This window comes from Terriglobales bacterium (assembly GCA_035651655.1).
In the GTDB taxonomy this organism is placed as follows: Bacteria; Acidobacteriota; Terriglobia; order Terriglobales; family Acidobacteriaceae; genus DASRFG01.
Genome location: DASRFG010000035.1, coordinates 1 through 57671, shown reverse-complemented (window position 1 = coordinate 57671; position 57671 = coordinate 1). Strand labels below are relative to the sequence as shown.

50 protein-coding genes and 2 tRNA genes (1 of these 52 running past the window's edge) are annotated in these 57671 nt (G+C 54.5%); 34 read left to right on the top strand and 18 right to left on the bottom strand.

Translation table 11 applies throughout. The features are described 5' to 3' along the window. The 12 genes from VFA76_16725 to VFA76_16670 form a co-directional block, all read left to right on the top strand. A protein-coding gene (locus VFA76_16725; GenBank protein ID HZR33491.1) for a response regulator crosses the window boundary here: on the top strand, positions 1 to 353 show its 3' portion. Its footprint begins 73 nt before the window's first position; the window shows 353 of its 426 coding nt (coding positions 74-426); its start codon lies beyond the left edge, outside the window; the stop codon is at positions 351 to 353. Between the two features lie 306 nt (positions 354 to 659). After that, on the top strand, positions 660 to 1157 hold the full coding sequence (locus tag VFA76_16720; GenBank protein HZR33490.1) for a hypothetical protein: 498 nt from the start codon (positions 660 to 662) through the stop codon (positions 1155 to 1157). A gap of 62 nt (positions 1158 to 1219) precedes the next feature. Continuing rightward, positions 1220 to 6088 (top strand): RHS repeat-associated core domain-containing protein, encoded by a 4869-nt coding sequence (locus VFA76_16715; GenBank protein ID HZR33489.1) that lies wholly within the window; start codon positions 1220 to 1222, stop codon positions 6086 to 6088. Further along, complete coding sequence (locus VFA76_16710; GenBank protein ID HZR33488.1) at positions 6085 to 6396, top strand: hypothetical protein; 312 nt, start codon at positions 6085 to 6087, stop codon at positions 6394 to 6396. Before VFA76_16715 ends, VFA76_16710 begins: the two co-directional genes overlap by 4 nt. A gap of 1088 nt (positions 6397 to 7484) precedes the next feature. Then, positions 7485 to 8987, top strand: a complete 1503-nt coding sequence (locus VFA76_16705; protein ID HZR33487.1) for a hypothetical protein — start codon at positions 7485 to 7487, stop codon at positions 8985 to 8987. Then, positions 8950 to 10599: an IPT/TIG domain-containing protein gene (locus VFA76_16700; GenBank protein ID HZR33486.1), complete on the top strand. Its 1650-nt coding sequence runs from the start codon at positions 8950 to 8952 to the stop codon at positions 10597 to 10599. Before VFA76_16705 ends, VFA76_16700 begins: the two co-directional genes overlap by 38 nt. A gap of 573 nt (positions 10600 to 11172) precedes the next feature. Beyond that, entirely contained in the window at positions 11173 to 11400 is a 228-nt protein-coding gene (locus tag VFA76_16695) for a helix-turn-helix domain-containing protein (GenBank protein ID HZR33485.1), read from the top strand. A 259-nt stretch (positions 11401 to 11659) separates the two neighbouring features. Continuing rightward, entirely contained in the window at positions 11660 to 11920 is a 261-nt protein-coding gene (locus VFA76_16690; GenBank protein HZR33484.1) for a DUF4411 family protein, read from the top strand. Positions 11921 to 12337: 417 nt separating this feature from the next. Further along, positions 12338 to 13705, top strand: a complete 1368-nt coding sequence (locus VFA76_16685) for a metallophosphoesterase (GenBank protein ID HZR33483.1) — start codon at positions 12338 to 12340, stop codon at positions 13703 to 13705. A 621-nt stretch (positions 13706 to 14326) separates the two neighbouring features. Then, on the top strand, positions 14327 to 15241 hold the full coding sequence (locus VFA76_16680) for a hypothetical protein (protein ID HZR33482.1): 915 nt from the start codon (positions 14327 to 14329) through the stop codon (positions 15239 to 15241). Then, positions 15238 to 15498 (top strand): hypothetical protein, encoded by a 261-nt coding sequence (locus VFA76_16675; GenBank protein ID HZR33481.1) that lies wholly within the window; start codon positions 15238 to 15240, stop codon positions 15496 to 15498. The genes VFA76_16680 and VFA76_16675 overlap by 4 nt, the downstream gene beginning before the upstream one ends. 96 nt (positions 15499 to 15594) lie before the next feature. Then, positions 15595 to 15807, top strand: a complete 213-nt coding sequence (locus VFA76_16670; GenBank protein HZR33480.1) for a hypothetical protein — start codon at positions 15595 to 15597, stop codon at positions 15805 to 15807. Positions 15808 to 15949: 142 nt separating this feature from the next. Here the strand turns inward: VFA76_16670 and VFA76_16665 are convergent, their stop codons facing one another. Further along, a complete protein-coding gene (locus tag VFA76_16665) occupies positions 15950 to 16138 on the bottom strand; it encodes a helix-turn-helix transcriptional regulator (GenBank protein HZR33479.1) in 189 nt (62 codons plus the stop codon). 219 nt (positions 16139 to 16357) lie between these two features. On the opposite strand from VFA76_16665, the gene VFA76_16660 reads away from it, so the two are divergent. Next, a complete protein-coding gene (locus VFA76_16660) occupies positions 16358 to 16831 on the top strand; it encodes a hypothetical protein (GenBank protein HZR33478.1) in 474 nt (157 codons plus the stop codon). Positions 16832 to 17184: 353 nt separating this feature from the next. Here the strand turns inward: VFA76_16660 and tcmP (VFA76_16655) are convergent, their stop codons facing one another. Continuing rightward, complete coding sequence (gene tcmP / locus VFA76_16655; GenBank protein ID HZR33477.1) at positions 17185 to 18051, bottom strand: three-Cys-motif partner protein TcmP; 867 nt, start codon at positions 18049 to 18051, stop codon at positions 17185 to 17187. 470 nt (positions 18052 to 18521) lie between these two features. Between tcmP (VFA76_16655) and VFA76_16650 the strand changes: the two genes are divergently transcribed. Next, positions 18522 to 19190 carry a phage Gp37/Gp68 family protein gene (locus VFA76_16650; GenBank protein ID HZR33476.1) on the top strand — a complete coding sequence of 223 codons (669 nt, stop codon included), beginning with the start codon at positions 18522 to 18524 and terminating at the stop codon, positions 19188 to 19190. Between the two features lie 201 nt (positions 19191 to 19391). Here VFA76_16650 and tcmP (VFA76_16645) read toward each other — a convergent pair whose 3' ends face one another. Together tcmP (VFA76_16645) and VFA76_16640 are read right to left on the bottom strand one after the other, a co-directional pair. Then, positions 19392 to 20498 (bottom strand): three-Cys-motif partner protein TcmP, encoded by a 1107-nt coding sequence (tcmP, locus tag VFA76_16645; GenBank protein HZR33475.1) that lies wholly within the window; start codon positions 20496 to 20498, stop codon positions 19392 to 19394. 408 nt (positions 20499 to 20906) lie between these two features. Further along, positions 20907 to 21800 (bottom strand): YihY/virulence factor BrkB family protein, encoded by an 894-nt coding sequence (locus VFA76_16640; GenBank protein HZR33474.1) that lies wholly within the window; start codon positions 21798 to 21800, stop codon positions 20907 to 20909. A 617-nt stretch (positions 21801 to 22417) separates the two neighbouring features. Here VFA76_16640 and VFA76_16635 point away from each other — a divergent pair. The 6 genes from VFA76_16635 to VFA76_16610 all read left to right on the top strand — a co-directional run bounded on the left by VFA76_16635 (position 22418) and on the right by VFA76_16610 (position 29624). After that, complete coding sequence (locus tag VFA76_16635; protein HZR33473.1) at positions 22418 to 23182, top strand: hypothetical protein; 765 nt, start codon at positions 22418 to 22420, stop codon at positions 23180 to 23182. Between the two features lie 174 nt (positions 23183 to 23356). Beyond that, positions 23357 to 24355 (top strand): L-lactate dehydrogenase, encoded by a 999-nt coding sequence (locus VFA76_16630; protein HZR33472.1) that lies wholly within the window; start codon positions 23357 to 23359, stop codon positions 24353 to 24355. A 71-nt stretch (positions 24356 to 24426) separates the two neighbouring features. Continuing rightward, positions 24427 to 24503: transfer RNA gene (locus VFA76_16625), tRNA-Arg, on the top strand. Positions 24504 to 24809: 306 nt separating this feature from the next. Continuing rightward, positions 24810 to 27599 carry a protein kinase gene (locus VFA76_16620; GenBank protein ID HZR33471.1) on the top strand — a complete coding sequence of 930 codons (2790 nt, stop codon included), beginning with the start codon at positions 24810 to 24812 and terminating at the stop codon, positions 27597 to 27599. A gap of 476 nt (positions 27600 to 28075) precedes the next feature. Next, entirely contained in the window at positions 28076 to 28462 is a 387-nt protein-coding gene (locus VFA76_16615) for an IPT/TIG domain-containing protein (GenBank protein ID HZR33470.1), read from the top strand. Between the two features lie 493 nt (positions 28463 to 28955). Then, positions 28956 to 29624, top strand: a complete 669-nt coding sequence (locus tag VFA76_16610) for a hypothetical protein (GenBank protein HZR33469.1) — start codon at positions 28956 to 28958, stop codon at positions 29622 to 29624. Positions 29625 to 29646: 22 nt separating this feature from the next. Here the strand turns inward: VFA76_16610 and VFA76_16605 are convergent, their stop codons facing one another. The 3 genes from VFA76_16605 to VFA76_16595 form a co-directional block, all read right to left on the bottom strand. After that, a complete protein-coding gene (locus tag VFA76_16605; GenBank protein ID HZR33468.1) occupies positions 29647 to 29988 on the bottom strand; it encodes a histidine triad nucleotide-binding protein in 342 nt (113 codons plus the stop codon). Positions 29989 to 30060: 72 nt separating this feature from the next. Next, the gene (locus VFA76_16600; GenBank protein ID HZR33467.1) at positions 30061 to 30876 is read right to left on the bottom strand and encodes a septal ring lytic transglycosylase RlpA family protein; all 816 of its coding nucleotides are present in this window, start codon (positions 30874 to 30876) and stop codon (positions 30061 to 30063) included. Continuing rightward, positions 30873 to 31139, bottom strand: coding sequence for a hypothetical protein (locus VFA76_16595; GenBank protein HZR33466.1), 267 nt, complete (start codon positions 31137 to 31139; stop codon positions 30873 to 30875). The genes VFA76_16600 and VFA76_16595 overlap by 4 nt, the downstream gene beginning before the upstream one ends. 491 nt (positions 31140 to 31630) lie before the next feature. On the opposite strand from VFA76_16595, the gene VFA76_16590 reads away from it, so the two are divergent. The 6 genes from VFA76_16590 to VFA76_16565 all read left to right on the top strand — a co-directional run bounded on the left by VFA76_16590 (position 31631) and on the right by VFA76_16565 (position 39073). Then, positions 31631 to 32335 (top strand): hypothetical protein, encoded by a 705-nt coding sequence (locus VFA76_16590; GenBank protein ID HZR33465.1) that lies wholly within the window; start codon positions 31631 to 31633, stop codon positions 32333 to 32335. 184 nt (positions 32336 to 32519) lie between these two features. Beyond that, on the top strand, positions 32520 to 33491 hold the full coding sequence (locus tag VFA76_16585) for a PilZ domain-containing protein (protein HZR33464.1): 972 nt from the start codon (positions 32520 to 32522) through the stop codon (positions 33489 to 33491). An 82-nt stretch (positions 33492 to 33573) separates the two neighbouring features. After that, positions 33574 to 34572 carry an A/G-specific adenine glycosylase gene (locus VFA76_16580; protein HZR33463.1) on the top strand — a complete coding sequence of 333 codons (999 nt, stop codon included), beginning with the start codon at positions 33574 to 33576 and terminating at the stop codon, positions 34570 to 34572. A gap of 27 nt (positions 34573 to 34599) precedes the next feature. After that, positions 34600 to 35097: a TlpA disulfide reductase family protein gene (locus VFA76_16575; GenBank protein ID HZR33462.1), complete on the top strand. Its 498-nt coding sequence runs from the start codon at positions 34600 to 34602 to the stop codon at positions 35095 to 35097. 256 nt (positions 35098 to 35353) lie between these two features. Next, positions 35354 to 36811 (top strand): tetratricopeptide repeat protein, encoded by a 1458-nt coding sequence (locus VFA76_16570; GenBank protein ID HZR33461.1) that lies wholly within the window; start codon positions 35354 to 35356, stop codon positions 36809 to 36811. An 18-nt stretch (positions 36812 to 36829) separates the two neighbouring features. Next, positions 36830 to 39073 (top strand): hypothetical protein, encoded by a 2244-nt coding sequence (locus VFA76_16565; protein HZR33460.1) that lies wholly within the window; start codon positions 36830 to 36832, stop codon positions 39071 to 39073. A 5-nt stretch (positions 39074 to 39078) separates the two neighbouring features. Here the strand turns inward: VFA76_16565 and VFA76_16560 are convergent, their stop codons facing one another. Next, positions 39079 to 40620, bottom strand: coding sequence for a TonB family protein (locus VFA76_16560; protein HZR33459.1), 1542 nt, complete (start codon positions 40618 to 40620; stop codon positions 39079 to 39081). A gap of 406 nt (positions 40621 to 41026) precedes the next feature. Between VFA76_16560 and VFA76_16555 the strand changes: the two genes are divergently transcribed. Then, positions 41027 to 41407, top strand: a complete 381-nt coding sequence (locus VFA76_16555) for a hypothetical protein (protein ID HZR33458.1) — start codon at positions 41027 to 41029, stop codon at positions 41405 to 41407. A 1-nt stretch (position 41408) separates the two neighbouring features. On the opposite strand, the gene VFA76_16550 is transcribed toward VFA76_16555, so the two are convergent. Both VFA76_16550 and VFA76_16545 read right to left on the bottom strand, forming a co-directional pair. After that, complete coding sequence (locus VFA76_16550) at positions 41409 to 43295, bottom strand: CocE/NonD family hydrolase (GenBank protein ID HZR33457.1); 1887 nt, start codon at positions 43293 to 43295, stop codon at positions 41409 to 41411. A gap of 127 nt (positions 43296 to 43422) precedes the next feature. Continuing rightward, positions 43423 to 44133, bottom strand: a complete 711-nt coding sequence (locus VFA76_16545) for a sigma-70 family RNA polymerase sigma factor (GenBank protein HZR33456.1) — start codon at positions 44131 to 44133, stop codon at positions 43423 to 43425. A 152-nt stretch (positions 44134 to 44285) separates the two neighbouring features. Between VFA76_16545 and VFA76_16540 the strand changes: the two genes are divergently transcribed. Next, the gene (locus tag VFA76_16540) at positions 44286 to 45038 is read left to right on the top strand and encodes an SDR family NAD(P)-dependent oxidoreductase (GenBank protein ID HZR33455.1); all 753 of its coding nucleotides are present in this window, start codon (positions 44286 to 44288) and stop codon (positions 45036 to 45038) included. A gap of 11 nt (positions 45039 to 45049) precedes the next feature. Further along, on the top strand, positions 45050 to 45859 hold the full coding sequence (locus VFA76_16535) for a glucose 1-dehydrogenase (protein HZR33454.1): 810 nt from the start codon (positions 45050 to 45052) through the stop codon (positions 45857 to 45859). 6 nt (positions 45860 to 45865) lie between these two features. Here the strand turns inward: VFA76_16535 and VFA76_16530 are convergent, their stop codons facing one another. The 4 genes from VFA76_16530 to VFA76_16515 form a co-directional block, all read right to left on the bottom strand. Further along, complete coding sequence (locus VFA76_16530) at positions 45866 to 46696, bottom strand: pyrroline-5-carboxylate reductase dimerization domain-containing protein (GenBank protein ID HZR33453.1); 831 nt, start codon at positions 46694 to 46696, stop codon at positions 45866 to 45868. Next, complete coding sequence (locus VFA76_16525; GenBank protein HZR33452.1) at positions 46683 to 47954, bottom strand: aspartate aminotransferase family protein; 1272 nt, start codon at positions 47952 to 47954, stop codon at positions 46683 to 46685. The genes VFA76_16530 and VFA76_16525 overlap by 14 nt, the downstream gene beginning before the upstream one ends. 194 nt (positions 47955 to 48148) lie before the next feature. Beyond that, positions 48149 to 48484: a hypothetical protein gene (locus VFA76_16520; protein ID HZR33451.1), complete on the bottom strand. Its 336-nt coding sequence runs from the start codon at positions 48482 to 48484 to the stop codon at positions 48149 to 48151. 140 nt (positions 48485 to 48624) lie between these two features. After that, positions 48625 to 49227 carry a DNA-3-methyladenine glycosylase I gene (locus VFA76_16515; GenBank protein ID HZR33450.1) on the bottom strand — a complete coding sequence of 201 codons (603 nt, stop codon included), beginning with the start codon at positions 49225 to 49227 and terminating at the stop codon, positions 48625 to 48627. Between the two features lie 86 nt (positions 49228 to 49313). Here VFA76_16515 and VFA76_16510 point away from each other — a divergent pair. The 3 genes from VFA76_16510 to VFA76_16500 all read left to right on the top strand — a co-directional run bounded on the left by VFA76_16510 (position 49314) and on the right by VFA76_16500 (position 50934). Next, positions 49314 to 49389 (top strand) — tRNA-His (locus tag VFA76_16510). A 462-nt stretch (positions 49390 to 49851) separates the two neighbouring features. Beyond that, complete coding sequence (locus VFA76_16505) at positions 49852 to 50526, top strand: Crp/Fnr family transcriptional regulator (protein ID HZR33449.1); 675 nt, start codon at positions 49852 to 49854, stop codon at positions 50524 to 50526. A 273-nt stretch (positions 50527 to 50799) separates the two neighbouring features. After that, positions 50800 to 50934, top strand: a complete 135-nt coding sequence (locus tag VFA76_16500) for a hypothetical protein (GenBank protein ID HZR33448.1) — start codon at positions 50800 to 50802, stop codon at positions 50932 to 50934. A gap of 35 nt (positions 50935 to 50969) precedes the next feature. Here VFA76_16500 and VFA76_16495 read toward each other — a convergent pair whose 3' ends face one another. From VFA76_16495 to VFA76_16485, 3 genes are all read right to left on the bottom strand, one after another. After that, positions 50970 to 51308, bottom strand: coding sequence for a hypothetical protein (locus tag VFA76_16495; protein HZR33447.1), 339 nt, complete (start codon positions 51306 to 51308; stop codon positions 50970 to 50972). Positions 51309 to 51813: 505 nt separating this feature from the next. After that, complete coding sequence (locus tag VFA76_16490) at positions 51814 to 53622, bottom strand: OmpA family protein (GenBank protein HZR33446.1); 1809 nt, start codon at positions 53620 to 53622, stop codon at positions 51814 to 51816. 94 nt (positions 53623 to 53716) lie between these two features. After that, positions 53717 to 55099, bottom strand: coding sequence for an ice-binding family protein (locus VFA76_16485; GenBank protein HZR33445.1), 1383 nt, complete (start codon positions 55097 to 55099; stop codon positions 53717 to 53719). Between the two features lie 636 nt (positions 55100 to 55735). On the opposite strand from VFA76_16485, the gene VFA76_16480 reads away from it, so the two are divergent. Beyond that, positions 55736 to 56389: a sigma-70 family RNA polymerase sigma factor gene (locus VFA76_16480; protein HZR33444.1), complete on the top strand. Its 654-nt coding sequence runs from the start codon at positions 55736 to 55738 to the stop codon at positions 56387 to 56389. Positions 56390 to 56567: 178 nt separating this feature from the next. Here VFA76_16480 and VFA76_16475 read toward each other — a convergent pair whose 3' ends face one another. Then, complete coding sequence (locus VFA76_16475) at positions 56568 to 56762, bottom strand: hypothetical protein (protein HZR33443.1); 195 nt, start codon at positions 56760 to 56762, stop codon at positions 56568 to 56570. 718 nt (positions 56763 to 57480) lie between these two features. Between VFA76_16475 and VFA76_16470 the strand changes: the two genes are divergently transcribed. Beyond that, positions 57481 to 57671, top strand: a 191-nt coding sequence (locus VFA76_16470) for a response regulator (protein HZR33442.1), incomplete at its 3' end; no start/stop codon positions are given.

Sequence of the window (57671 nt, the reverse complement as noted above, 5' to 3'; positions counted from 1 at the left end):
ATCACCAGGTGACTTCCTGCTACTCCATACGTGAAGCCATCAAGCAGCTGGGTCACACCCAATTCGACATTGTCGTTACTGACTACCACAACAAACGCAAATATGGATTGCGAGTACTCCGAGCCGCGAAGGAGGGCCGCAATGTGCCGGTGGTGGTCATTTCGCGGAAATTGGCAGAGGCATTCCAGGCTGGCGATCCTTACGCCGACTTGTACTTGGACGAGCCGGTAAGCCCCGAAGAGCTAGCCACTCTGGTGGAAGCACTTGCTACGGCGGATAAGTCATTGCCGATTAGCGCAAATCTTGAAATCACATCACTCCACAGCGCTGTTGCAGCTGCCAGCGCAGGTTGAGTGCGAGAGAACACAAACGGACGAGGAGGTCACATGTGTGCTGTCTGTAAGTCTACATTTTGGATGGTGCTTCTCTCTTGCATTGCACAAAGCCAAAATTTCCAAATAATGCCAACGCGCGATTTGAGAGCGCTGAAAATCCTGAGTCTGGCAGTAAAGGCCGCTGGAGGGGAAGCTCCTATTGCTGCAATTCACGATTATAGCGCGACGGGGACAATAACCTACTCTCGCAATCGAGACAGTAGCGGAAGTGTAAGGGTCCTTGGTAGCACCTCGGGACAGTTAAGGCTTGATACAACACTTCCCATGGGCGAACAGTCCGTCGCAATGAATCAGGGCGAAATCATGCTACGTGGCGAGGATGGCGGAGCAATACATGGTCAAGGGCAAGCTCCCATGAATCCGGCCCGGCTCGTCCTCCCCTACCTCCAATTGAGACCTGCGCTAAGCAGCCCGATCTATCAGCTTGCATATCTGGGTGCAGTAAAAGCAGGTAATCGTTTCGCCCACCATGTTCAGCTTCAGCGTTCTCTGCCCGGGTCACATTATTCGACGGGCCGAGTTGCAGAATACCAAACCATTAGTTTCTTCATCGACGCGATTACCTTTCAAGTGCTCACTATGGAGGATTTCCTTCCCAAACATCTGGTCCGCCGAGTTCACTATGCAGACTACAGGTGGAGCAACGGCCTTCTGGTCCCGTTCACGATCGCCGAGGAGGTGGGGGGACAACCAACATGGTCGATCCAATTAAATGGAATCGCCTTCAATTCTAACTTGCAAGAGGGTGATTTTACGTTCTAACAATTTCAGTCCGAGTACCGCAATCGAACTAAGGTAACAACTGACCAACTGAGGAGAAAACCGTGAGAAACGAAGGTTGGATCACCACCGCTCACATGACCTGCAATGGCAGTTCCAGCATCCGTGAGTATTGCCGCAGCGTTGCTGTGTTCTTATGCGTTGCTTGTTGTTTTCTGATCGGAACTGGAACAGTGGTTATTTCGGCCCAGGATGACTATCTCCGGGATATCGGGATACCCAGGTTTAGCCTACAACTTCCGGTTGAACAGGGATACATCAACGCGGGAAATGGAGATCTCCATTTGGAAATCCCTCTTGGTACTTTTCCGCAACGAGGCGGCCATCCCGTAACAGTCGCTATTATGTATGACAGTGCGATTTGGGCTCCTATCAACAATACTACTTGGACTCCGAACAGCATCCGAGGCTCGGACATTCTTCGTGGAGGATGGCGGGTCGTCACCTCCGGGGATCCCGGAACTGTCGACTACGATACCGTTGACCGTTATGTTTGTAACATAGATCTTGCGCCAGGCGTGCAGGATTTCAAAAATTGGACCTGGACAAGCACCCAGGGTACAACGCATCGCTTTGCGATCGTCACGAGTCGTGGCTATAAGAATGCGTGCGGTGACTACACTGCTCAGAGCCATTTAGTCGGCAACGCTATGGCAAGAGATGCTTCTGGATACTTTATGTCTGTTAGCAACGCTCAGGCAGCGATTGTGTACTCCCCAGACGGCACCAAAATCGACACCGACAGCTTGGCGACACAAAGCCCGAAAGATACGAACGGAAATTACTTCACAACGAATCTGTACGCTTCCGACAGGATAGCCACAGACTCTTTGGGAAGAACGCTAGTCACGGTCGCTCAAAGCGGCAACACCCTCACATATAGTGTCTTGAACGAACAAAATGGGACGACTCCCTATGTGGTTACCACGAAAACCATCAACTACTCGTCGAATTTCCGCTCAGCTGGATCAACTCTGGCCGACCTCGCGTCAAGCATGGTAGTGGTTCAGTCCATTCAGCTGCCGGATGGCACCAGATATTCATTTTCGTACGACGAGGGAACCACGGCTGGACATTACGGTCAGTTGACTTCGATGACGCTGCCCACCGGCAGCCAGATCACTTATACATATGCTAATTTCTCGGACGCATCGTATTCTCCGTTTCATCACGTAACCCGCGGAATCAGCACTCGCACTACTCCTGGTGGGACGTGGCGCTACACACCCCAGGTCATTACTTTCTGCACGTCAACAAGTGGCCTTTGCCGACAAAAGCTCACGATTGTTAAACCGAGCGGTGATAACACCGTTTACACCTTCGATATAGCGGGTGGGGTGTGGCCCGTTCAAGCGGATTATTACAGTGGGGCTATCTCTCCAGGCAACTTACTTGCAACGATTATCCAGACATTTGACTATTCTCAACCGGGAGGAGCGAATGTTACCAAACAGCGAGCGACAATTACTTTGCCTACACTAGGTGGAGGAACCGTCAGCCAGACGACGAATTATAGTTGGGATACCACGAGTTTTTCAAATTTGACACTGATGAAAGAGTGGAACTTCTATAGCGGAAGCCTGCCAGCAACCGCAGATCGAACTACAACTATCGCGTATCTTAGCGATTCCAATCCGAATTACCTTAACTCACATATCCTTGATCGTCCCACTACGGTGACGGTCACCGACAAGAATGGAGCTATCGTGTCGCAGACTCTCAGCTGCTACGATTACGCTGGATCCTGCGGCGGCTCGTCATTCGTTGCAGTCACGGGAAGATCGCATCACGACGACAATTATGGACCTAGCCTTACTGTGCGAGGAGATCTCACTCAGGTCAAACGCTTAGTCAGCGGCGCTTCAAGTTATCTGACTACAACAATGACATATGACACAATCGGGCAAGTCATAACTTCTACCGACTCACATCTTAATCAGACAGCATACAGCTACGCTGACAGTTTCTTCAACGATATTGGAGATGGAGCACCTCCAAGTCCGTACGCTCCGCCGGCGCCGACCAACGCATATCTGACGAGCGTTACTCATGGAGGGTTGACGTCGAATTTCGGATATTACTGGGGAACTGGTCAGCGCGCCTTGTCTAAAGACGCCAATGCCCAGCCGACGTATTATCATTTTTATGATTCCATGAATCGTCCGACCAGTACTAAGTTTCCAGACGGCGGTTGGACTTATATAACTTATCCCAACGGGTCACAGACTCAGACTGACACCTACTTGGGAATTACAAGCACGAGCTTTTCAGGATGTACGAGTTGCCGCCATGACCAGCAACTACTCGATGGCCTGGGGCGTTTGAGCAGCAAGCTGCTTGTCAGCGACCCTGAGGGTGGGACGACAGTCGCAACGTCATATGATTCCAATGGTCGAGTTTCCACAGTCAGCAATCCATACCGAAGCACTTCTGAGGGTACGTACGGCTGGAATGCATTTTTGTACGACGGCCTGGACAGAAAGACGCGAATTACCCACACCGACGGCGATACCGTCAGATTTTCTTATGGAGCCGCGGTCGGTCCTGGTGGCGGGGCGAGTTCGCAACTATGTTCCAGTACCTATGGCTTGGGATACCCTATTCTAAGGGTGGACGAGGTTGGAAATAAGAGCCAGACCTGGACAGACGGCTTTGGGAGAATCATAGAGGTCGATGAGCCCGATGCGACTGGTGTCCTCTCGCTTGCGACCTGCTACGCGTATGACCTCAATAACAATCTAACTGGGGTCGCTCAGGGAAGCCAAAGTCGTAGTTTCGCATTTGACAAGCTTTCGCGTCTAACATCATCTAGCTTGCCGGAAACTGGCACGACCAATCTTTTTTACACGGCTGCGGACGGGACCACCCTTTGCAGTGGCGATCCGGAAGATGTTTGTCGGCGTACAGACGCTAGAGGCATCACCACTACGTATTCGTATGATGCCTTGAACAGGCTGATATCCAAGACATACTCGGATGCGACTCCGCCCGTAACGTATTACTATGATCAAACTAGCTATAACGGTCTGACAATCACAAATCCTCTGGGTCGACGCACAGGAATGACTGACAGTAGTGGAGCCACTGCATGGAGCTATGATTCCTTGGGAAGAGTGCTGTCCCTTAGACGGAAAATCAACGGTATTTCCAATACTGCAAACTATCAATATAATTTGGATGGTTCAATAGCTGATCTAACCTACTTCAGCGGCACGCATCTTGCCTACACTTATAGTAACGCCCAGAGACAATTGTCCGCGATCGATCCGTATCCAATTAACTTTGCCAAAGCGGCTCATTATTCTCCCTGGGGAGCTCTGACAGACGTGGCTTTCGGAGCCTACAATACCGGTTTTCAGGGTACGATACTCTCGAACAGTTACAATAATCGACTGCAGCCGACACTGATATCCGCAGCAAGCCCGACACTGACCGTATTTAGCCTCAGCTATAGCTTTAACCAGGGAACGGTGCAATCACCCCTGAATAACGGCAATGTGGTTACTATTCAGAACAACCGGGATGGCAACCGAACGCAGGCGTTCGCGTATGATCCAATGGGCCGCATTATTTCGGCCCAGACGCCAAATTCTACTCTTTGGGGGAATACGTACGTAATTGACCGTTGGGGAAACCTTACCAACAAGAATGCAATTTCAGGTAAAGTAGCGGGAGAGAACCTTCAAGAGGTTGTAAATGCGAAGAATCAATTTACTGACAGAACGTATGATGCTGCAGGAAACATGACAAATGATGGAAATGGGAACACATTTAGCTACGATGCTGAGAATCGGCTAACAAGCAGTTCGGGTGGAAGCAGTGTGGCGTATCTGTATAACGGAGACGGCAACCGCGTACAAAAATACATCAGCCCGAGCAATGGTACCCTCTATTGGCAAGGAATTGAAGGCGAGACGATAAACGAGAGCAACCTAACAGCATCCGTATGGAAGCGTTTTGTCTTTTTTAGTGGCAAGCGCATAGCGCGCCGCGATTCAGATACAGCGAAGGTTTACTACTTCTTCTCAGACCATCTGGGTTCGATTGGCGTCGTGACGGACGACCTTGGTCAGACGATTCTGAACGAATCCGACTACTATCCCTATGGAGGAGAACGCCTGATCAGCAACACTGTTCCCGACCAACATTACAAATTTACCGGCAAAGAACGGGATTCAGAAACTGGCAACGATTATTTCGGAGCAAGATATTACAACTCGAATATGGGGCGGTTTCTTTCTGCCGATCCGGTGATGATCATGCGGCAGAAGATGCTCGATCCGCAGCAGTGGAATATGTACTCGTATGCGAGAAACAATCCGCTGGGTTTTAAAGATGAAAACGGAAAATGGCCGACGTCCATCCATAACCAGATCATCGACCATGCCTTTCCGGGTCTATCCGTAGCGCAGAGGAATGAGCTAAAGCGGACAAGCGCATGGGTGGATCGTGTGGCGGGTCAAACGAAGGCGCACAATCACGAGCACGCGATGAAGTCGCCCGGCGAGAATCCAGCCGCATCGAATCGTGCGATTGACCAAAACATTCAGAATCACGAGCAAGCGGCGCAGCGTGCCCAAGGCGGCACACCGGAGCATGCGGCCCAGATCAACAATGCTGCTCTTGGCGAGTTCGGGCAGGCTTTGCATACGGTGGAAGACAGAACTTCGTCAGCTCACACTGATGCAAACGGCAATCCCCGCGACTGGAATGGCATTCCGGGAACGCTAAGCGGATATGAAGCGGTGAAGCAGCACGAAGCCGAAGAATCAACTATCAGTCCTGAGCAGATGAACAACTCCGTGCAGGCTGCACGCGATGCCTTCGGTCAGACGTTTGGCCAAAAAGCCGAGCAAGAAGCGCAGACGCCGCCACCACCACCGCCGCCACGGAAGAAGGAGCCGCCGGAATGAAGAGACGCCTACTACTTGCGCTCGTCCTAGGAATCGCTATGTCAGGCCTGATAGGACTAGCCAGCCACTTACCCTACAGCGAGACGCGAGATGCAATTACCGATGTGTTAACGCTGCCGGGTGGCTTCATAGCTAGTCTGGTGTACCCGGAGGGCGTTCACACAGGCCATGGTGCGCCGAACTGGGGAATACTGACGATGGTCTCAAATGTGATCGTGTACGTCCTCTTCTGGTATGCGTGTCTAAGGATCATCGGGCGCATTCGAGGGCGTCGGCCCGACCAGACGCCCGTGCCGAAGGCGACTTAGGACACTACCCAAGGTTTTGTTCTATAATCCGAAATTGGGGCGAAGACCTCTTGGCAGGAGCCGACTTCTTGGTCCAGTTCGAACCTGTCGAGATTCTGGCCAGGACCGACAAAGCGGTTGCAAAACATAGGGGCACAGGCTAAAGCAGCATTACCGCAGAACTTTGCATATTGACCTGCAATAGTTCCTAGAGGAGAATGCGTTCTCTGACCGGCGTCTGCCCTCCGGTGTGAGGGCAAAGCCGCATGCAAGGAGCTTGTTTGATGCGACTGTTGCTTGCGACCTTTGTTTGTGGCGTAGCAGCGAGTGTTGTCGGACAGTGCCCAGTTGAACCTCTGCAGGCATCATTGAATCCTAGCGGGAAGCTCGTCATTCGCTATCTCAATTCTGACATCCGTTTGGTGCGAGCAGTCCAATTCATTGTAGCGAGACAGCAAGTTGGCCAGGCCCGGCAATTAATTGTTTCGGAATATAGCCTCAAAGCTAACCTTCGCCCTAAACACGACGGGATGGCCATGTTCGAGCTAGGAGAGAGGAATCTAGACCGCAGTGAGTGGGCCGCATTAGCAGAGCCTTTGGAGGTAGAAGTGACGCGAGTGTCATTTGCTGGCCTGTACACTTGGATGGCACCTCGCAACAATCCGTGTCGGATTTCCCTTTCTCGGCGCTGATGCAGGGCAGATGTTAGTCCGACGTTCTCGTTCCGGAGAACTGGTGTGAGACAGGAAGTCAAAGGTCGGCTTCAACGATCGGTTGCTAATCTGCTTGCGCCCGCCACACTGGTCGCGCTTTCTTTTGTTGTGTACGCGTGCGGTGGAGGTGGCGGATCGTCCAATCCAACGCCGCCAGCAGTGCCATCGTTCTCTATTACGATATTGCCGTCTAGTCCTGCGGTCGCCCCGGGTACAACTGCCCTAGTCCAGGTATCCGTTACTCCTCAGAACGGCTTTCATGGAGCGGTTTCAATAACACTTTCCGGGCTGCCGTCAGGCCTGAGCGCAGATCCGTTATCTTTCTCAGTCCAAAACTCTCCCCAAACAGTGACTCTGACGGCGTCTAATTCGCTCGCGAGTGGCAATTATTCTTTCATGCTGAAGGGTGCGAGTGGGACCTTAAGTGAATCAGCAACAGTAAGTGTCGGAGTCGGCGCATTGCCGAATTTCGCGCTCATCCAGCCTGCCGTGCTCGAAGTTGTTACGAGAATTGGGTCCAGCGTGCCGGTCCAGTTTCAGACACAAGGCCCGTCAAATTATCTGCTGAATTTCTCCGTGGAAGGTTTGCCATCTGGCGTTACTGCGAATTTTTCTCCCAATCCAATCGTTCCTGGCGGCTCGACAACACTGCACCTGATGGCCTCCCCCTACAATCAATGGATTCAAAACCTACCAATTAACGTCGTAGCCACTCCTGCAGCGTCCGCTCCGTCGGGAAATGTGGTCATGGCTCTAGAAGTTGCGCCACCCCCAGGGACTCTGCCAAATAATCGCAGCGATTACCTAAGAACGGATGATACGCCACAGTCAATTGTCTACGATGCCGCCCATCAATTGATTTTTTCGAGTGATTTTTTCTTGAATCGTGTCGATGTCGTCTCCAGATCAACTCGGCAGATCATGAAGAGCATCCCTGTCATGAGCCCGCGTGGGTTAGCACTGACTAATGATGGAAGCAAACTGCTGGTCGGCAGTGATGCACAACAAATCACTGCCATAAATCCAACCACCTTGCAGGTTGTACAGCGTTGGAAATTGCCCCGCCTGTCGGGAGCCGGTTACGGTTCTAGGGAACTGTACCCTATGTCAGATGGCACGATCGTTATCCATTTGATCGGATTGAATGGCGGTCAGTGGAGGCTTGCGATTTGGGATCCCGGGAAGAACACGATAGCGGCAATAGCCCCGCCACCTGGCATTGACCCCTGCTTTGCTGGGGCAAGTGCTAACGGCACGAAGATAGTCATTGCAGACTGTGGCGGACCTGCTAAGGCAGCCGTTTATGATTTTGCTAAGCGAACATTTGGGCCTGCGGTTAGCTTTCCTGGTTTCATCTATGGAGTAGCAGCTAATCCAGATGGTTCCCGCTTCTTGATCTTGGACGACGGATTGGGCCTGGCCATGTACAACGATCAACTTCAACCGTTAACTCTAGTCCCGGCTGCCGGATTTATCAGCGGATTCATCTTCAGCCCGGACGGTACCCGTATATATGCAGTTGGCGTGTTTGGAGTGCCCATCATCGTCGTCTCCGATGGGAACACCGGGGGCTTTATCAACGCGGCACCGGCCCTCGGTACGATTCCCCCTAGAACACAAATCTCTCCCTCGCCATTTGTGGAAACCCCCTTTGCAGTAGACTCTTCCGGCCTGATTTTCGGTTCTGCGGATCATGGGATTGCTTTTGATGATTCGACTTACTCAATCAAGTATCTCCTCGGTTTCAACGCGACCCCCTCATTCGACCAGACTGTGACTCCCGACTACGGCCGAGTAAACGCGTCAACACGAGTAAGTTTTCCTGTGGGGCAAGGTTTTGGCTTCATTCCGGATGTGTGGTTTGGAGCGGTTGCGTGGCACTCAAGCTGCGCTGAATAAAATTGGTGTTTTGACCGTAACGGCTCCGCCTGCGGCGAGCCCTGGGCCGGTGAACGTCAAGGTCATTCAGCCCGATGGGACGCCAATTTTCAATCCGCTGGCGTTCAGCTACGGCCCCACTCTGATGTTCCTAAATGGCGATACTGCAGCTCCGGGTGGCGGCGGAGTATCTGACATTGTCGGAATCGGATTACCAACTGATCCCAGCCAAATCCAGGTCACAGTTGGGGGAAAAGTCGCCAGCATTGTGAGTGCCAACGTTGCTAACTTTTACGGCGTGACGTTTCCATTTTCTTACCCGTTTCCAGCCGTTGATGTGAAAGTCACTCTTCCCCCGGGAACTGGAGATGATGATATTCAGGTCAGGACGGCAGCTGGCTCGGCTACAATGTCGAAAGCCATTCACCACTTTCAAAATGTGACTGACTACCCTTCATCCGATTCGTTCCAGGCGATTCTTTTGGATCACAAGCGCAACCAGCTTTATCTTTCGGCAGGTGACCACATTGACGTGTTCTCCCTTACCGCGAGACAGTTTCTCTCTCCCATAACCCCACCTGCCGTCAATGGTCTGAAATCCTTCCAGGGTATGGCGCTGACACCCGACGGCGCGGAGTTGCTGGTGACGAATTTCCCTGATGGCTCGCTAGCATTGATTAATCCGGATCAGCCCAGTTCAGCGAGGGCGGTACAGCTGATCGCACCTGGATCGTTCGGAAACCCAGGGCCGGAGCGGGTGGCGACCACGAATACGGGTAAGGCTTTTGTCGAGTCAAAGTCGTTCAGCGAGTCAGGATGCGGCGGCACCGTTTACGAAGTGGATGTGTCAACCTTGCAGGTGACAGCGCTGAATTATCTTGCAAACGGATTTTGTATTCAGCCCGAGGGCTTCCCCATAGCTGCGTCGGCCGATGGCTCAAAGGTTCTGGTAAGTACAAAGGCGAGTGCTCCCCAGGAGATCGCGATCTACGATGCGGCAACAAAGGCTTGGGTGACGAATAGTGCTGTTCTATCAAATTTCGGCAGTAACGCGGCAGTGTCTATAGATGGCGCAGCCTTCGCCACAGGAAGCAGTATCGTCGATTCTACAACTGACCTCTTAGGCTCTTTGGCCTGGCAAGATGTCTTTGAATCAAATGTCGGCTCTTCACTGCCTTTGGAAAAAGTTCCTGACGGAGGCAGCCTAGTTTATGTTCCGTATCCTCGGTGGGTGGATATTTTTGACGTAAGACATGGAGCGTTGATCCATCGCCTCACCCTTACGGAGCAGCTGCGGCAGGTCACAGATTCCATGGCGGTCGATTCGTATGGCACAAACATTTATCTGATTACTAATCGTGGGCTGACGATTGTGCAGCTTAGCAGTGCTCCTCTCGCGATTGGAAACGTTACGCCCGCTGCAGGTCCTGTCGGCACAAACGTCAGAATCCACGGCAGCGGTTTTCAGCCGATGACCACGGTCACCCTCAACGGAGTACCTGTCACAGCCACGTTCGTAGACAGTAACACCTTGCAGATGATCATTCCCAGTACTCGCGGGTCGGTCAGAATCACCGTAACCAACCCGGCAGGCGAGTCTTATGCGCTAGATGACGCCTTTACGGCTCAATAATAAGCCGCGAGGTGGACGTGGGTTTTGCCCACTGTCTGGCCCGTTGACCAAAATTGAGGTGAATTAGCCGGAGGGTAGACTTGGGGCAACCTGCCGGTAAGTACGCTTCACCTGCTATTACTAAAAAGGGCACTCCCTGTCGGAGCTCACGGGAAATAAATTCTGTATTCACCCGCTCCGCACAAATAAAAAAGTGTTGTCGCGACTTCCTTGCTCCCTCGGAGACTGCAGAAGTCTCGAGATCTGCGGATCGGATGCGTCGGGCGGCACAAGTCGTGGAGTGTTCAATCTCTCTAGCCGTGCCACTGCTTGCTCCATTGCTTCTGTCGTCGGATGCACATAGCGCTGGCTGACTGTAACGCTGCTGTGGCCGGCAAGTTTCATGATCGTGAAGACATCAACGCCCGCCAGTCCAAGCCGAGTCAGATATGCTGATTGGGCTTGTCAATGTTGCAAACTCGTTCAGAGACGCAGGAAAGTGGGCCCGGTTTAAGAAATTTGTTGCCAACTTCAACATCAGTGTTGTGCATTCCGTACGCAAGGAGCGTGGTCTGCGAGTGAAAGGGGGCAGAGATGAAATCATCGACTAAGATAAATGGAGGGGAGACTCGTAAAACTGAGTTTAACGCCGTAGTGAATGGCGATCCGCTTCTGAGTATCTGTGACGCAGCCGTGACACTCGGAGTCTCACCGTGGACGATCCGGCAGTGGCTCACGCAACGGAAGCTGAAGCGCACGAAGGTCGGCGCACGAACTTTAATACGCGCAAGCCAACTAAAGCGAATTATCAGAGAAGAATAACGCCTGTGGAAGACGGTCATGAAAAACCGCATAAGCCTCCAATTTTACGCAGTGTTCATGCGCGTTCCCGAGAGGGGGGATCTCCTACGAACGCCAATAGCGACCGAAAGTAGCGCTAATCCCTAGTTGCCGCAGCCACATGGCTAAAGAGTGACCGAATGCGCAGCATCTCAGCGGCAAAGAGCTGTATCAGTGTGGAACAGAGCGCCGCGCGTTTCGTGACTTTCCTGTACGTATCTGCAGATATGCGCAGCTCGCATTGTCATCTGCGTCCGAATGGACGTCGCTCCATCGAAGGGCGAGAGCCTCGCCGATACGCTCCAAGGTGGGCGAGTTCTTAGCAAAAGCTGACTGCTGGATCATCGCCCACGCGAAGGCGAAGGGCGGAACGGTCGTGACGCGAGAGTCGAAGGTAGATAAAACCTCGCAGACTCCCAAGGTGCCCAACGTGTGCGAGAAGTTCGACGTGCCTTTTATTGAGACGAAGGAGCTGCTCAAGCTCCTGAAATTCAAACTCTGATTGCGCCTAGCGATGAGCCCAATCGCTCGGCCGCTCAGATGCCGAGAGAGGCACGATCGTGGTCCGCCGGGACCCGTACCAGTGCCAGAGTGGCGGCTAACTACGGCGGGGCTCTGTGCTGTTCAGGTTCCGATCGTCGTCGTAATGCGTCCACTTGTGGACCCATATTGGTTTATCCTCTTGCTGCTCTTTGCAAATGCCGATCGTCTGCTCGTGGCTATTGTTGTCCGATGGGTCAGCCCGAAATCTCTGGATGAGTCGCGCCCCTGCGCTGCACAACGCCGAAACGCATTGTCGCGAAGGGCTTGGCCGGTTAAGAACGCTCCAGCCGACCTGAACCGCTCTCAGCAAAAAAGACGCGTAGAATAGATTTCTAGCCGACTCTGCCGACTCCGGTTCTCGGAGAAGAGGTAACCCATGGCAAAGACGAAAGCGTCTTCATCACCGAGGCAGCAGCATCCACGCTATACCCATCCCGACCCTTACCTGTCTATGTGGCAGTCGGCTGCGGCTGTTGTTCACAGGGCGAACATCCGTACCGGGATGTTGCATATGAAGGAGTCGGCAGCCAACACTGCCGATCTAATGGCCCCTGTTCACGCCGTCGCGACCGCGATTCAACAGGGCGAACGCGTGCCGGAGGACATTCGTGCCGTTGAGGGCTTCACGCTTGAATCGATAGGCGTGGTTAAAGATTGCGCCAAACTGGCCGCTCAGTTCTTGTGGGCTGAGATGAGACGCGATCACGACCGTTCGCAACGACTTGCGGACGAGCTAACGAAGGCGGTTTGCGATGTAGGGGGCTGGTCAACGTGCCTAGCCACCTATCTTGCTTTCAAAGCATCAGGCGGCAACCTTCCTTATCGCGACCATCTGAATCCAGTTTTTGATCTTCCAGCGGCTCCTCGCATAGCGATTATCGGCGACTGGGGAGTCGGGGATAACGCAGCGGCGAATGTGTTGCGGGAAGTCAAAAAGCAGAGCCCGAATGTTCTGATTCATCTCGGAGACATCTACTACTCAGGCACTCATGACGAGTCCGCGCACAATTTCTTGGACATATGTCGGCTTGTGCTCGGGCCGACCCTCCCGGTGTACACCCTCTGCGGAAACCACGACATGTATTCGGGCGGCAATGGCTATTACTGGCTCTTGGATCAGTTGGGACAACAGGCCAGCTACTTCACTCTAAAAAATCAACAGTGGCAAGTCATCGCAATGGACACGGGCCATAACGACTGCAATCCCCTGACGGTGGCGACCAACATGACATCAGTGAACGCGAATGAAGTGAATTGGGTCAAATCGCAGATAACGAAATCTGCGGCCTCGCGCACAATTCTACTTTCGCATCACCAGTTGTTCTCCCCTTTTGGCTCTGTGGGCACAGTCGGTAACGTTAAGTATGCCTACAATCCCAGCCTCTTCGACCATTTCAAAGATGTGCTTGATCGCTTGGAGTGGTGGTTCTGGGGGCACGAGCACACGCTTGCCGTCTACGAGCCCTATATCGGTCTGCGTCGTGGCCGTTGCGTCGGTGCATCTGCTGTGCCAGTTTTTGGCGATCAGCAGTCATACACTCCGGCGGCCGATCTGGAGACGCCTGACGGTAAGCTGCCGGATTGGAATCGAAAAGCGGAGTTGCCTGTGAATGCGGACAGCGTGTATGACCACACGTTCGCAATTCTCGATCTTGGCAACAGTCCTGCATCCGTTGAATATTTCAACGTGCCAGTGGATGGGACTGCTGTGTCATTGCTCAAGGAAACAGCCGACGGAAAGTAAGAAAAATAGCGCTCATGCCTAGTGGGGCATGGAATCCATGCAGGAAGCTACATGCTTCCCCGCATGACCGCGAAAGCTCGATCAGCACGTGGCTCAGTGGTGCGGGGACTCCTGTCATTGCCGGGCCTGCTGCCGGGTTTTCCCAGAGTCTACAAGCCTTTGCGCCATGTCCATGAACTCAGAATACAAAACCTCGCCATTGGTGTTTTTGCGAAGTTCATTGTCCCACAACGGAGTGAGTCCGAACTGACATTGGTTCCAAGGCTGCTCTTTGTCTGTCGGAACGAGAGGCCATTATTCAAAAAAGGCGCAGAAACTGATTTCTCTGTCTGTCACATCGGAGAAACCTGACCCCGGAGCAGCGGCAGGCCATCGGCGCGCGACTGGCGGCTTCCAGATCGGATGCCTCCGTTGCACTAGCCGCGTAAAATGCCCCGTCGCGGAGAAAACCTATGGGTGGGAGCGCCTACAAACGCGGGCGCTCGTGACGGCGGCTTCATTGCCCGGTAGATTGAGACTGCCGATCCACATTCCAGACATTTCTGTCAGCACCGAGCTGCGGGTGGGGATCACACCAAACACAGTTCGGTATAATCGCGCTAGTCTCCGGGAATGATTCTTATGCGATTAGCTGTTACCGGCACTGTGAACGCCGCTATCTTCGACAGTTACCTGCTGCAATGTCAGCCCTGCATTCAGGGCACGGATGGGGAACTCGTGCTGGACTTGTCCAGCGCAGATTGGGGCTATCCCTCAGGACTTGTGCCTTTGGCCAGCTTGATGAGGGCTCTGTCTGGGCAAGGCGTGACCGTAAGAGTAGATAGCTACCCGGACAAGTCAGTGTGCTCGTACTACTGCCGGATGGGTTTCTTCAACTTGATCGGTGCCAATTCTCCCTGTAGGCAGGTGCGTGGAGGCACCGGCGAGGGCAGGTTTATTGAGATTACCGAACTGAGGCACCCGCAGATCGAAGCCGAGAAGCGAACGAAGCTGGTTGGGCTTCTCCGACGTTTGCCAGAAGGGGTGAATGCCACAGGAGTCTCTCGCAGCAGTTTCATTGACGCTTGCGGAGAATTAGTGTCGAACACGCGCCATGCCTACGAAGCAAGGATTGATAACACTATCGGCACTCGGCCTCCCGCCTTGCTGCAGGCCCAATTCTATCCGAAGAGGGGCCTGGTTGAGTTCTGCGTCTCAGACTGTGGTTTGGGCATCAAACGTTCAATGGAAGGCGAGCATGGCGCGCAGCCATTCACATCGCATTTGGATGCGATAGACGCCGCTCTTGCTTTTAGAAACAAGAACCCGATGGGCGGTGGAGAGGGGATCGGGCTCTCCGCTCTGCATAGTTACATCAAGAAGAATGGTGGAACTCTGAGAATTCGCTCGGGAGATGCATTGAAGGTGCAACAGGGCGACCGCCGAACGACATCTACTCAGCAGTTGCCCGGATGGGACGGTACTATCGTAACCTTAGAGATACGCGTTGAAAAAGCTGCCGATTTGAGTAGAATAGTAAAAAGGTTGGCAAAGTGACAATCAAAATAAAGGCGTTTGGGACTGTACTGATAACTCGGCAGGACGCTAAGGATATCCTGCAAGCTATTGGTGTGCCTAAGGATACGCCAGTTCTCAATTTCGCAGGAGTAAGCGTTGCCAACCATGCGTTTGCGGATGAACTCGGGAAGGGTCTCGCCAGCAACTTTGATATTTCTAAGATCAAATTGACGGGGGCGAACCTGTACGTGAAGAACTCCGTCGAAGCTGGTTTTTCGACGGCCGCAGGCCACTGATCCAGCTTGTTCGCACACCGTCCCACTTTTGCACAATCCCACTGGATGTAGATTCAGCGTCCCGATTGTGCTATGGCGCGGGATAGGAGGAAAGCCATGTATTCCGTCTACGTCAATTTCATTCACGACAAGGCCATAGTCCATCGCGGGGCGTGCGCCTGGGCTAACAATGGCGAAGGAATCCACCCGAATGCCAGCCGGGATACTGATGGCTGGATGACAGCGTTGCCAACCAGAGATGACGCGCTGCTTGCTGCCTACATGACTGAACGGGGCAGCATCCGGTGCTGTGAGAAGTGCAATCCGTAGACATTCCTCGCTCCACGAATCCATGGGTTTAAATGACTCCTGGGAGACGAGAGATCGATGATCCTAATCTTTCTCATGCGGTCTCCTCTTAAATGGAACAACAAAGAGCCAACGCAGCAGCGCAAGAACGCAGGATTGGCCGCTAACGAATTCCGGATAGCAAGTTGCTGGCACTTGTATTCAGTGCACGCGCGATCTTCACGATGTTAATAAGGCTGACATTGCGTTCCCCGCGCTCGATCCCTCCGATGTAGGTCCAGTGCAGATTGGCCCTTTCCGCTAGTCCTTCCTGAGAAAGACGAAGTGCAAGCCGTCTTTTTCTTACTGTCATCCCGAGCTGGGCGCGAGGGTCACTCTCCACGTCCCCGATACTCAGTCTGCGATGACGATGGGTCTATAGACGATAAGTATTGTTCAGACTATCATGTTCGAAGTAACTGCTCGCGCATAACTAGCAAATGTAGCGGTGTTGCTTAATGTTTGTTAAGAATTTGTTACCTTGCAAACGTCTGTGCGTTCAAAACGGATGAGTTAAAAGGGGGAACAAAATATGAGGCTAGTCATAGCCGTCTTGATGCTGATCGGTCTCGCCATTTCTGCTAAAGTGCCCGACTTACCGCAGGGCGCAAGCCTATATCTGCAAAATCAAAGCAAATCAGACGAAGCTGGAAGATTTGAGTTCTTGCTGCGAAACGCACTGACCAAAGCAGACGGTGACTCCGCAAAAAAGAGTCGTTGGGGAGCCAAGCATTACTTTCGCAGCGGATTGAATATTGTCCCCCAAAAAGAGAAGGCCCAATACGTGCTCTCGTTTTACGTGATTCACCGTGAGCACACGGCGCAAACGCTGGGAGATGCCGTACTACAAAATACAAACGGCGATCAACTCTGGTCTGCAGAGTATCACTGCGGCGAACTGGACACGGTAGCGATGTGCGTCGGATGGCTGAGCGACGACGTAAAGGGCGCTCAGGTAAATCCGGAAGGCAAGCGTGCCGGGTTATTGGGCTGGAAGCTGAAGTAAACTCCAGCGGGTCATTTTTATCAGGCTATGGAAAATAAATTCCACACTCACCGGTTTCGCACAAATGAAAAAGTGTTGTTGCGAGTGCCTTCAAAAGGTAGCGCGCCCGGATTCTGTGCCTCCGGAATAAGAACGCACTTGCGCATTGATGAGGTGTATCCGCTGCAATATCAAAACCTCAAAAATGTGATGTCGAAGATCGCCCGAAACTCTCGAAGCTAATTCGAGCAGCGAACGGACGGCACGCGCTACTCCACTCCTGGATGAATCATTTTTCGCAGGTCGTGCGGCCTCTGCAGAAAAACATTTCATGCAATACCTCTCATTTCGTGGCTTGTATGTGGGTTGGGAATTCAGTAGTCGAATTTAATGCTGTTCGCGATTTTTATTCCCGTCTTCGCGCTTGCCGCATTGCCGGCTGCGAAAATCAGCATGAAGAGCAGTGACCCTCTGGAATTGTGAAGGGGCTTCGGATCCGCCACCGCCTCAAATTCCTTACGAAGCCGGGCCATGAAGAAACCAATAATCTCGCGATGATCCACTGACTTGTGATCCTCCTCGACATGCGTTTCACTCAACAATGACCGAAACTTCCAGCTCGAATAGAAGAATTTCTCCCAATCCGCTGTACCAAAAACCTTCGTCAAGCGTTCCGGCAGGGCCCCTTGCGGCTTGCGATTCCGCATCAGCATCCGGTTCACCGCTGAATACGGGAACAGTATCCAAAGATCCACAGCGCGAGTCGTTGCTAGGGCCGAGATGACCTTCCATTCCACGGACGCGCCGAACGGATCGAGGAAAACAACCGCCCGCTCGCGTTGGGTATTTAAATTTGAGCACCATTTCAGAAGTGCATTATTGGCATCTTCGTTGATGACATCAACCTTCTTCTGCTGAAACTCTGCTGCGACAGCTTCCAGCTTTTTGCACTTCTTCGCGCTCTTTTCGATAAACACATATTTGTCGAAAGGAGGCTCGACCTCAAGCGCTCGTCGCACGCTTCCCTTTCTGAACTTCTCTTCCGCTTTCTCAAGTTCGGGGAAAAAGGTAGCAAATCCGCCGAGCGCAGGTCGCCTGATCACGCCGGTACCGGCGAAAGCGTCAACGTAACAGGTTGTATAGAACTGAGCCTTGGCGTTTTTTGTGAAGATATTCGTGTAGGCGGAGAGATACCTGCTCAGCACTTCCAGCTTTTGCTGGGTCCATGGGCCGCCAAAAATGGTTTGTTGGGTCAGAGTCCTGACTTTCTCAGAAAGCCCGTCTCGTCAATGCCACTGTAGCACCGCTTCGGATTCAAAGCGCCCACTTAATTAGGCGAATAAAAGGCGAATATAGGTATAATGCTCCCAATAACCGCTGCAGAGTCTCCTTTACTGACACCAAGGATCCCGTGTGACATTGAGATACAAGCGGGATCGTTTTACGAAGCCGTTGCGTTGCCATTGCAAGTTCCGGGCGGGCAAGATGACTCCGAAGTGGGCCCTATGACTGAGTTGTCATCGCTACCTATCGTGCCCCAGTGGAGCATTCGCATCAGGCGTAATCAGGTCACACGATGGGCCGAAGGCAAGCGCGATGGTCCGGCGGGAGTCATAACGAGGCAACGGATTATGAGCCTTCTCAATAAGCAGGTTTGATGACACAGCCCTTTACTTAACGCCGAGCATTGGTAGTATGAAAGGCAGCCAGGATGAGCGAACATTCAAAGATCGAGTGGACAGATGCAACCTGGAACCCTCTCAGGGGATGTACGAAGATCAGTCCCGGCTGCAAACATTGCTACGCTGAAACCTTCGCAGAGCGTTTCCGGGGGGTCAAAGGGCACCCGTACGAGCAGGGTTTCGACCTCCGCCTCGTCCCGGAAAAACTTGCTGAGCCTTTTCGCTGGTCCGGGCCTCGAACTGTTTTCGTTAACAGCATGAGTGATCTCTTCCAGCCCGGCGTTCCGGACGCCTACATCGAGGATGTCGTTCAGGTTATGGTCGAGGCCGATTGGCATACCTACCAAGTGCTGACCAAGCGCTCAGAGCGCCTGCGAGACCTGCTTTCAACTAAGCTCCGCTTTGCAGCCAAGCAAAGACACATATGGTGGGGTGTCAGCGTTGAGGATAAAAAATATGGCATACCGCGAGTTGAGCACCTCCGTACTGCTACCGCGAGCGTGAAATTCCTATCTATTGAACCGCTCCTCGAAGACTTAGGGGATTTCAATCTGTCCGGTATCGATTGGGCCATCATCGGTGGAGAAAGCGGCAATGGAGCACGACCGATGGAACCGCAGTGGGTAGACAAAATTCTAAGTCTTTGCCGTGGCCAAGATGTAGATTTCTTCTTTAAGCAATGGGACGGCGTTGCATAAATCCGTTGCCGGGCGCAAACTTCACGGGCGAACCTACGATGAAATGCCCAAACGTGCTGTAGTCATTATGCCCGACAAGAAGGAACGCCTTTTAATGGCGAAACCCTTCGAAGCCAAAGTCCCACTATGGAAGTCGCCCTCTAAAAGCAGCCATTCAAGCCGCCCCAAATCCGAACCGCGTTCTCTTACCATCGTCACAGCTTAACTTATTCGACTAAAAGTAACTTGCGCGTCATTGGGAAAAGTTTCACTCCTGGGTCTCGCCGCTCTGGGAGGGTCTATGCGTACATCACCACGCTCTTCAAGGTTAAGGAGAGCTTGCCGGTAGTTTTTTAGGATATAAGGCTTGCCGTTGTGATGCTGATGATAAATCTGCTCTGGCGTTAATACTTTTCCAGCATAAGTTGCTAGCAATTCTTCTTCGAGCTCTGCAAGCGGCGAGAATAATCCGGGCTGGTAAATGTCTGCACTCGGATCATGCTCTAGCGAAGGAACATCATGGTCAAAACTTGTGCCCTCTTTCGCGCTAATTTCCTTAAACAATGCCGTCCCGTATTTATGCCTTGAAACTCCCAAAAGATGATGAGTAGACCTGGTTCCCGTCCTACTCCGATAAGTAAATTTTCCGACTTTGGCTCCCAGCTTCTTGATTGCGTCCTGCATCGAGTTCAGGATTGCCTCTTCTCTTTCTGCGGGCGCCATATTCGCCACGGTTCTTCGCAATTCCTCGGCCCGCTCAGCACGGAAAAATTCATTAATGGGCTCGTTCATTGCCTCACGGCCTAAGTTCATATTGAATCGGTTGTAATTGAAGAAGAAAAGAAAATCACTTCCCCAATGAGCGATTGAAGCCCCGATCAAGTCAATCGAAATTCCCGCATATCCCCAAGGATCCGCGAAAAACAAGGTAGGGACTTTAACTCGCTCAATCCTTGGAATGATTTCTCGCCCGATGGTCTTGGTTCGAAAGACCGGGTAATGTTTGAGTTTGTCGATACCAAGGAATCCTGCAACTTCTTTTTTCAATGTCTCGACGAACTCTGGATTTTCGTCATTGAAAAACAATTGTGTAACATCCCGCAGCATCTCTGTCTTAACAACATGATCGAGGATTAGTAACGGCGTAGAGGGCGTACCATCCCGATATCGTCCCGGCCCGCAGAAAAGATCCACGTACATGATCTTTCCTTCCTTGAGCAGGGCCTCAGGCAGAATTATGTTCGCCCAGCCTCCGAAGTATTTGCTGACGATTCGGTGTTTCTTTAGCGAGGCTGCCGTGGGTGTGTCGAAAAAACTGGCATCGGCCATACACCGCCATGTCTACGGGCTGAAAGTGCGAACGCCGTCGGGCGCTGGAGAAATTGAAATGCAGACTTCATTTTCTAGCAGGACGGCAACGCTTATTGGCGGGGACGGCGGATCAGATGACGCAGGCGCTAGAAGTTCTGGTCATCCCTCTTGGACCTGCTCGAACTGTTCAACCAGTGCGGTTTCTATTTCGGGAGAGTGTCTCTCGCCCCTTGCGACTCGGCTGACATAGGAACGGTCAACGCCAAATCGCCGTGCGATCCGGGTGTACATCCCACACAAAGATTCGATGTAGTGATGGAGTTCGTTTAGCTTCTGTTGTGGTTTCATTTGCGGCTCCATTCAAAAGCTTCTAACTTAACTGTGACGCAATCAGTGGCGGATGGGTTGTGCAGCACAATTTGGTGCTCACGCTGCCTTTTCCAGTTGCGGCGATGCTACGTCTTTTGACGAAGTTTCTTTCACGGTCACGCGCTTGCCTGTAGCGTGGAGCAAGTCTGCGTTGACTTCGCCGCCTAAGAGAATCGCAAATGCCGTCCAGTACAGCCAAACCATCAGGGCAATGGCCGCTGCCAAAGTGCCATAAGTCTTATTCAGACTGGCGAAGCGCCGGAAATAAAAACCTAAGGCCCAAGACAATACAATCCAACTCCCAACCGCGATGAGGGCACCAGGCAGGGTTCGCATGAATCGTTGTTTGACATTGGGAGCAAGAAAGTAAATGAGTTCGACAGCAAGCACGGCAAAAGCGACGGCCAATGACCAGCGCAGATAAGGCCAGACGGTCAAGAAGATCGCGCCTAAGCCGACTTTTCCCGCGAGCCAGCCACCGAAGTTCGGGCCGACCAACATCGCGGCCAGAGCAATGATCAGCAGGGCACCAATCAAAAAAGTCAGCCCAATTGCCAGTGGCCGAGTTCTCCAAAAGGGACGATTCTCTTCGACATCGTAGGCGATGTTCAGCGCCTCCATCATTCCGGAGAAGCCACCGGATGCCGCCCAAATAGTTCCGAGAATTCCAACCGAGAGGAAGTGGCCCCGATACGGGGTGATCACATCGCGGAGAACGCCGCGAACCAGACCCATGCTGTCTTGCGGGATAAAGCGCGACATAAATGAGAGCGCCTGATCGAAAAGATTGGGAACCGGCAAATAGGCGACGATGGCGGCGAAGACGATGAGAAGCGGGAACAATGACAGTACAAAATAGTATGACAGCCCGGCCGCCATCTGCATGGTGTGCTTGCGCTGGACATCATCATAGGTGCGCACCAGCGCGTTCTTGACCTGATGGAATCGCATCGGTTAAGCCTCTGATAGTGTGATGCTGAATTTCATCTACTCAGTTCAGCTCTGGTTGTGGATTGCCTAGCTGCCCAACGGTCAGATTGCACGCCAGTTGCAGGTGCAGAGATTTTTTCAGAAGAAGTCACTTTTGTTGACATCCATGCCCAGGTCGTTCTCATCCCATCCTCAAAAGCGCGAGGCACAATGTCTATCCCAGTGGCAAATCTCCGTATCGAAATCGCGGGCTTCCCAATTAACGATTATCGGATCGTTGACCGCAGTCTTGAAATGCGTGTGCTCGATTCTAACGGTCAAGCGTTTAAGGATTCGCGTAGCACGTGGCGACGGCTCACCACAGACGAACTGCTATTGCACTTCAGATTTGCCACACTTGTCTCGCGTTGGTTCTCCGAGAGAATGGCGGCGTGTGACGCAGACGCGTGGCTAGAACGAAAGCGAGCAGACGCTGCATAGCAAAGCCGGCATTTCTGGAGCGGCTGGCAGTTCGTTAGCAAGCGCCACTTCGAAAAAGATCAATTTCAGCACACTGGTTTGACAGCAGCGCCTTCGAAGCGTAGGTTGGCTCCGGTTTTCAGTCTGGCATCGTTCAGTCTGACATTCAGGAGGTCAGCATGCGCACAGTTTTAGTATTCGCGTTGATGCTGGCGTGCTGCGTTGTAACAGTGGCGCAGGCGCCGGCCGGGCCCAATGTTTGCATGATCGTTGTGATTCACCCCAAGCCCGGCAGCGAGATGCAATACACCGCCGGCCACATACGTCATATCGCCTGGCACAAAGCCCAGAAAGACACGTGGACGTGGTTCACTAACGACATTACTACCGGCCCGGATACCGGCGCACAGTTGGCTGGCAGTTGCGGCCATCACTGGTCTGATTTTGGCCCCGAGCGCGAAAAGTTCATGGCCGCCGATATGGCAGATGTGGAAAAGAACATTCTGCCCTATGTCTCCAATGCGCAGATGTCGTATTGGAGTTTCCGGCCCGACCTGAGCCGCGACAATTCTCCGGAGGGCCAGAATCCGCCGACGCCGTACCTCAGCGTCACTCACTTCTTTCTTCGTCCCGAGGGAATAACCGCATTCACGGACAGCATTAAGAAAGTTAATGAAGGCGCGCAGAAGAGCAATTACGGAACGCCCGGCCGCATTTACCAGCTAATCAATGGTGGCGAAGGGCCGCACTTCGTGCTGGTGGTACCGCGTAAGAGCCTGGCCGACCTGCAGCCACCAGACAAGACGCTGGACCAGATGATGGCGGACGCTTTCGGCGACGAAGGCAAAAGCACGATGGACGCGCTTCGCAAGAGCTACCATCGCGTGGCGACGGAGTTGCTACACTCCCGACCCGACCTGAGCTACACACCTGCGGGCAAGTAGTTCCGCTATTTGGGCGGGATAGATGCGGAGCCATCTTTCGGCGGACGCTCTATCTCGCCAAATCCATTTGTGGAACATCCATCCCACATTGGTCTGTTGATGAGCAGTCTGCAGCGCTCCTACTGCAAGGCGCGACACGCACCCTGATAGCATCGGTCCTGAGGACAACCCTAAGTGAAGCGAGATATTAAACGAGAAGCGCCGCCGGTTCCGGGACAGGTCCGCGTGGCGGTTGTCGGCACCGGGAACGTGGGTGCAACTTTCTCGTACGCGCTGCTGCTGAGCGGACTGGCTGCCGAAATTGTATTGATTGACGCGAATCGAAAGAAAGCCGAGGGCGAGGCCATGGATCTGAATCACACCGTGCCTTTCGCCCATCCCACGAAAATTTGGGCAGGAGATTACGCGGACTGCGCCGGAGCCACAGTGACCGTTATTTGCGCGGGGACCGGACAGAAGCCGGGTGAGACCAGGCTCGACTTATTGCAGCGCAATGCCAGTATCTTCGCGGAAATTGTTCCACAGGTGGTGCGAGACAATCCTCAGGGGATTCTGCTGATCGCCACCAACCCGGTGGACGTGCTCACGTACGCTTCCTGGAAAATCTCTGGCATGCCGGCGCAGCGGGTGATCGGGTCCGGCACTATCCTCGATACCGCACGATTTCGTTATCTGCTCAGCCAGCACTTTGGAGTTGATGCTCGCAGCGTACACGCCTTTATCATTGGCGAACACGGCGACAGCGAAGTGCCGGTCTGGTCGCTGGCCAATATTGCGGGAATGCGGCTGCGGGAATTCGCTCGCGCCCACGACATGTCAATTGACCAAAAGAAGATGGACGAGATCTTTAGTCAGACGCGCGACGCGGCTTACGAAATCATCCAGCGCAAGGGCGCGACTTATTATGCTGTTGCCGCCGGATTAATGCGTCTGGTGGAGGCAATTTTACGCAACCAAAGCACGGTGCTCTCGGTCTCGAGCCTGATTACGGATTATTACGGCATCAGCGATGTTTGCCTGAGCTTGCCTACTCTGGTAGACCGTGGCGGAGTGGAACGAGTGTTGAAGATTGAGTTGGGGAATGAGGAAATGCGACGGCTACGCCATTCCGCCGCAGTCCTGAAGAAAACCATCGCCAAGCTCAAGCTGAGCGCCACCCGGCGCTCCAAGTAGGTGCCAGACCCCATCCAAATTCCGGCCGCGACACCCGGCCAGCCGAGTTGGTAAACTGGGGACATCGGAGTGCGCCCGTAGCTCAATTGGATAGAGCGCCAGCCTCCGGAGCTGTAGGTTGGGGGTTCGAGTCCCTCCGGGCGCGCCATTCCTTCTGTTTTCGCCCTTTCAAAGATCCTCTCGAATGGGTTTCTGTATTTCGGATAAAGACTTACACCGTTCGTGGCGCAGTCCGAAAGCTGGGGATCGTTCGTGATTTCGACACGTCGGGGAGCGGCTTGGAGCATTCGTGGCGGGGTAATACCCGCCTTTTCTCACTTGCCTGTCTGAATTCTTTAAACTCCAGAACTCTTCTGAGATCTTCTCGTTTTAGGCACAACTATTGTCCTATTGACATCGTTCAAGTTTTGGAATAGGTTCCGCGGCGTAAGTGTTCCCGAGATCGCTGATTATTATGATGTCGGCAAACGATCCAGCTAAATCGCGCGTGGAACGTGAAGACTTGTGCCTTGTCCTCAGCGCGATTCTAGGCGATACATCCCTGTGGGCCGACGACGTTCTTCTCGAGAAACGTCTCGGCCCAAGCCGCGACCAATTCGTTGATCTGGAAAAACCACGCGAGATCTACGTTCGAGATTTGTTTCCGCTGCGAGTCGAGCGAGGTGGCAGGATCATTGTCGGCGGCGGCGGGGTCATAGTCCAGTGTGTTAATAACAAACAGCCAGCTATTAAGTACGCGTTAAAGATTCCGCGGCCATCACTGTTTGGAGGCGATAGTCAGAGCGTAGAGTGGAACATCCGGGATGCTGCTCAAGAGTACCTCAAGCATGCGCCATTGTCCCACGAAAACGTTGCGCGTGTTCTCGGCCCAGGCAAGATAGATATCCGTGAGCGATCTGGGCGGGAAGTAGTGTTCTCGGTAATTTTGATGGAGTGGATCGATGGAGCGGTACCGTTAAATAGGTATCTTGCACAAGAAGAGGTCGATTTTAGAGCGGTGCTGGACATTCTGACGCAATGTTTCAAAGGATTGGCCTACATACACGATCAGGCACTGATTCATTGGGATATAAAATCTGACAACTTACTAGTTAGTGAAAGCGGCGTAGTTAAGCTTACTGACATCGGAAACGCCCGCTATGTCAAGAATCCAGCTAGAGGCGATCTGGTTTATTCTACGCGGGGTAACCCACCCTTGCCTCCGCGGGGGCATAGTACGGAACGAAAGACCGAGACTTCTAGACGCGTCGCCTATAAATTACCATCACTCGAATGGGACTGTCCCTGGCTCGATATGTGGATGCTGGCTCGGGAACTGAATCGCATCTTTAAGGCTAAACTCAAACTCTACGATATGGATTGTGAAGAGCAGGCCTTTCCAGGCGACATCCAGTCCCGTGCGGATCAATTCTTAGAGAAGTTCCCATCGCGCGACGATAACGCGACATTTGCATTGGCTTTTGTGCGATTGATCGTCAACCGTTTATTGCGGCCAAACGGTCCTGATAAGCCCAAGTGCTACGACACTGCCGATGCGGTAGTTCAGGATTTAGCGAAGGTTCTGCCAGAATTCGGAGGTGCGCAGGCGGTTCCTGAGCTACGGGCCATACCACAGCGGGTGCTTAGACTTCCGCAATCTGGAAACGCGCCATGGACCGAGCGCGTAAACCATGTTTTTAATTCCTCGGCCGTGCAGCGTCTTCGCAGGCATAAGCAACTCGGTGCCGTGTCTCAGGTTTATCCCGGGGCAAATCATGTGCGGTTGGAGCACGTGGCTGGAGTCTTGGCTGCGACAACAGATTATGTCAGAGCTCTTTACTCTCACCGGTCGGATCCGTTTTGGAGGCTGACAATTGATTCGAAAGACATTGATGCTCTACTGCTGGCGGCGATGCTGCACGATGTAGGCCATCTGGCCTTTGGACACTACTTGGAAGAGATGGAGGGGATGGTTAAGGGGCGTACACATGTAGACTATGCCATTTTACTGCTACATCCCGACCACGGGGATAGCGACGTACGATTTGGCTCTGACAGCCGGATCGCCGCTGAAACGGACCGTCGTGCAATTAGAGAATTGGTCTGTTTGGATTGGGCAAAGGAACAGGTGGCGGACGCATTCCTTCGCCGTGTCGCTGAGATATTGAGACCAAGCAAGAAGTCCGCCCGGGCGGAGCAAGATGATGATGCTCCGGTCCTTTATCCAGCCGAAAGCGAGCAGATCAAGGTGAATATTCTGCATAGCATACTGGACAGTGCCGTTGATGCCGACAAGCTTGACTACCTGCTTCGAGATGCCCATCATTGTGGTGTTCGTTACCCCGAGGGAATAGATACCGACCGTTTTTTTCAGTCATTGACTGCTGTTCCTTTTTTCCCGGGCTTCGAGTCTCACGAACCTCCCCAGGCATCCATTGCGGTTACTGAGAAGGGGGTACTTCCAGTCGAAAGCATGCTTATTGCGCGGTATCAAATGTTTTCGTGTGTCTATTGGCACCATACGACCCGAGCTCTTACGGCTATGCTGCAATTCCTTGTCTTGACTTTCCTGGGAACCGACACAGAAAGAGTTGACCAAAGGCTCGACGAACTCCTGGGCAACTTCCGCGAACTCGACGATGAGTCGGCACTGATCTGGCTGAAAGAAAAGCTCACGGACAACCCAGGAATTTCGGAGCAAACACGAACCTTTCTTCAATCAATTGCTGATGGTCTCTTGGGTTTAGATCGCAAGCTTGTTTATTGGCCGGGATTCGAGTTGCAATACGACCCTATCCCTCAGAGTGCGACGCGTCGAGTGTACGACGGACTAATGCGTGAATCGATAAACGCCGGCAATGCGGGTAACCCGGCCGACTACGTCAAAGCCATATGTGACCTACGTGGCAGCTTCGTCGAAAAATTCCGCGATTCGGTTAGGCGAGGATTTCGCGAGGAGCTCGGATTTGTAGACGGAGAAATTCTCATTGATATCCCCCCTGCCGGAAAAGATCAGGTTAAGAACGTTTTTATCAGTGAAGCGGGCTGGATCAAGCCGATTGAGGATTTGTCTCCTCTCTCAGGCGCCGTAAGCGACGCCTTTCGCTATTGGGTACGGAAGCCGCGGGTTTTTCTGAGCCCGAGTGCATGGAAAAAGTGTGGAAGTGCGAAACTAACTGCCGATGACGTTTCCAAATTATGCTTGTCATGCTTGGAAGAAATGTTCATCAAGCAGAAGAAGTTGCCTCTTGGAAAGGTCGGTTAAAACAATGCGTACTAGCCCAGACGCCGCCGATTGAAAATCACAACGCTTCCTGGCGCACGACGACCGGTCCGCCGCATCGCGGCTTGTTAAAATGGGGTTTCGTGGCGCGCGAAATTCAGACACTAAGCTGATGAACACGACACGGCGGGGATTCAAGGTGTCCAAAAACCTCACTAGATGGTTCTAAACTCTGGCCGATCTGCAAAAGCGTCAAGTCTGGCCGGCTTCCGGTCAGATCGAGAGTTCTAAGATCGTCCCTCCGGGCGCGCCATAGACTCCGTAACCCGCCTCGACGTCTTTGACCCTCGATTCGTTTTCCCTAACTCACAGCGAAACCCATTGTCCCGAGCCCGTATTGCGTAATAACGCAAAAAGTGTGTTTTGTTAGGAGGACAAAAAAAATCGCACATCCTCCGACAATTGCAGGCGTCTGCTTTGGTTGAGAGAGCCCGTCAAGCCGACGGTTGGAGAAAATCATGAAACTACCTTATGTACTGGGAATGATTGCGCTGTGTCTTGGGTGTGGTGGTTACGGCCCTTCAAGCAATATGCCTCCGGCGCCGGGAACAGTTCCCGTAATTGCTCAGCTTTCGCCTGAAGAGACGAGCGCGGGTAGTCCGGGTTTCATTTTAACGATCAACGGCAGCAGCTTTGCCAATAATGCGTTCGTGAATTGGAACGGTACGCATCCGACCACAATGGTCTTGACCGCGAAACAACTCACCGCCAAGATTCCGGCGGCGGCGATTGCCACCTCGGGCACGGTAGCTGTTACTGTAACCAACCCTGGGACTCCAGGCGGTGCTTACGGTGGCGGCACCGTGGACGAAACGTCAAAGCCGAAAAGCTTCACCATCAAGTAGCCCTTATCGGCAACCCGCGAGAGCATGGCCGCCCGGCCGTGCCGGCGAAAACGCTGCCTGGCCGGGCCGCGCACTCGGAGAATCAAACCGGCGCATGGGTCGCGCCCTTCGGCTGTCGCCCTGCCTCCTGTCCGGCGCTTGGTCGCGAGGAAGCTGGGGCCCCAGATGGAAGGCCTGCACCCCGAGGGCGTCCTCCCGCATCTAGAGATGTGAACACGGGGTATCCTTCCTGGTCGTTTTGGACTTGCACTGGCAGTGCTTCATAGGTAACATCATGGTGTCCTCCAAACGGCCGCACGTTCCCGTGACGGCACTCCGCGCCCAAGCTCCTGGCTCCAGGCGCCAAATGGACAGGTAGAAGATTTCAGGTATCAACTTTCCAGCCGCAACGGGTTTCATGGCAGGTGAAGGTTCGCACCACCAGCAACATTCCCCGCGGCGTGAAAACCAGCGCATTTCCAGGCCTTCAATTTGAAGGATAGAAGAGAGCAATATGAACTTTGGACCGAGAAGGCCCTCCGGACCCGGAGGGAAAAATAGACGTCGGCACGGCCGGCGTCCACCCAAGAACCGCCCCGGACAAGGCGGCAGCCGAGGTGGCGATGCCCGCAATCGGCACGGCGGAATTTATTCCGCGCCCATGGACCATGCCTACCGTAACGCCCTGAACGGCAGCAACGGAAGGGGAGGAGGCGGGCGAGGATCATTTGGCCCCGGTTATTCTGCGGTGGATCCGGAGCCCCTGCCGCAGAGCGATTCCGGGCCACGTATTTTCGCCTTCGTGGACGACCTGTTCTTCCTGGCAAAAATTCAGGAAATCGCGCGCAAACTCAACGTGAAAGTCGAGTTCGTCAAGACCGATAAAGACCTGACCGAGAAACTTGAACAGAACGGCGAAGAAAAACCCTCCCTGATTATCTTTGATCTGAACAATGCCGGCGCCAAGCCGCTGAGCATGATTCCCAAGCTCAAATCCAAGCTGAAGAAGGGGACCAGCATTATCGGGTTCCTATCTCACGTGCAGGGCGATCTGAAGGTGAAGGCGCAGGAAGCGGGATGTGACATGGTGCTGCCGCGCTCGGCCTTTTCCCAGAACCTGCCCCATCTGCTTCGCCGCCACGGAGCTCCCGACGAATTGGAAGCGGGAAGCGAGCAGCATTAATACGGGTTTCGCACTATCCAGGCTAGCCCGGTGGCCAGCCTAGCGGGCGCCCACCCAGCAGGTGCAAGTGAAGGTGAAACACTGACTGCCCTGCGCCGGGTCCGACGTTAAATACCGTCCGATATCCATCCTCAATCTTACGTTCGCGAGCGATCTTCGCCGCCACAATGTGGCAATAGCCGATCAGTTCCGCGTCCTCCGGCTTGGCCTCTTTCAAACCAGGGACATGTTTCTTGGGAATTATGAGCACGTGGGTTGGAGCTTGGGGATTAATGTCGTTAAACGCGAAGACCAGGTCGTCTTCGTAGACCTTCTTGGTGGGTACTTCGCCACGAATCATTCGGCAAAACAGGCAATCGGGCATGGACAGTTCCCAGTGGAGTTCTCAGTGTAAACCAGGACAATGGAGAGAAAGGAACGGGAGGCAGGTGCGAGATCAGTCTAATCTGACCAGGAATATTCCTCCCTGCGAAGTACGGGTCTCGCGGGCTATTTCTTCGGCGCGATGCTTGTCATCGTCGGGGACCCGGACGCGCAGCCACCAGGCACCCGTAGGGCTGGCAAATGCCAGGACTTCAGCAGAGTGATAGCGCCGGGTGAGGTGGTGGCGCAATTTCTCCGCCGCTTCTTCCTTACCAAAGCCGCCGATTTGCACGGCCCATCTTCCCCCCTGCTGGATCGAGGCAGGGGTCTTCAGCACTTCTAATTTCACTGTGGCAATTCCCGGACGCCAAACGTCAACCGCTTGTGCCGCGGCCAGGGACAGGTCAACGATGCGACCGTGGACAAACGGGCCGCGATCGGTAATGCGAACTACCACGGAATTTTGGGTCTTTAGGTTGGTGACCCGTACCATGCTCCCCAGTGGGAGGGTGCGATGGGCTGCGGTGAGGGCATGCATGTCATAAATTTCACCGTTGGCAGCACGCCGGTGGTTGTAGGGTGGACCATACCAGCTTGCCAGACCGGTTTCGACAAATGCAGCACCGTTGTTTTCGTTGGCTTCAGCAGCCGGCTCGGTGGCCCCGGGTGCCGACGGAGATTGGTCGGCTACTGACTCATCCTGGGCCGGAGTCCGGGAGGGCAGCTCATCAGCCGGCTCATTTTGCGACGGATTGCGTGCCGTTATCGGCGGAGTGGGCGGGACCTTCACGCGCGCGGCCCGATGATTTCCGCAGCTCGCCAACAGCAAAGCCGAGGCCACAACGGTCAGCGCACCAAGAATATGGAGGGATCCGAATCTATTGATCACTTTTTTCGCTGCTGGTCCAGATAGTCGGCAAGCTCGGCAAAGTGCTTGGCGGCTGCTCGCAATGCTCCGCTTGAGCCCTTACGCACCGCGGGTACTACTTCGTCGTTCAAGTATGCAATAAATTGGTCCGCGTCTCGCTCTATGCCCTTCTTCCTGAGCGAGCTGCGTAAGCTGGCCTCCGCTTTACCCAGTCCCCGGCCAGCCTGGCGGAAAGCCTCGTCCAGCTTGGATTTGAACCGATCTGACTTGCGTTTCCCTGCCAAGCTGCACCCCACGTTGAAGTTAGGTGGATAGAGGTCTTGCGATTATCCAGTGCTGGAGGGCCAGCGTCAACGTAGAAAGCTGTGTTTGTACCTGAAAAGGAAACCAGTTGGACAGCAAACCTCTGGTCGTCGGTTGACTTCTTAGTAGCTAAGCATCTGGCACATAAGTTGCCACAGAGTGGGTTGGGGGTGAGATGTCCAGGGGGCAATTTACGCGTTTTGTGGCACTCGCCCTGTGTTTGACGGCTTGGTCCGCGGTTGGCCAGACGCCGGCAGCCCCGAGCCCAAGTTCCCCGAGCCCAGGTTCCCCGGGCCCAGGTTCCGCAGAGCGACAAGGGGCATCTTCCGCTATTAGCGGGGCGAGCGAGATTCCGAAGAATGACTCAGTAGCCAGTGTCGCAGCGGCCACGAGCGACTCTCAGCCTGCAGAATCAAAACCATCAGTTCCAGCTTCCGCACAGCCTACATCAGCGCAACCAGTGGTGATGGTAGTGCCCGATTCACCGTCTTACATCGCGCTTACCAAGCAGCAAAAGCTGCATCACTTCATGCAACGCACCTATTCGCCATACACCTTTTTCGGAGTGGCTTTCGATGCCGGGTGGGCGCAGATGACCGACGACTGGCCAGCTTATGGCCAGGGGATGGCAGGTTACGGAAAGCGCTATGGGGCGCTTCTAGCGGACGGAGAGGCAGCGGCATTTTTCCAAGGTTTTCTGTTGCCTACGCTTCTGCACACCGATCCCCGTTATTTCCGACAAGGACCCGGAAGGCCGCTGCTGGAGCGCATCTCCTATGCGGTTTCTCGGGTGGCGATCACGCGAGCGGACAGCGGCCACGACACGGTCAACACACCGCAAATTCTCGGCTCGTTGTTGTGTGCCATTGTCAGTAACGCCTACTATCCGAGGCCACAGAGAGGCGTGGAGTATTCGGCCAGCCGCTTAGAAGGGTCATTGCTCTCCATTGCACAAACCAATCTGCTGCGCGAATTTATGCCCGACCTGCGTCGCATATTCAAGAAGCACGAACCGGAAAAGCTGAAACGCCTGGAGGAGAAAGTACCCTTCTCGGAAAAGATTGATCCCGATGTACACAAGGAAGAGCCGTCTTCCGCACCCAAGGAAGAACCCGCCTCACCACCTAAGGAAGAACCTGCATCGGTGACAAAAGCGCCCGCCTCCTCGCGGCCGTGACGTTCTCTATCTCAAAAAGAGAATTTTAGCGATCTGGAGTGATCTCTTCGAGACAACAATGAACTCTGGAGCTGCATGACAGTCCAGCAGCTATCGTAATTAAGCGCCAGAGCAGCGTTTGCCACAAAATGTAAGCTCAGCGACCTATTGCCCTGACAATAGAGAATGGGTCCACCGGAGGCGATTGCTGCCTGAACAAGACACATTAGCGCTCAAAGTGGGAGGGCTGCCGGTCAAGGTATTGGGGATCGGTTCCGATGGCAAGCCTTTCATCGCGAATGCTGTGGCTAATGAACTCAGCCCACGTGGAGCACGTCTTGATGGCATTGCCTTCATCAAGACGCCGGGCGAGATCATCGGGGTGCAATACGGCAACCGTAAGGCTCGCTTCCGGGTAGTGTGGGTGCTCGAAAGCAACTCGCCCGAGGCCGCGCAGATTGGCATCAAGACTCTTGATACCTCCAGTTCCCTTTGGCCAGCGGACATGTTGGCGGCGCAACAAGACATACGCTTCAACTGGTTTAATCCCACATCAGGTTCACCTCAAGAGGAACGCAGACAATACGCGCGTTACCGGTGCAGTGGGAATGTAGGATTCCGCACCGCGGGTGCGGAACGGCATATCTGGGGCAAGCTCGCGGAGATCGGCCTGGGCGGTTGCTACATTGAGATTGCGGCACCTTGTCCGGTGGGCACCAAGCTGGAGATCACAGTGCAGGTTCAGGGCGCAGAAATGCCGATGAGCGCGGAAGTCCGTACTGCCGTTCCGGCGATGGGGATGGGCGTCGAATTCACCATTTTCAAAGGAGACGTCCGGGAACGGCTCAAGCAATTTATCCAAAAGCTCGCACCACCGAGGCGGCAAGAGGTGGTTGCCAAACTGGGACCAGACCCGGAACTGCTTGAAGTCTCGACAAAGAGTGACCTCCAGGCTCCCTCAGAAATTTCGGCTGCCGTGCCGCCGCCTGAGACGTCTGTCCAGCAATTGGCAGCGCGAATTGAAGCTGCGATGGAAAGCTCTGTCAGCAACGCCAGCCCAATGAAGTTGGCATCCGATCCAACAAGGTTCCTTTCTCTGCTGCGTGAATTCTTTAGTGAAAATGACGTGCTCACCCGCGAAGACTTCAAGCGCCTGTTAGAAGAATCAAAATCCTGATTCTTCGCCGCGAATTTTCCGGTCTTCATTCCATCAAGTTTGATCTGTTCTTTCCTTCGGTTCTGGTTAGAATGTCTGCCAAGTGCTTCCCTTAACAGATAAAAAGGCGACAGCGCGGCTGCGCTCCCGGCTGCTGCGGTGGTATGACCACAAGCGCCGCGATCTGCCCTGGCGCAGAACAAGAGATCCGTACTCAATCTGGGTATCCGAAATCATGCTGCAACAGACCCGGGTGGCGGTGGTCCTGAATTATTACCAAAGATTTCTGCAGCTTTTTCCAGATGTGAATTCCTTGGCGGGGGCAGACATCTCGGCCGTACTCGCGGCGTGGAGCGGACTCGGCTACTACCGGCGTGCCCGGGCATTACATGAGGCGGCGAGACGAGTTGTGGCGGAGCACGGCGGCGCCTTTCCGCGCGATGTTGATGGCTTACGCGCTTTGCCGGGTATCGGACGTTATACGGCCGCCGCCGTCGCGAGCATCGCCTTTGACCAACCGGCAGCGGTGGTGGATGGCAATGTGGAACGAGTAATACGCCGGATGTGGGGCGGTGGACGGGACCAAGGTAACGAAATTACCGGGGCCGAGCTATGGCGATTGGCGAATCAACTTGTGAGTCATCGCCGCCCCGGAGATTTCAATCAAGCGATAATGGAGTTGGGCGCGACTGTATGCCTCCCCGGAGAACCACTCTGTCTGAGTTGTCCGGTGTATTCGTCATGCGCTACGCGCGGACCAAGTGCGCGTCGGACACGACAACCGAGGCGGCGAGTTGACGTCCATTACCGACTGGCGCTGCGCCGCGACTCTGTTTTTGTGGTGCGGCGATCGGCTAAACACTCGTTGATGCCGGATATGTGGGAACTGCCAAAATTGCGCTCTGGCCGTCCTGGTCGGAGATCGGGTTCTGGTACCTTCACCCTGCGCCACTCAATCACAGTAACGGACTTCAAGGTCACGGTTAGCCAGGCTTCAGCGCCGCGCAACGCAAGGGGCTGCTGGGTGCCAATAAAGAGGCTGCCGACACTACCGCTCACCGGGCTGACGCGAAAAATCCTACGCCAAGTTCATATCATCTAAATATTGTTGTCACGGGAGGAAAAAATAATGCCCGCTTTGAATGCTGGCGTGCAAGCGCCTGACTTCACGCTCGAGGGAATGGATGGCAAGCAGTTCTCAGTGAGAGAGGCCCTGAAGCATGGCCCTGTGCTGGCGATCTTCTTTAAGATCTCCTGTCCAGTCTGCCAGTTCGCGCTTCCCTACTTTGAGCGTTTGTACAAGGCCTATGGAAAGCGCGGAGTCACCATCGTCGGCATCTCTCAAGATTCAAAGAAAGATACCGCAGAGTTCATTGGGCAGTACGGGATCACGTTTCCGGTAGTGCTCGATGAGAAGCCTACGTATCCTGTGTCCAATGCTTACGGCCTGACCAACGTGCCCACGATCTTCTGGATCGCCAGTGATGGTGAGATTGAAATGAGCAGCGTGGGATGGTCGCGGCAAGATCTTGAGCAGATCAATGCCAAATTGGCGGAAGCGGCCAGTACCAACGTAACGCCGCTCTTCCGGCCCGGGGAAGACGTCCCGGATTTTCGTGCTGGTTGAAGTTCCAAGAACTAAGCCTGCGGTCGCAGGCTAAATGTGAAATAAGACTTGCGAATCAAAGGGCCTGGCGAGTGCCGGGCCTTTTTTTGTGGCCCCAAGGCAGGTGTTCACCACCTGAACGGATTCAAAAACATACCGCGCGAGGAAAGTCCAGCCCGGCACTTCGGTTCCTACCACCTCTGTAACGTTGGCGCTGATCAGGGGCCATGCTACGCTCCGATCACGACTTAGCCAACATCCACATTTTGAGGGACTTATGCGTTTCCAGCAGATCATTTTCACGGCGCTTCTGGTAACCGTCCAAGGGGTTGCCGCAGTACGCCCAGCCAGTTCCGACTTGTTACCTGTGACGAGCGGTTCGCCGCAGGCGCGCAAATTGTTCGAACAGGGCATGGCCAATCTGGAAACTATGCATCCCGAGAGAGCACTGAGCAACTTCCAGAGTGCGGTACAGAAGAATCGCAACTTTGCTCAAGCTCTGATTATGGTCGCGTACCTGACCAGAGATCCAGGTGAAGAAGTCACGTCATTTACCAAGGCGAAACACCTTATGCCGTACGTCTCACCCGGGGAAAGACTTCTGGTCCGCTGGCTAAGCGGCGTGCGGGAGGATGAGTATCTGCCGGCGATCGGCGCTATGAACGATTTACTCACACTGTATTCAAGCGACCCGCGGGTGATGTTCCTGGCCGGCAACTGGCTGCTTCGCCAGCAACGCTATGAACAGGCTGAGTTCGTGCTCGAGACCGGGATCGCGCTGCATCCAAATTATCCCCCAATCATTGACCAACTGGCCCGCGCCTATGCCTTCAACGGGAATTTCAAAAAAGCTTTCTCGCTGATGGATCGCTACATGGAGCTGCAGCCAAAGCAGCCCGCAGTCCACGATTGCTATGCGGAGATTTCCCGCATGGCGGGCGATTTCCAGGGAGCACTTGCACACTATGGCGAGGCGCTGAAACTGGATCGGCAATTCATCAGCTCGCAAGTGGGAATTGCTGATACCTACGCGTTGATGGGCGACCAGCAGAGAGCGCGGCAGGAATATGCCAAGGCGCTCAATATTCCAGACAGCGGAAATGATCGCTTCGAGATCGAAATGCAATCTGCCACCACCTTCGTACGCGAGCACCGGTTTGTGGAGGCCGACCAGGCATTTCGCGCGGTTGCAGATGGAGCTCATAAAGCCGGTAACTCTTTCGTGGAAGCTGAAGCACTGTGCGCGATGGCCATGTATGAGCCTCGCTTCGCCACTGCCGCACAAGACCTGGAAAAGGCAAGCATGGCGGTAAACCAAACCGCGGTCATGTCCAAATCCGCGCTGAATGAAGAGCGGGCGCACATTCTGGAGATTCAGGCAATTCGTGCGGTGCACTCCGGAATGGATGATGTTGCGACTAAGGTCCTGGGCGAACTGGCAAGCGCTGCCGATACCAGCCATAGCGCGGCCATCGCACGCTTCTCTGACGCAGCACAAGGCGCATTCCTCATGCAACATGCGGAATACGCCAAGGCCATTCCTCATCTTGAAGGAGATGTAAGCAATCCCCTGTCACTGGAACTTTTGTGGCAGGCGTTCGATAAGACAGGCGCGAAGGCAGAAAGCCAGGCCTTGGTTTCGCGCATGGCGGTATTGAATCGGCCCACCGTGGAGCAGGCGCTCACCCAGCCGGAGTTCCGGGTCAGCCTCAACCGGGCGGTCCAGCAGCCGTAAACGCTGCCCAAAACACTTATGGCGCGGATTCCTGTCATCCGATTCGGAAAACTGGCCGACCACGCCCGCCAACTCACTCTCACCAGCTATGCCCCAAGCATCAGCCTGGAAGGTCTGGTGCGCGGCGTGGACAACGTGCGCCATGATGTTTTTCTGAGTCAAAGATTGTGCGACGAAGCGCGCGCCTACGTAAACGGCTTGATCACGCGGCATGGCAATGTGGCGGACTTAGCTATCGGACGACCGCTGCAACAGCCCAATAATCGCTTGCTGATGCGTAAGCCCGAACGCGGTGCCGCGCCGGCGGCTCCCAAGGGAACGCTGGTTGAGTTCAAGCGCTTGCTGACTGAGTTGCTGGTGGAGGCCCTCAATCGGGCAAAAACAGAAAACAATGTAGCCATTGATGTGCTGGCCCGGCTGGCGGTGGTGAAGTTGCTGCGGGCCGAATTGGCCGGCCAATTTTCTGAGGTACTCGAACGCTGCCGGACCCTGCTCAAAAGCGCCGAAGGTCCGCATCAAGAGAAAGCCATTGCGATGAGGGAGCGGGTCTCCTCTTTACAAGTCGCCAAGAAGACGATCCTGCGGCGCGCGGGACAGGAATTGTTTGAGAACTTGCGTGATATCGAAAAGCAAACGCTTGTCCGCATGCGCCGGTCGTTATTTGGCGACACAAAGTTTGGCGACCTCAACTTGCCGGATTATGACGTGTTCCTGAACCGTTTGATCTTCACCGAGGACGGCCGTGACGACTATGTGAATGCTGAGCATTACGTGATGATGGGAAACTACGACCGGGATCCAGACCGCTTCTCGACGATCCGGGAAGTGGTGATCGCGTTCTTGCAATCGTTGGGCGTGGGGGGCGAAGACGATAGCGCGCTGGATGGATTGATGAGCGCTCCGGAGAATGCTCAAGAGCTGGTTGCAGGCGGCAATCCGGATGAATCTACCCCGCAGGGCAAGGCGCAGCGGGCCTTGCTTTCAGGGTGGGTTGAGATGCTACAGGACAGCGGCGTCATGGACTTTGTAGCCGCCTCTTATGAAACAGTGGTATTGCTATCCGAATACTCTCCCACTATTAACGCGCAACAGCTCAAGAATGCCTTGGTTTCACGGCAGGAATGCAGCCGGGTGGAAAGCTTGATTGCGGAGCATACTCGCCTGTCGGCTGACAATCTGAATGCCGCCGTGAGACGCCTGGCAGGCATGCGCGGTCAGGAGCGCGCCAAGATAGCGGGACGCTTCCTGGGAGACTTCATGCGCTACCACCGCGACCTGCGGCGCCTGGAAGCCCTCAATTCAGCTCTCGACAGCGTGAACATCATCAGCAATGACAAGCTTCGCGAGCTCTCGTCGCTCAATCACCTGCTGTACGAATTTCTGATCAAAGAGGAACAGAAGCCCAGCCAGGACCGAATTGTTCACCACGTGGTGATCAAAGCTGACGTGCGTGATTCCACCAAAGTGACACGCGCACTCTGCGAGCGCGACTTGAATCCGGCCTCGTACTTCAGCCTCAATTTCTACGATCCGGTGAATAAGCTTCTGGCCAAGTATGGCGCCAGCAAAGTATTCCTTGAGGGTGACGCCGTCATCCTGGCGCTCATGGAACGCGAAGGCGAGCGCCGATTCGCGGTGAGCCGGGCCTGCGTGCTGGCTCGCGAAATGGTGGACATTGTCCGTGCCTACAATCAGGAATCGCAAAAAGACGGGCTGCCGATGCTGGAGCTGGGAGTGGGCATTGCTTATCACGATGCTGCTCCCATGTACCTAATGGACGGCGAAACCCGCATCATGATTTCTGAAGCGCTGAATGAGAGCGACCGTCTTTCCTCATGCAGCAAGAAAGCCCGCCACGTGTTGCCCAGTGGCGCCCCATTCAACGTTTACCGTTTCCAACTGATTCAAGCTTCCGCCCAACCGGATCCAGATGAACCGCCCCTGGCCTACAACATCGGCGGAATCCAGTTGAATGTCGCGGCATTTGCACAACTGCAGCGCGAGATTTCCTTGCAGCCTCTCAACATCATTATGCCGCCGCTGTGGACGGGCGAGACCTTCAATCTTTATAGCGGACTCGTACCGCTGGATGGCGGGCTGTTCCATCGCCTGGTAATCCGCGAAGCCAAAATAGCGCAAATAGCCGCGACCAACTTCTCGCTGCAGAGGTGGAGTGAAGTTTGCTATTACGAAGTCTGCACCAACCCAGCCGTATACCAGTTTGCAGGGGAAGCAGCAGCGGCCGCGGCAGGCATCAACTAGTCGAATCAGTATCCAACTTTGCGTGAGCGGAATGGAATCCGGACCACCGCTTCCAGGTCTACCGCAGCCCCATTTTTCCTGGCGGGCATAAACCGGCAGTGGGAGAGCGCGATGCGGGCGTACTGGTCCAAGCGATCGTCAACCCCACGCAACACTCGCACATCGGCTACACTCCCATCGCTACGAATGATGGCGAAGAGGGTCACCGTCCCTTCCACTTGTTGCCGTATCAAATTTCCCGGATAAGCCGGATCAACCTTCTCCGTAGCCACCGGAGCCGTCAATTCACCGCCTGTTCCGTTGTCGTTGAGCTCGGCGAAACGCATGATCCAGCTGCCCCATTTGGAATTCAGATTAGGCATGCTCAGAATGACGGAATAAAACCGCTTGAGACCGAAGATCTTCTTTTCGAGCTCCGGCACGTCGGGGAGCGGGGAACCAGCAGGGTTCACCTCCCGAGGGGGGAGATGGCGAATGTGCAGCGGCAGCATCGCCGCCGCGATCAGACCGGACCTGCCAGGCAACGTAGCGGCCATGGAAGGATGAACAGCTTTTCCCGCCGCATCGCCAGCTCTGACCGGACCAGGCGTGACCGTCAGGCCAGGACCATCATCGCTCGCCATGCCGGTGCCGCCACCACCGCTGGACGCTCCTCCAGCTACCATGCGGGGGCTGGCCACAGGCCCCGGCTGGCCTTCTGGAGCTGTGGCGAAATTGCCATGGCGATTGCCGCTGGGCAGGTCTATCGGACCGGTTGGCTCGACCGGATGCAAGCCTAGGGCGATAATCTGGCCGCCCCCGGAACGCGCCAGCCCACGTACATCAGGAGGAGCCATTGGCGTAGCGATGGGTTGGAATGTTCCCCCAAGGCTCTGTTGTGCCGGGACTGGCAGTTTGGGGGCCAATACGCTGGGCTGCAGGTCCGCAACGTTCATTGTCCCGGGGTTCCGCGGGACGACAGTTGTTGAGGGCGGAGGCTCAACCACCGCGACGGCGGGAGTTTGCAACGGGTGATGCGTGGACAAAGTCAGCGATGGATCAGGTGGCGGCGCGATAACAGGACTTTGAGCTAGTGCGTGAGCTGGTCTCGTGAGTCGCTCCAGTTCCGGCGGAGGTGCCACAACACTGGTTGGCAGAACTTGCACATTAACATTGGCGCGCATTGAGCCGGTTACGGGCACAGGCGAAGGAACAGGTGTCCATGCAACCAGGTTAGGCAGTGGAACGTCGGCGGTTAGCTTCACCCGCGGTGGCGTGATCACGGTTTGCGAGCGGTTATCTACTTCCGCCGGTACGGAAATGACTTCTTGCCTGGCATGACCGGGGCTTCCCTTTTGAGCCGAGCGTGCCGGTCTGCTCTTCTGGTTTAAAGGAGGCAGATACTCCGAGGCACTGTAATAGATGACCTGACTCTTTTCCAAGAACTTGCCGCTGAACTGCTGCGAAGCATGAGGCTGAACTTGCGACAACGCTACTACGACGATGAGTAGAAGGATGTGAAAGAACGCAGATTGCGCCAATCTAGACCATGGGATCGCGCGCTCCACGAAAACGGTAGATCCAAACGGATTACCTTTGCCAACAAGCCGGAGGGAGGTAATAGAAGGGCCTGACGAGGAGAGCAGTTCCCCAACACTGCTGGAGAAACTGTCCCAGCAGGGCTCTGATTCAATAAGGAGTTGAAGATCTGGCGTCGCGCCTCGCTCCGGCGGCGGTTGCGAATTGGGCTGGCGAGGGAGGCTCGGCATCACTAAAAACCCGGAGTAAGGCGATTATAGCTACTTTCGGCGCCTGGAAATTTACTTGTCCACAACCCTGTGTTGCTGCCTGTGTTTTAATGGGAAAGCGATGCGATATATTGCCCTAAACTTGGTGCTATTTTGTTGCGCGGTAGCGTTTTCTCAGTCAACTGATAAGCCTGCAACTGACACCGCTGGGGACGATTATTCCGGGATGTATAGCTTTCTGCGCGAGGGCGAATTTGTGCAAGTATCGGTGGAAGAAGGGGGAAAACTCAGCGGCTTCGTTTCGCGCTTTGGTGATGCGGACAGCGATCGTGGCGCGTTTCTCGACCACTTCATTAAGCAGGGCACGCTCGCGGGGCACGACATAAAGTTCACCACTGAAACCGTTCATGGTGTGTGGTTTGAATTTAAGGGGACAGCGGACCGGGGCAATGGTAAAACCCCCGATGACGAAGCCTATTACGTGCTGAAGGGAACGCTGACTCAGCACACCGGTGATCCGGGCAAGAATGACACGGCAAAATCCCGCGAGGTGGTATTCAAGTCCTTTCCTCAGGACGTAAGCCAATCCAACAAACTCCCGGATTGAATCACCGAATACCGCCGCCACTACCGGTCGAACCACTGACAATCGGCAATAGAACATAGGACGCAAACTGGTCCGAGCGATATATGTGCTGGGTGGCAGGCTGGTAGTCCGCATCCGTTGCTTTGAATATGTTGGGGACAAACTTTTGTGGGTTGCGGTCAATGACCGGGAACCATGTGCTCTGCACCTGCACCATGATGCGATGGCCTTTGAGAAACACATGGTCATTGGTGTGCAGGTCAATGGTGTAGTGGTTGATCTGGTTTGCCTCCACTGGTTCTGGTTTTTCGAAATTGTTACGGAAACGGGCCCGCATCACCTCATCGGCAATGATCAACTCATAGCCACCCAGCTTGCGGTCTGGCGGGTAGTTTTCCGGATAAACATCAATCAGCTTCACGATCCAGTCACTGTCGGTCCCGCTGGTGGAGGCGAACAAGTGCCCCACAATATCGCCGGCCACGATGATGTCTTCTTTTAACGGCTCTGTCTGGAGAGTCAATACATCAGGGCGAGACTGGGCGAAGCGTTGGTCTTCTAAAAGCCAGGTCGGCCAGCCTGGGCCAGGATAGGTGGGCGAGATCGGCTGATGCCGATACGGAACCGGGTGGGAGGGATCGGAAACGTAGCTGTCAAAACCCGGCTCGCCGCTCGGTGAGGGCGCGTCAAAAGAGAGCTGGCCGCGCTCGCGGAAGTACAACTTGCGCTGGCTCACATTCTGGGTGGGAGGCCAGGCCTCATATTGCTTCCATTGATTACTGCCGGTTTCGAAGGTGAGCGCCTCGCCTAGCGGCAGCTTGCCTTTGTCCTTCAGCCAATACGCGAACCAAGGAGCTTGTACCTGTCCGCGGAAATATTTTCCCGTGTCAGTTTGGAAATCGATCGGCCCCAGTTTGCGGCCGTCGCCTCCTGCCCATCCGCCGTGATTCCAAGGCCCGACGACCAAATAGTTTGCGTGCTTGGAGTCGTTCTTTTCGAGAAGTTCGTAAATCTTTACCGGTCCGTAAAAATCCTCCTGGTCCCACCAGCCTGCCACGTTGAGATTGGGAACGGTCGGGGCTTTCAGATAAGGCCAGAACGCCAGTTTTTGCCAAAACTCATCGTAGTTCGGGTGCTCGACAAAATCGTTCCAGGTTGGAAGCTTGCCGTGGAAATACTTTGCATTGGCATTGGAGAGAGCGCCTAGAGCGAGATACCAATCGTAAGTGTCGTACTTGTCGAACTGAAAAGAGAAATTCTCTTTTGTAGTTTCCATTAAAGCGGCATATTCGAAGCCATAGCTGAGCCGGAATGCGCCATTGTGGTGGAAATCGTCGCCCAGAAACTGGTCCTCGGGCGAAGCCTGCTCCGAAGCAGCTTTAAGGGCTGGATGAGGATCGAGAAGCGCCATGGTTGTAAGCCACCCACCATACGAAATGCCGAGAATACCGACACGGGCATTGTTGTGGGGAACATTCTTGAGGAGCCAGTCGATCGTGTCGTAGGTGTCGGTGCTTTCGTCAATGCCTTTGGCGTCACTCTGGTTGCGAGGAGGACGGTTCATGACGAACTGGCCTTCTGATTTGTAGCGGCCGCGAATGTCTTGAAATACGAAAATATAACCTTCTTTGATCAAGTCCCCGTAGGACCCGAGCAACTTGGTATACCCCTGTTTGTCGTCCTCCAATCCATAAGGAGTGCGTTCAAAGATGAAGGGCAGCGGTTCTTTTATCTTCTTAGGCGTGTAAATCTCAGTGTGCAGGCGTACACCGTCGCGCATGGGAACCATCATGTCAGTCTTACGGAAGAGCTTGCTGTACTCGGTCTGCGCAGCGCCGGGAGAAGCCAGCAGCAAGAGGTGAATGGCAAGGATAATAGTCAAACTAACGTCGCACTGACGAATTCGCACGCTCAGTCTCCAGTCCTCGGGTGTGGCGAAGAACGGAAACCATACGTCAGCCGCAAAGAAAATACCAGAGGCAAGCTGGAAGCAGGCAAGAAAGCGCAGAGGTTTAGAACAATTCTCCCGAGAGCAGCTAATTGGGCCTAGAGCTACTGTTACTCGCCGCGAATGAGGTCTTGCGCCTGGTGTAGGTGAGTCGTCCGGCGATGAGACGCCGCAGTTTGAGCCGCGCGCGCCATAGGCGCGCCTTGACGGTGGAGCGCGTGATGCCGACGTGCTTGGCAGTTTGGTTGATAGAGAGCTTTTGCAGGTCGCGCAGCTCGAATATCTCTCGATATTTAGGCGGTAGCATAGCGACGGCCTTATTAACGACCAGCCTCTGCTCTTCGCGCTCGAGAGTTTGCCAGGGAGTTTCTCTCTTGTCGGGAAAATCACGATGCAGTGTGTGGCCGCTGGGCAGCTCGTATTCGAGCGGCTCAAAGGTGACCCGCCGATTTTTGCGCAGCAATCCCCGCGCCTCGTTGACCGTAATGCGCACCAGCCAAGTGCTGAATTTCGATTCGCCCCGGAACTGATTGAGATAGCGAAAGGCTTTCAAAAGCGACTCTTGTACCACTTCCTCGGCATCTGCGTGGTTTCCGGTTATGGCGAGAGCGGTGAGATAAATATTGCGCTCATGCGGCCGGATGAGCTCATAAAAGAGATCGGTAGCACCATTTCGGATCGATTGGATCAGTGAGGTGCTTGTATCCGCGGATAGCACGCTCGGAAATACAAGATGGTCAACGCATCCCGCCATGCCCATTGAAACACTCGATTGGCGCGTCTCGGTTGAAACCCTCATCAACATTGGAGACGCTAGAATTTTGGGTTACATTGATATAAATCCCACGCGCGGAAGCATTCATCCCCATCAATCGCAGAATTGTTAGGGCAGATTTGTGCCTGTATGATGAATGGCCGTTTGTTTTAACCATGCGGACTACAGGAGATTGAATGCGAGGCTTGCAAGGCAAACGCGTCCTAATCACGGGAGGTGCAAGCGGGATCGGGGCTGCCACCGCAGTCCGATTCCTGGAGGAAGGTTCCAAGGTAGTGGTGCTCGACCGTGACCCCAAAGCGCGGGAGAGAATTGGCCGTGAGCTTCCGAAACTTTCAGGGGTGGTAGAGGCGGACGTTTCAATTCTTCAGCAGGTGCGTGCGGCGTTTGAAAAAGCCGTCGCCGCAATGGGTGGCGTGGACGTGCTGATCAACAATGCCGGGATCAGCATTCGTCATAACTTTCTGGACATCACTCCTGAGGAATGGGACAAAGTCCTGGCGGTGAATCTGACGGGAGTTTTTTATGTAGCACAGATCGCCGCGCGGCACATGGTCGAGCGAGGAAACGGGGTAATCCTGCAGACCGCTTCTACCAACGGCATCATGGGATATCCGTTTTATGCCGACTACAATGCCACCAAGGCAGGCGTCATCGAGTTGACCAAATCCATGGCGCTGGAGCTTGCGCCCAAGGTGCGAGTGAACGCCATCGCGCCTGGGTATGTCCTTACGCCCATGCAGCGTGCGGAATATACAGATGCCATGCTGGATGAGGTCAATGGCAAGATCCCCATGCGCCGCCATGCCAAGCCGGAGGAGATTGCAGGTCTGTTCGCCTACCTCGCGTCGGATGATGCGGCCTATATTACGGGGCACGTCTATGTGATTGATGGCGCCGAAACGGCGGGTAGCCTCGCAGGCCGATAGAGCTGCGATTCATGCCAAAACAACACAAAGCGAATCCGCGGCCCAGAGAACATGGTGTGTTGGCCGGCAAGATCGCGCTGATCACCGGTGGCGCTTCGGGCATCGGGCGCGCCACGGCGCTGTTATTCGGACGCGAAGGGGCCACAGTCGTAATCGTTGACCTGGACGAGACGGGCGGGCGGGCCGCGGCAAAGGAAATCATCGCGGACGGAGGCGATGCGGTTTTCGATCACGCAGATGTTACGAGTGCCAACGACTGTCAGCGGGTCATGCGCAATGTTGAAGAGAACTATGGCGGACTGGCCATCCTGTTCAACAACGCAGGAATCATCCGCCGGGCTTCAATTGTGGACCTCAGCGAGGCGGATTGGGACAAAGTGATGGCGGTCAATGTTAAGTCTATTTTCCTGATGTCAAAGCATGCGATTCCGATGATGGCAAAGTCGGGCGGTGGTTCGATCATCAATACTGCCTCTGGCTGGGGATTGGCGGCCGGCTCGCGTGCAGCCGTGTATTGCGCCTCCAAAGGCGCGGTGGTGCTACTGACCAAGGCCATGGCAATAGATCATGGCGAGCAGAATATTCGTGTGAATTGCATCTGTCCGGGAGATACGGATACGGCCATGCTGCGTGATGAAGCGCGGCAGCTTGGCACGCCCACGAACCGTTTTCTCAAGGGCGCAGCGCAACGGCCATTGGGACGCGTGGGCAAGGCGGAAGAGATCGCGCAGGCTGCACTATATCTGGCGAGCGACGCGTCATCATTCGTCACCGGCACAGCGTTGGTGGTGGACGGCGGCGGGCTTGCCGGAACGGTGTAGCGCCGCCTACCCTCGCGCATTCTTGCGTGCGCGCTGCACACCCGCACGTAGCGCTCGTTCGATGATGCGCTTATAACCTGCCCGATTTTCAGTGTCCATGACAGTGGCGGCAATGCCTCCCGGCGTAGCAGCCTCATACAGCAGTTCTTCCAGCGGAATTTTTTCTTGGCGGAAGGCGGCGATCGCGTCGGCTAAGGCATGGGCTGCAGCAATCAAAGCATGGTCACGGTCAAGCCCCAGTTTTTCAGCCGCTTCGGCGAGGGTGGCCAGCGCATGATACCCGTGGCTGGGAGAGTACGTCGCGGTGAACACATCGAAATTTTTCTCCGGTATCTCCAGCACGGTTCCGACGTGGGCGAAGAAATTGCGTACCAATCTGCGAGCAGTGCCAGGCACACTGCGGTCGAACGTGACCGCGGTCAGCCCTCGCCCGGTGCGGCATACCGGGCTCGGCATGGCGCGGGCCCAGTGGACCTGCGGCAAATGCACCCGCAATTTCGTGAGAGGCACACCAGCAGCGAGGCTTACTGCTATCAACGAACGGTTCGGCCGGGGGCAAGAGTGACGGAGGGCCGCCAACAATGTGCCAATCGAATCCGGACGAACCGCAACGACCAGCAGCCCGGCAACCGAAACGGCTCGGCACGGGTCAGGTTCGGAGATGGCGTCAAACTCCTGCGTGAGGCGGCGCAATTTTGGCGCATTCCGATCGTGCACCAAAATGAGTGACTTATATCCCGCGCGGCGCAAGCCGCAGATGAGCGCAGAGGTAATGCGCCCGCCGCCCAAAAACACGGTCGCGCTGCTGAGGCTACGCTTCTGATCAGAGCGCGGCACAGGCCTCGTCGGCGGCGCGGAGCATCGTGGCAATATCAGGCTCCGAATGCGCCGTGCTTATGATCCAGTGCAGCCCATTGGAAGGAGTCATGTAGATGCCACGCTCAAGTAACAGGTGAATGAAGCGAGAATAGCGTTCCCGGTCAACAAAGCGGCAGTAATCTCGATAATCGTTGATCGCCTTTTTGTCGGTGAAATAAATCTGGAACATGGGGCCGAAGCCCTGCACAATCGCTTTCACTTTGTGTCGTGCAAAGACGTCGCGCAGTCCTGTGATGGCGGCATCTCCCAAAGTGCGTATTTTGCGGAAGCCGCCGTTGTTCTCAGCAGAGAGCAAGTCAAGGCTGGCGCTGACCACCGCCATCGTCAGACGATGGCCGTTGAAGGTGCCGTAGTGCAGGACCATGTCATCTCCCCAGCGCAACTGAGTGAGGATCTTGCGCGAGCCCGTAACCGCGCCTACGGGAAATCCAGCCCCCAGAGCTTTGCCGAAAGTACTTAGATCAGGCCGAATTCCAAACAACTCCTGGCATCCGCCAGCGGCGTAACGAAAGCCGGTGACCACCTCGTCCATGATGAGGAGCGCCCCGTGTTCGCGGGCCAGCTCGCTCATGCGCTGAAGATAGCCGTCGCGAGGCGGAATGCATCCCATGTTCGCCATAATGGGCTCGGTGATGACCGCTGCCAGGCTATTGCCGTGCTCGTGAATGACCTTTTCGAGCTGTGAGACGTCGTTCCAAGGTGCGATTAGGACATCGTCAAAAGTGCTCGCAGGAATGCCGCGGGAATCGGGAATACGTGCGGGATGTTCAGGAGGACCCAGTTGATCGGGCGGGTGGCTATGAGCGTTCAAGAGAAAGGCGTCGTACCAGCCATGATAGTGGCCTTCGAACTTTAGGAATTTGTTGCGTCCGGTGTAAGCGCGCGCCAGGCGCAATGCCAACATGGTGGCTTCGGTGCCGGTATTGGTAAAGCGTACGGCCTCGGCGGATGGGACCATCCGGCAGAAGCGCTCGGCAGCATCCAATTCCGCCGGTGTGCTGGAGGCGAAATGCGACCCTTCTGACATGACCTTTGAGACCGTGGAAACCAGCGCAGGATGCGCGTGCCCATGGATCAGGGCGCCGAATGACATCATGAAATCGGTGTACTGATTGTTGTCGACATCCCACACCTGGGTTCCGCGACCGCGTTGCACAACTACGGGGCCTGGAGAAAAGACGGTGCTGCCGCGGGAGGGCGAATTTACTCCTTCGATAAGAACTTTCTGGGCCCGCTCGTACCAGGATTGCGAACGGTTGCGTCGTCGAGAAATGATGGTGTTTGCCAGGACAGGCTCCTATAGAGGGGTCGAGGACGCCATAGTACCAGACGGCAAATATAGGTAATTCACCCTGACGTAGGCATGCAGATGAGACTGAACTCTTATCAGGCGGGTTTCTGCGGTGCGCTTTAGCTAGGGGAGGAGCCGATGATCAGCGGTTTGCCAGGCAGTGGCTGACCCCAGATGCAACGTTCGGGATCCAGGCACATGATGCCCGCCTGGGTGTGCTGCGATGAACCATAGCCTCCCACCCAGATCACTTGAAAGCGGGCGGTACGTCCGCGGTGTTTTACTTCGATGACGGTGGCGGGACCGATGAGGCTGGGAGCGCCGTCCAGACGGGCGCCACGCCGGCTAACGTCGAAGGTGAAGGCATCTTGCTGAAAACGAACGCCTGCGGCGTCGCGGCCGCAGACTCTTACTCGCAAACGAGCGGCATGACGGGGTTCAGGGCGGCTGGCCATAATCACCTCTAGAAGCATGAAACCGCGACTAGCTAGGACGGATCAAATTACCGAAGTGCTAGTCCGAAATCACAAGTACCCAGCCCTTGGAAAATGCTGCTCTTCCTCTATTTCTGTGGCGTCCCAGAACCGCAAAACCGCTAACTTGCCCCCCGACGGCGACGCTTTTGAACCTCGGCATAGCGGAAGCATTCGACTGCGTGGTCGTTGACCATGCCGACCGCCTGCATGAAGGCATAGCAAATCGTAGAGCCGACAAACTTGAACCCCTGGGCCAGCAAGTCCTTGCTCATGCGGTCCGATGCAGCGGTGTGAGCTGGCAGCCGATCGCCTGCTCGCCAGGCGTTCTGCACCGGACGTCCATCCACGAACTGCCAAATGTAGGCATCGAAAGAGCCGGAGCCTTCCTTTATCTTCAAGAAGGCCTTGGCGTTCTGGATTGCCGCCGCAACTTTTAATTTGTTGCGCACGATTCCGGGATCGCGAAGCAACTGGGCAACTTTTCGGGAATCATAACGGGCGATGCGCGCGGCATCGAACTCATCGAAAGCTAGCCGATAATTTTCACGCTTGTTAAGAATGGTTGACCAGCTCAGTCCAGCCTGGGCACCTTCAAGGATCAGGAATTCGAAGAGCACGCGGTCGTCATGTTGCGGCAGTCCCCATTCGGCGTCGTGGTAGGCGATCATCGCTTCCGAGCTTGCCCAGGAACAGCGGCGCTTTGCCACTGGTGTCTTTTTCATTTCGGCCAATCTGAAAGGTCTTGATTGCAGGGATGGCGGCTGCAAGGACCGTTCTCGTGCTTGATTGTTATAATTGATCGGACGCGGTGGGAGTAGCTCAACTGGCAGAGCACCGGACTGTGGCTCCGGACGTTGTGGGTTCGATTCCCATCTCCCACCCCAGCCATCCGGTTTCAACTCAGCAATTTACAGCGTTCTCGTGAGTCAGTTAGAGTCACGAGCCGTTTTTTTTAATTTCCTACAATACACAGTGACGGGACCAAGCGTCCGACAATCATGACCGTCCAAATCTACATTGGACGTGGGATTGTTGTCTGTATAGCTGTAGAGGTTGAGTGACTGTGGACTGCTCAGGTTCCCATGAGGGATTGGCTGTGAATCAACAGACCAATCCGGAGTCATAAAGCATCCATACGGAAACGCTAGGCGGGAGAGGACGTTCTAGGAGTTGCTTGAGGGACTCCCGCTGCAACTCCACGCTAAACTAACGTACACATATGAGCAAAGGTACCCCTAAATCCTATCCTGACGTCAACCAAGTGATTTCTCCCGTATTCCTCGATCCGTGATAGTTTCGTTCATGTGGATTGTTTGTGACCACGCTCTTGTGGAATACCTATGGTGATGAGTCCTGGTGCAGCCGCTAAAGCAGTCAAGGGAAAGGTCGACTTCGACCCCAATAAGTTTCTTGCAACCATTGGCGAGGGCAGAAGAATTTTGTCCTTTCGAAAGAACCAGGGCATATTTGCTCAAGGGGATGAGGCGGATGCGGTATTTTTCCTTCAGGCAGGTAAGGTAAAGCTCTCGGTCGTCGCCAAGACTGGCAAAGAAGCGACCATCGGCATATTAAATTCCGGCGATTTCTTCGGCGAAGGGTCTATCGCGGGCCAGGCTCGTCGCATGGGTTCTGCAACGGCGATTACGGATTCTGCCGTCTTGAAGATTGACAAGCAGGCGATTATCGAAGCCCTGCACCGGGAACACACGTTTTCAGATCTGTTCGTGGCGTATTTACTGGCCAGAAACATACGCTATGAGGCTGATTTAGTGGATCAACTTTTCAACTCCAGCGAGAAAAGACTGGCTCGAGTCCTTCTTCTGCTGGCCCGCTTTGGCAAAGAGGGAACTCCCGAGATCGTGGTACCGAAGATAAGTCAGGCAACGTTGGCAGAGATGGTGGGCACTACCCGTTCGCGGGTCAATTTCTTCATGAACAAATTCAGGAAGCTGGGCTTCATTGAATACAATGGCGGGCTGAAGGTACATAACTCGCTGCTCAACATTGTTCTGCACGATTAAAGACATTTCTTTCCTGATCGTCCACCGACAATCGTAAAAAAGAATGCCGTCCGGTGTCGGACGGCTATCAAGCCTTGCCTAACATCTCTTTAGACATCACTTCGAGCATACGATTTGGAGCGAGTTCGAAACAACAGGCCTGCGCCTATACAGAGCAAGCCAACCAGAGCCATCAAGGGAAAAGAACTGGCGGTGTGTGGTAGTTCCTTTGGGGCTTCTACAGCTGCCAGCGTTGCTGGTTGGATCTGGGCGGGTTTGGTCTGAAGCACTTGTGTGGCCGGCGCTTCCTGCTGGTCAGGAGTGATTGCCACCACTGGCACCGTCAGGCTCGGGGCCACGCCGCTGGGAATGGCCAATACAGGAATCTTGTTGGCGGCAGCCAGCGCGAGCGCTCGCTCCTTGGGATAAACAAATTCCTGTCCATACGAGTTGCCGGGATAAAATCAGGCATGGATTGCTTCCGGAGTATTCGATGGCCGCTCCTCGAAATCAAGGACAGTCTTGTCGGTCGGCTTCAGACGATAGTTATTGATCGCCAAAACGGTTGCGAATATCTTGGTCTTATCTTCATTCCAGATTTGCACGATGTGCCGGTCACTATTGGAGTCGGCCAGGGCGAATGTATAGGTTCCCGCAGGCAGGACCATGCCGGGGATCTCGAACGCCTCGGTAAATGTCATCTTGGTCTGTTTGTTCCATTCGTCAGCTCTCGCCTTGGGCAATGCGAACCCGAAAACGGCAACCAGGCACAATGCCGCTCCGAACCTCTTAATCGAATGCATATTCGTTTCCTTTCGTCAGATGACCAAGAATCGCACATACCGGGAGCTAAAGCTGTGCAACTTTGAACACCACACGTGGCTTTTTGGGGGAGAATGACATCGAAGATGGGTGATTCGGTGAAAAACGCGACACAAGATCAAGATGACCTTCATCTTGAGACAGCCCGCGCATGAGCTCCGGACTCTAACAGCGTCTGTGCATGCTTTCAAAGACCTTGTAGCCAGGTACGGCAAAGACGGGCACATCGTTGGTTGGTGTTGTTACCGCTGCTCCTGGAATGTGCTACGAAATTTCCATTTATCTGACTTGGTCGCCTTAGTCATTGCCCGCGCTGAGTTTCTCCTGCATCACCATTCCGACAGGCGAAGCCCCGGAACCATGCGGCGCAGCACCCCCAACACCATTAACTAAGCTCCAGGCGTGCGGCTTTCGCCGAGGACCGCAAAGGCCGATCGAGTGATGCGCTCGACCGGCCTTTTCGTTGTGTTGCGGCTTCGACCCGGCTTATGGCTGGGTTTTAGGTTTAGCCTTTTTTCTGACTGCCGGCCCGGTCGTTTTCTTGGTTTGTTCCTCCTTGAGCAGCGTCAGGGAATCCACAGCGTTGAAGGGATACTGTTGGGCGGACTCCTGGGACGCCTGGCCAGCATTGCTCAGTGTGATGTCCACACGGCGATTGCTGGCGAGGATAATCGTTCGCATGTTATGGAGCATTCTCTGCCGATCTTCTGGACTCAACTCGGGGTTCCGTTGAACCGCATCTTTCACCTGGGCGTCAGAGAGGTTTTGTTGCTTGCCGAACGCCTTGGTCTGGATGTTGGCGGCGGGAACACCCTGTTCGATCAGCAAGCGCTTGGTGCGGTCGACACGCCGTTCAGAGAGCGCCTGATTGTATTCCACGGAACCGCGCGGATCGGCGTGGCCTTCAAGGGTCAAGCGGGCATCCGGCTTGGCTTCGAGATATACCTTGAAAGCACTGGCGAGCGCGATGAGAGTTTTCCCTTGGCTGGCAAGCAGACCGGCGTCGGGATCCTGGAGTGTAGGTTTGGCGGTTGCAAAATAAACGCTGTGGAGGGCAAGCTTTTTCTCGATGGTGCTGACATCCGGGACTCGACGTGGAGGCGGAGGTTGCAGGTTCACGGTGGTTGAGGAGGAAGCGGTGAGCGGCGGGTTGCGGTCGTCGCTTACATTGCAGATCACGGTAATTGTCCCAGGCTGTGCCCCGCTTGCGTCCAGGGTGGCGGTGGAGGTGCTGCCGGCGATGTTTCCGGCGCTCGTGGTGTAGCTGTAGCTCAGCCTGCGGCCGTCGGGGCTGCTGGCGTTCGAAGTAATGGTGGAGGTTCCACCCATCGGTACGCTCGCCGGGTCTGACGAGCATGCAACGACGGGCGGACGCGGCTCTTTCACGGTGAATGTGGCGGTGCAGGAGGCCATGCCATGTACGCTGCCGTCGCTCAAGCTGGCGGTGACATGGTGTGAGCCTGACTGCAAGCCTGTAGTGTCAATTTGCGTGGAAGCGCCGGTTGCGCCCGGTTTCACTCCGGAGCCACTCCAGTTGTATTTGACCGTACTGGGATTGAAATTGGACCCCGCGGCAGTGGCGGTCACAGGCTCGCCGGCAAAGATGTCGGTCGGCTGTACTGAGCAAGTGGCATTGCGAGGCGTTACAGTGGGTTCGCCGCCCCACATGAGCACAATGCCAGCCTGCAGTCTTGCGCCCCGGAGATCGGTTGTTGAAGTCGTGGCCGAAGGACCATACCGGTAACTGGACATTAGATAGTCGGCCCTCAACAGCCGCAAAGCGACGTGCTCGGTGGCTTTGACATCGAGACCGCCGCCCAGCATAACCCCCAATTTGTCGATGTCGTGGAAGGCGTCAGGCATAAGCCGGTGATCGCCTACTAATGCCTCTAGAAATGGAGAGAAATGAGTACTGCGGAAAGTAACCTTCGGACCGAAGGAAAGATTGGAAAAAGCGGCGTCGTCAATTTTTCTCCCTAACGTACTTTCGCCGCTGCCCCAGTGGATGCTGGTATCGAGCGTTAGGCCGAACCAGCGGTTAAAGTTATAGGTACCGCTTAAGCCAGCGCCGCGTGGATTCGATTCCAGGCGGCTGGTCGCCGGAAGCAATCCGCCGGGAAATGTGCCGTGCACATCGGCGCCGGGATGGAAGAACGAGTATCCACCGAAGAGCTCCCATTTAGGCGCAGGCTGATCTTGCGCGGCCGCGAGTGTGCCCATAGTACAAAGGACGGCAACGACTGCGAACCACATCGCCACAACCCTGCCAGAAAGGTTCTGAAAGCGAGATGACATATTAAGATTCCTCCGCACTCCATCGCTTGAAATCTGCAACCAGTTCGGGAGTGGGCCGGTTTCAAACCGGGCCCACTACCCCACGACCAGCCGTCTACTGATCGACGGTATTAGTGTCCAATGTGACCGCGGCATTGCGGGCCAGGGCCCGGCCATGCAGGGTCGCGCCCGTATCCAGCGTGACCGCTTGCAGCGACATGATGGTTCCGTAGAAGATTGACGTCGTCCCCAGAGTGGCTGAGCTGCCCACTTGCCAAAAGATGTTCTGGGCCTGTGCGCCTCCTGCCAGGACAACCTGCGTACCTCCCAGGGTGGTGAGTGTGGACCCGACCTGGAAGATAAATACGGCGTTCGCGTCCCCTTGCGCATCGAGAGTGACATTGCCCGCCGACAGCATGACGGTGCTTGACGTCTTGTAGAGTCCAGGAGTGAAAGTAAGGCCACTCATATCTCCCGGTAAGACCGCGCCGCCAGGTAATCCGGCGGTGTAGTTATACGCGGTGGTCAGATCGAGTTGAGCCTGTGCTGCGGTCGGATCAGTTATATGCATGACCGCCGGCGGAACCATCGTTCCCGGTGGGAATCCTGTGACCGCGGATCCCGGGCTTAGTCCAAGGTCTCCATTCGCAATCGTAGTGAGTCCTGTATTTGTGACGGTAGAACCCGCCAGGACTCTGAAGTTAGCGGCCGATCCCAAAGGCACCGGCGACGCCTGACATGCCACGGCTGCCGTGGTGAAGCTCCATACAAAGTTGCTTGCCAGCGAATTGCCAAGCAGATCTTTCGCACCCGTGGTAATGGTCGCGGTATAGAGAGTGCTTAGCGCCAGATTGCTCGCTGGGGTAAAGGTCGCGGCGTGGCTTAGAGCGTCGTAAGTAACGGCGCCTGCCACCGCGCTCGCTCCGGCCAACCTGAAGGTCTGAGTGTTAATGGTGGAAGGATTCATCGCCGTGCTAAAAGTGGCGACGACTACGGTGTTCGGACATATACCGCTAGCGCCGGCAGCTGGTGCTACAGAAATCACCGTGGGCGGCCCTGTTTGACAGATAGTGTTACCTGTCGTGAACCTCCATACAAAGTTACTCGTCAGAGCATGGCCGAATACGTCCATGGCTCCAGTCGTAATCGTGGCGGTGTATGCCGTGTTTAGTGCGAGAGTGCTGGATGGCGTGAAGGTCGCGGTGTGGCTTGATGCATCGTAGGCGACCCTTCCTGCTACGACCGCGCCGCCTGGGCCTCTCACGGTAAAGGTCGTAGCATTGATCGTAGCTGGATTCATCGCCTCGCTGAAGGTGGCGGTAATGATCGTATTGGGGCAGGCACCAGTAGCGCCATTGGGAGGCGCTACGGAAATCACAGCAGGCGGGGTTACGCCCGGGATCGTGCCGCTATTCTTGTCTGGATCGCTGCAGCCAGTACTCGCTAGAAGCAGTAGGAATGCGATGAACCAGATTGTGTAGCTCTTATATCTATGCATGACCGTCATCCTTTTGTCTTCTTGGCTTAACTGCTGCTGCGCAGTGGAACCTTGCAAAGCGTTAGTCCTTTTACCAAACCGCTTGTAACGAATCTGTTCACAAGTGCACACTTGAACAAGGTCGATCAACAGTTACTCAGTTACGTGACTGTTTTGGGAGACTAATCTTTGTCTGACAATCAGCGCAGTGATGTCGGTCACACAAAATTGGTCATAGTTTGTGTGGAGTTTCCCACTTTGGATCGAAGTGAGCCTTTCTACTCAGTATTTCGCAGGCGGATAAGCGACTCTGTCTTCTGAGCCGCGTAACGCGCAGAGAGACATCCCTGTGGAAACGTCGAGCGATGAGCAATACTTGTACGTGTGGCGCGCCGATCCGCGCAAAATTTCTTGCTCCACCAATCTCGTCACGACGCGTCGCTACGGGACAAAGAAGCGATTACGCCTGACACTTCGGCACGACAGTCGAATATATTCGGCATTTCCAACTGTGCAATAGTGAACACACTAGGAGGCTTATCTGTTTCATAAAATAAACATATCACCTCCACAATCTTACAACCCAGCTACTCTGGAGCTCATCTTAAGCTCCAGTCTCTGAATAGGAGACCACCTCCAGCGAAGCGGGCCGCCGAAATGTTGACCTCAGAAACTATCAAGAAAGCTCAGATGGGCGATGCCGAGGCATTTAAGCAGCTCTATCACGCGCACAAACGTCACGTATTTGGGCTTTGTCTAAGGATGACGCGCAACGTGACAACCGCCGAGGACCTGACACAAGATGTGTTTTTGCAAGTACATCGAAAGCTGCAAACCTTCCGGTCGGAGTCCACTTTCTCGACATGGTTGCATCGGGTGGCCGTCAACATCGTACTCATGCAACTCCGAGTGAAGACCCCGGTTGAGACCCCGCTGGAAGAATGGTCCTCCCCTTATTCGGATGAAGGCTCGCAGCACCATAGGTTGCGGCAAGAGTTTCAGATTGAAGACCGGGTTCTGCGCGGCTCCATAGATCGCATCACTCTGGAGAGAGCAATAGACGAACTGCCCCCAGGTTATCGCATGGTATTCACCCTTCACGATGTGCACGGTTTCGAACACAACGAGATCGCCGACATTCTCGACTGCTCAATGGGAACGACCAAATCACAGCTCCATAAAGCGCGTATGAAGCTGCGCTTCTTGCTGAGCCCCGCTCTTCGAGAAGTTCCTCAAAGCACTTCCCTGAAGCCACGTGCGGAAGTATTCAAAAGTGCGTTCAGAACCGCTCCGGCCTTGCAAGTAGCATGAAAGATAGACGTTTTACTGCTGATCGCCAGGAATTAGAACGTGTTGGCAAATTACCAATGAAACCTTGGGACCAGCCTAGAAAAGCTCCCAAAAAACGCAAAATCGGCATTGTGCTTTTTTGAACAGACACCACGGGCACCGGAGATTTACTGTCCTTTGAAAGATTTCTCTTAGTCCGTCACAGCCAGTCACTGGAGATCAACTGACACCATTTTTCTGCCCCATGTGCGGCGATACCTGTTTTGAGCGACTGCTTACAATTCGTGGCATGAACGCGCTGACCACGGTCGTCTCGTATCGCTGCCTGACCAATGGCCACATCTTTTTCGTGCGGAAGGTGGATGTTGACGCGGCTGGCTCGCGGCTCTGTCATTTCCGATTCCTAGTAGGAGCACTGGAGCAGACGCGTAGGCGGTACCAGCTTGTCTATGACACAGCCTGCAACAAACGCCAAGCAGCAGTTTTCCTGCGACACATCGCCGCAAGCAACATTACCCGCTCGAAGACGCTAATGCGTCCAAGGTTTGGCGAGGCATGAGGACATCCCTTGTTGCTGAGGTGATCGTCATGGCAGTAGTCGTAGCCTTTTGGGTCCGCGCCTTAATAAGCGGGGGTAATGTTTAGCCAAAGGCGGCCCACTTCGGCTCGCGGGTTCCGGCTGGGACATTTGGTTGATAGGGAGCACGGCACTCGCGTGAACATGAGCAGACGCAAAATGAATCTTCATCTTGGGACATCCCGCGCGGATGGGCTCTGGACTCTACAGGCTCTGTGCATGCCTTCAAAGGCCTGGCAGCCAGATATGGCAAAGACGGCGAACTCATGAGTTTGCTACCGTTGCTCCTGGAATGTGCGACGAAACTCTTATTTACCTGACTTAGTCGCCTAAGTCATTGCCCACGCTGAGTTTCTCCTGCATCACCATTCCGGCAGGCGAAGCCCCGAAACCATGCGGCGCAGCACCCCCAACACCATTAACTAAGCTCCAGGCGTGCGGCTTTCGCGCGATTTCCTTTTGGCACTTGTCCAAAATGGGACAGAATTCTGAGTCTCTGAATGAAATACTTCTTGCGTGGTAGGAGGTTCTCTGTATGTCTACTCCCCTAAAGAGATCCGTCCTGATTGTTGATGACGAATCCAATATCCGCAACAGTCTGGCAATGGTGCTGGAAGCAGAAGGATACGAAACTTCCATCGCCGAAGATGGCTTTGATGCTCTCTTGCAGCTGAAGCGGACTCTGCCCGATGTAGTTCTCTCGGACCTCAGCATGCCCAAAATGTC

What these genes read in the sequence shown, in the direction of transcription:
- VFA76_16720 (HZR33490.1), top strand. Translation starts at nt 660, where the DNA reads ATGGGCGAACAGTCCGTCGCAATGAATCAGGGCGAAATCATGCTACGT.
- VFA76_16710 (HZR33488.1), top strand. Translation starts at nt 6,085, where the DNA reads ATGAAGAGACGCCTACTACTTGCGCTCGTCCTAGGAATCGCTATGTCA.
- VFA76_16705 (HZR33487.1), top strand. Translation starts at nt 7,485, where the DNA reads ATGCTGAAGGGTGCGAGTGGGACCTTAAGTGAATCAGCAACAGTAAGT.
- VFA76_16695 (HZR33485.1), top strand. Translation starts at nt 11,173, where the DNA reads ATGAAATCATCGACTAAGATAAATGGAGGGGAGACTCGTAAAACTGAG.
- VFA76_16685 (HZR33483.1), top strand. Translation starts at nt 12,338, where the DNA reads ATGGCAAAGACGAAAGCGTCTTCATCACCGAGGCAGCAGCATCCACGC.
- VFA76_16680 (HZR33482.1), top strand. Translation starts at nt 14,327, where the DNA reads ATGCGATTAGCTGTTACCGGCACTGTGAACGCCGCTATCTTCGACAGT.
- VFA76_16670 (HZR33480.1), top strand. Translation starts at nt 15,595, where the DNA reads ATGTATTCCGTCTACGTCAATTTCATTCACGACAAGGCCATAGTCCAT.
- VFA76_16665 (HZR33479.1), bottom strand. Translation starts at nt 16,138, where the DNA reads ATGACAGTAAGAAAAAGACGGCTTGCACTTCGTCTTTCTCAGGAAGGA.
- VFA76_16660 (HZR33478.1), top strand. Translation starts at nt 16,358, where the DNA reads ATGAGGCTAGTCATAGCCGTCTTGATGCTGATCGGTCTCGCCATTTCT.
- VFA76_16650 (HZR33476.1), top strand. Translation starts at nt 18,522, where the DNA reads ATGAGCGAACATTCAAAGATCGAGTGGACAGATGCAACCTGGAACCCT.
- tcmP (HZR33475.1), bottom strand. Translation starts at nt 20,498, where the DNA reads ATGGCCGATGCCAGTTTTTTCGACACACCCACGGCAGCCTCGCTAAAG.
- VFA76_16640 (HZR33474.1), bottom strand. Translation starts at nt 21,800, where the DNA reads ATGCGATTCCATCAGGTCAAGAACGCGCTGGTGCGCACCTATGATGAT.
- VFA76_16635 (HZR33473.1), top strand. Translation starts at nt 22,418, where the DNA reads ATGCGCACAGTTTTAGTATTCGCGTTGATGCTGGCGTGCTGCGTTGTA.
- VFA76_16620 (HZR33471.1), top strand. Translation starts at nt 24,810, where the DNA reads ATGATGTCGGCAAACGATCCAGCTAAATCGCGCGTGGAACGTGAAGAC.
- VFA76_16615 (HZR33470.1), top strand. Translation starts at nt 28,076, where the DNA reads ATGAAACTACCTTATGTACTGGGAATGATTGCGCTGTGTCTTGGGTGT.
- VFA76_16610 (HZR33469.1), top strand. Translation starts at nt 28,956, where the DNA reads ATGAACTTTGGACCGAGAAGGCCCTCCGGACCCGGAGGGAAAAATAGA.
- VFA76_16605 (HZR33468.1), bottom strand. Translation starts at nt 29,988, where the DNA reads ATGCCCGATTGCCTGTTTTGCCGAATGATTCGTGGCGAAGTACCCACC.
- VFA76_16575 (HZR33462.1), top strand. Translation starts at nt 34,600, where the DNA reads ATGCCCGCTTTGAATGCTGGCGTGCAAGCGCCTGACTTCACGCTCGAG.
- VFA76_16570 (HZR33461.1), top strand. Translation starts at nt 35,354, where the DNA reads ATGCGTTTCCAGCAGATCATTTTCACGGCGCTTCTGGTAACCGTCCAA.
- VFA76_16565 (HZR33460.1), top strand. Translation starts at nt 36,830, where the DNA reads ATGGCGCGGATTCCTGTCATCCGATTCGGAAAACTGGCCGACCACGCC.
- VFA76_16555 (HZR33458.1), top strand. Translation starts at nt 41,027, where the DNA reads ATGTATAGCTTTCTGCGCGAGGGCGAATTTGTGCAAGTATCGGTGGAA.
- VFA76_16545 (HZR33456.1), bottom strand. Translation starts at nt 44,133, where the DNA reads ATGAGGGTTTCAACCGAGACGCGCCAATCGAGTGTTTCAATGGGCATG.
- VFA76_16540 (HZR33455.1), top strand. Translation starts at nt 44,286, where the DNA reads ATGCGAGGCTTGCAAGGCAAACGCGTCCTAATCACGGGAGGTGCAAGC.
- VFA76_16535 (HZR33454.1), top strand. Translation starts at nt 45,050, where the DNA reads ATGCCAAAACAACACAAAGCGAATCCGCGGCCCAGAGAACATGGTGTG.
- VFA76_16520 (HZR33451.1), bottom strand. Translation starts at nt 48,484, where the DNA reads ATGGCCAGCCGCCCTGAACCCCGTCATGCCGCTCGTTTGCGAGTAAGA.
- VFA76_16515 (HZR33450.1), bottom strand. Translation starts at nt 49,227, where the DNA reads ATGAAAAAGACACCAGTGGCAAAGCGCCGCTGTTCCTGGGCAAGCTCG.
- VFA76_16505 (HZR33449.1), top strand. Translation starts at nt 49,852, where the DNA reads ATGAGTCCTGGTGCAGCCGCTAAAGCAGTCAAGGGAAAGGTCGACTTC.
- VFA76_16495 (HZR33447.1), bottom strand. Translation starts at nt 51,308, where the DNA reads ATGCATTCGATTAAGAGGTTCGGAGCGGCATTGTGCCTGGTTGCCGTT.
- VFA76_16490 (HZR33446.1), bottom strand. Translation starts at nt 53,622, where the DNA reads ATGTCATCTCGCTTTCAGAACCTTTCTGGCAGGGTTGTGGCGATGTGG.
- VFA76_16485 (HZR33445.1), bottom strand. Translation starts at nt 55,099, where the DNA reads ATGCATAGATATAAGAGCTACACAATCTGGTTCATCGCATTCCTACTG.
- VFA76_16480 (HZR33444.1), top strand. Translation starts at nt 55,736, where the DNA reads ATGTTGACCTCAGAAACTATCAAGAAAGCTCAGATGGGCGATGCCGAG.
- VFA76_16475 (HZR33443.1), bottom strand. Translation starts at nt 56,762, where the DNA reads ATGACAGAGCCGCGAGCCAGCCGCGTCAACATCCACCTTCCGCACGAA.